The sequence below is a fragment of the Bacterioplanes sanyensis genome, assembly GCF_014652515.1.
Classification (GTDB): Bacteria; Pseudomonadota; Gammaproteobacteria; order Pseudomonadales; family Oceanobacteraceae; genus Bacterioplanes; species Bacterioplanes sanyensis.
Window position 1 is genome coordinate 1 of sequence record NZ_BMYY01000016.1, and the last position, 57,671, is coordinate 57,671.

Below are 57,671 nucleotides of genomic sequence, written 5' to 3' on the forward strand. Positions count from 1 at the left end.
GTCATGTGTCGTCTCTTTTTGCATAGGATAAAGAAATGACACAGAATTCTGAACACTACCGATGTCTGAGTGCATTAGTTCCGTACTGTAGATTGAATGGGGTTGCGTATAAATACTCGGAGTTTTCCAAATTTACGTATGTGGCCATGGGGATTTAACCATATTTTATAATTTCTTATTGATAGTGTTCGTTTTGGTCTATTTATTATGGTCTTACGTCGGTGATATCTATGCCCCCAATAGTTTTTTTTAAATACATCAAAGAGCGCTAACTCTCTACTATTTACATTCGCTTACAGAAACTAACAAAGTGAGTTAATTATTATGAGTAAGAAGTCATTGGTGGCTTTGGGAAGCCGTCCAACCAAACTCTTTTGCATGCTTTTAGCGATGGGGCAAGCCACATTGCCAACTTATGCTGCAGGGATTGATTTGCAGGATGTGTATTCCTATGCACAAGATGAAACGGGTCAGCAGCAGCGTCTGCGTTTGGACCCTGTTATTACCAATGACATTGTGGCGGAGGTAGATTACTGGACTTATTTTGGTCGCTACTCACGCCTTAGCGACTTAAAAGATGTGTTACGCAATAAGCTGCTTGACGAGTTCAAACATAAAAGTAAGGCAGAAAAGCAAGATATTTTGCGACAACTTCGCAATTCTGGCGGGATTAACTTTGCAGCAGAGTTGCAGGATAGAGACGGAGAACACAATTACTATACCTATGGTCTGAATATTGATCTGGATGCAAGTGAGGCAGATATCGTAAATGGAACTGATACACTGGAAAACTACATCACCAGCAGTGTTGACGAGTTTCATAGAAGGTTCAGGGAGTATGTGGAGTTCACCGAGGGAGAAGGCAACATCTATATCGATTACCTGAAGCTAACGGCAAAGGTCCCTTTAGTTTATTCGCTTGGCACGTTAAACAGCAGTTATGCAGAGGCGCTGGGCATTGAAGCAGAGCAACCTGCAAGCCCAGCTGGTCAGCAGCAGCAAGCTGAAGTTTTGAATAAAATCCTTGAAGAAGCCAGCCAGTATGGTAACGATTTAACCCAGTCTCCCACATTCTTGGCGGCCGCTTATAAGCTGGCGGAGCAAGCTCCGGGTTTTTACGGGTTGAGTGAAGAAGGCCAGGCAGAAGCGGCTGCCATTGCGGGTAATAGAATCAGCTACTGGATTGAGCAGCAACGAATTGCTGTAATCACCAATGCACAGAATAAGTTGAAAGATAACCCAATAACGCCGGATGTTCTGTTCTTGCAGGAACTAGCCGATGCCATGGGTGTATCTCACCGGTCGTTGCCAGCCTTGGCTTCTGTTCCCGAGGGGGAGGACAGCTGGGAGGGTAAAAGCGCTTTTCAGCATTTTTCCAACGAGGGAGCACTTTATCAGTTCTTAGATGCCTTCGTACCAGAGCGAGAGTATTGGGAAAACAGTGGCACCTTCGCTGCCTCAAGTGGATTCAGAGCGAACAGCAAGCGCAAAGGATTCACCAAAGAGCAGATCATTAATAAGCTCTATGCAGGCCTTGAGGTGGTGGATGAAGATAAAAAATCAGAGTTTTTGATGAATCTTAATCTTGCCTTTGATAGCCATTATGGTCAGCCATATAACCGCACTCATCAAGGTGATAGACACTCCTTAAACTACGATATATTGCCGGAGTTTATGCGAGATCTTCCCAGCTATTTTGTAAAAAAGAGGGCAGAGCTTGCCAGTGAAGCGCGCAAGCATTACGAATTTCTAGAAGCCAAGAAGTACAGCATTATAATGGGCAGAGAAGAGGAGTTTGAGCATGCGTATAAAACATGGATGCACTCAAACTCTATCACCGAGCCGCATGCGCTACCCGAATTAGAGCAATTGGATTTAATGCCAGGTATTAAGGGCATGGTTGAGCAAAGAGGGCAGCGGTTTTATGATCACATCATTGCTGCATCAGACAAAGATGACTTTAAAGCGCTGTCGACAAATTTGGAGAGAACACTAACAAGTGTCGCTGAACTGGTCGAGTTTGTGCCTTTTGTCGGCAGCCTTATTTCTGCGCCAATTCACGCCCACCTCGGCAACTGGACATCGTTTGGTACCAGCATGGCTTCTGGTCTAGCAGACGTACTGTCGCTGGGCACGAGCCGGATGGCCACCAGTGTCGGCAACGCCGCCAAAAACGCCGCCCTAAAAGCCGGAAAAACGACCTATGAAGCGGCAGAAGCCGGCAGCAAAGCTGCACAAGCTTTTCTTAAATCTACCAAGGTTCGAGCCATTGATATTTCATCGGTAGCGTTTGGAACAGGCGCGGAGTCGCTCGAATTTGGCCTAGGTGTTGAAGCGCTGTTAAATGCGAGAACTCCTGAAGAGCGCCGCTTGGCGATTATGGGGTTAATTACCACTTCCGTGATGGTAGCGCCAACACCTGTGATCTATACCGCACGAAAGCTGAATAGACCCAATCGCAACACGTCTCCGGTAGTAACCACTGAGGATGATGGCATTTCTTCGCTGCCCAAACAGGATGTTGATACAGCCACGGATTCAACAGGCCCAGGGTTGCAAGGCAAGGGTAATGAACAGGCGGATAATCAGACGTCGTCTTCGTCAGACGTCGATACGACTGGCCCAGCCCCGACGGTGAGCAATGATTACCCTGTAGTGATCGGTAATAAGTTCCCAGCCCAGTCTGGACGCTTGGCGCATACCTTTGATGATGATCTGCCGGAGTTGGTCACAACAGGGGCTCACTCGGGTCTGCTGCAAAACACGACCGGCGAGCTGTTTGTTGCCCCCGATGGCCCGGGAGGAAAATACCATCAGGTCGTAGCAACAGAGGAAGCGAATATTTATTACCTGAAGTCTGGCTCAGAGTTGCAGCTCAGACGCAAAGACGATGGCACAAGCTTCCAATTGGAACGTAAGACACGCTTGTTAGTGAAAGGCGGTGGCGGGGCATTTGCTACGGGCCGGGTGACGATTAACCATGTTTTCTTAGGAGATCGAGCGCTATCTGCTGCTGATAAGTTCAATATCTACTCTTGGAGAGCATTGGGCGCAGAAGTGAACATTTATACCCATCGCTTCAAAAAAGGTGAAAAGCATACCTTTGAAAGTCTCGGGCTTGCAGAGGGAGATGCAAATATCATTGAACTCGACGATATTCTTAGCTCAGATAAACGCATCGCTAGTGAAGATGCTGCCAGCCCACAAGCGAAGCTTGACTATACGCGTGAAACGCTGCGGACTTGGTTAAATAAAATACCAGACGATGGCAAGCCGAGCATAGATCATATTTTCAATATGGTGGATATGACCAAGTCCTATTTGGGTGGTACCCGAAGGGGTTTGACGGTTGATTTAAAGGTTGGCCCCAGCGCACACTTGAAGGATTACTTAAATGCCTTTGATAATCGACTGGTGAGCTACTCTCGTGGAGGAAATACAGCAAGCGGACTACCTGAGAACCAAGTAATAGGGACAATGGCCGCATCAAATGAGCTGCGTGCTCGCTATGCCGAGAACTTTAATAGCAAGGTGAAACGGGATGGTCTTGCTGATGTTGACCCGAATGAAAAGTACTATGACAAGTTAACCAGCTATCACGGTAACTCCTATAACCAGTCCAATAAGGACGCCAATAGGAGGCGTATTCCTGCGGAAAATCAATGGATTGATACCGCTGAAAGGACGCCAGACAACAAACCCAAAGGTGATGATGATCGCTATGAGGTCAGCGAGCCGAGCAGTAAAGGGTATGGTCCTTTCCGTGTGTTTAAGCATCCGGCCGATCAGTCGAATAAGGCAGGCTCAATTAAGACCAAGCCTGAAGATATTCAGCGGTTAGCGCAGGAGGCCTTAGAAAATGAAATCAGCCAGGTTGAAGGCGTGAATGATGCTTTCCTGAAAAAGGCAGAGCAGGCTTTGCGGGAGCTTAATCCAGCCGGTTAGGAATTTCTCTAGACTCTTTTAACGTTTAACCGAGCGTAGGTCGTTAGCAGCGGCAGGCAAAAGCCAGCCGCTGCTAATTCACCAACGCGAGTGCGTCTGTCTCAACGTTGCTGTGCTAGCTGTTGTGTAAAAGAGTAAAGCCATTAGGCTGCTTGATTGAGGTGATGATGTGCAATGACTTGCCGTCTGCCAACTCATTGAGTTGCTGCACCAGTGCTTGGTTCCAAAACCGCGAGCACAAGCGCAAGGTTTTATAGCTTTGCAGCGTGCCCTTAACAACCGAGCTGCCATCTGGCCAGCCTTCGGGCCGTTGCCATAAAGCTTTTAATAAGCGCTTGGTCACAAACCAGTAGCTCAGCGGGTAGGGCAAGTCGATATAGATAAGCGTATCTGCTGCTTGCAGGCGCTGATAAAAGTTATTGATGGGGCCGAAACCGTCCATGATCCAGCGCTCTGTTTGCAAAATGGCATCGTGCTCTGCCTTAAATATCTCTGCCGGCACACGCTCACCATTGGCGGCTTATTTGATGCCAGGTGGCGTTGATTTCGTCATCACTGAGTTCATCGCTGATGCTGCTGACAATGGCTTCCCAGTCTGGTTGGATCTTCATCCCTGTGGTTACCTTAAATCTGTTGTATTACTGTGCCGCTAACTTACCACGAGTGACATTCGATAGGCGCGGTAGCTGGGGTAAAGGGCCACCATAGCGCTGGCAGCGACTAATCCTAGCAATGTTAGGCCGACGTTGGCAGTAAAAAAGTCGCTGCTAATGGCCAGCCCCAGCCATTGCATAATGACACTTTGGCCGGCGCTGAGCAGCGTCCATAGCAGCAATATGGCGATGCCGATGGCCGTGGTGGCGATTAGCATTACCTCAGCCTGAATTAATAAAATAATAAAGCTGGGTCGAGCACCAAGCGTGCGCATAATGATGAGCTCTTGGCGCCGTTCGCGCATGGAGGCGAGCAGGGTGGCGCTGAGACCAATTAAGGCGGCGGCAAAAATCAGCCCAGCAATCGTGCGCAGCGTGGCTTCCATCACGTTAAGGCTGTCCCATAATTGTGTCAGGGTCACGCCGGGTAAAATGGCCATCAGTGGCTCGCCGCGGTACTCATTAATGCGTCGTTGCACCTGAAAGGTTTTTAAGCGTGATGTCAGCCCTATTAAAGTGGCGGTGATGCTGTCAGGTATGATAGCTGCATCCAGCGCCATGCCAGCAGGTCGGTGTGCGGCTTCCAGCCCGGCGAGAGAAACATAAAGGGCTTTATCTACGGGCGTGCCGGTGGGCGCTAAAATACCGCTCACGGTAAAGGGGTGCTGTTCGTGCTGTTGAAAGCTGTGCTGTCCAAGGCCGTGAGAAATGACCAGTGAGTCCCCAACCTGGTAGTTAAATTTCCGCGCGACTTGAGCGCCGATAACGACTTCAAATGTTTGCTTAAACGCCTGGCCCTGCTGAAATTGCAGCGGCGTTTTTTGGCCGTAGCGAAAGTGCTCAAAAAAGTTGGCGTTGGTACCCACCACACGATGGCCGCGGTGGGAGTCACCCATGGCCAGTGGAATGGCCCAAGCGACATCGGCTGACTGCTGCAGGGCGTCAAAGCTCTGATATGACATATTGCGACTGGCACTGCCCAGGTGGAATACCGAATACAGCAATAAGTTAATATCCCCACCTCGGGCACCAACTATTAAATCGACGCCGGAGACGGTCTGGCTAAATGCCTGACGGGCTTGCTGGCGAATGTGCTCCACTGACAGCAGAGTTAAAGCACTGATGCTGATGGCGACAATGCTGAGCAATACCGCGCCGCGACGATAGGCCAAACTGGCCACAACCACACGCCAGAACATTAGTTATTCTCCTGTGCTTGCAGCTCATGCAAGGCTTGCACTCGGCTAAAGGCCGGCATCAGACTGAGGTCATGGCTGACCATGACTAAGGTGGCATTTTGCTGCTCGCATAGGCGTTGTAGCTGTTGCATAAATTGATCGCGATTAGCGTCGTCTAGGGCGGAGGTCGGCTCATCGGCGAGAATAATTTGGGGCTGATGAATCATCGCCCGCACAATGGCAACGCGTTGCTGCTGCCCCAAACTGAGGGTATGGGCCGGCTGCTGCAGCACGTCACCACCGAGGTTTACCTCAGCCAGTAAAGATTCGGCCTGCGCTTTAATCGTATGACGTAGGCCCTGTCTTTGGCTCAAGTGTGCGGCGAGCAAAACATTGTCTAACACGGTTAAATACGGAATTAAATTCAGCTGCTGGGCAATAAAGCCTAAGTGGCGAGCGCGAAAGGCATCGCGTTTGCGCCCAGACCAGTGATTGATGGTCTGGCCTAGTATTTCAACTCGGCCCTGCTGGGGCAGCAATAACCCCGCCAGAACATGCAACAAGGTGGATTTACCACTGCCAGAAGGGCCGTGCACTAAGACGCGCTCCCCTGGTTCTACCCGCCAGTGAGAAATGTTTAACACTGGGCGCTGCTGGTAAGCCAGTTGTAATTGTGAAAGGGTGATCATAAACAAAGACGCAGCCGATTGTTTTCGTTATGGTATAACATAGTTGTGATGAAATAATAAGGTACTTGGGTATGTGGCAAGGGCTCAACAAAACAATAAGCATGCTGTGTTGGTGGCTCGCTTGGGGCAGCTTTGCAACGGTTCATGCCAGCGATTACCAAACCATTGAATGGACCGAGCTGATTCCCGAGCAGGATTTACAGGCGCTGATGGCCCCGCCAGAAAATCTGAACGAAGTGCCCGAGGGTGATTTAGCGGACCAAATCAGCAGCGAGCTGCAGTTGCAATTGCAGGGTGATAAAGAGCTAACGCCTTATGAGCAGGCACTGGTATCGACGCGCATTCGCCCTGAATTTGATCAACGCCAAGTGCGAATTCCTGGCTTTGTGGTGCCGCTGCAATACGATGAGCAGCAACGAGTGACCGAATTTTTTTTAGTGCCATTTTTTGGCGCCTGTGTGCACTACCCGCCACCGCCGCCCAATCAGATCATTTTTTCTACCTCAAGCCCTGGTTTTGAACTGACGACCCTTATGGATGCCTTCTGGGTGAAAGGCAAAATATCGACGCAATTGGTCGAAAATGATATGGCCGTCGCTGCGTATTCACTGCGTGTTGATAGCATTGAGCCTTACTACGAATAACCCCGTTAGCGGGTAAAGCGTAATTGTGGCTGGGCTGGCGTCAGGCGCTGATAGCCTTGGTGTTTATCCGTAATCCACTGCACTTCAAGCTGCTGGATAGCGGGAAACATGGCCATCAAATTAAAGGTGAGCAGCTCTATAGCTTCACAACTTAGCACATAGTCGGCGTGAAACTCGCCATGGCCCTCTGCGGTGGATGAGTCGCCATGGTGATGATGATCATCAGGCTGTGGCGACATGCCAGGAGTGCGAACATCGGCATGGTGAAGTTGGCAGCGGTGCGGCGATTTAAGCAAGGTGGGTAGCAGTGCCAACTGCTGTTGTGCCTGTGCCAATTGTTGCTTTTGCTCGGCGGTTTGCGGGGCATGCTCAAAGCCGACGATATTGGCTGCCGGCGACTGCAACTCCAGCATCAAAGTATCGTCATGCATCACTAGGTTTAACCGTGCAATGCCATGCTCATGGGCGTTGTGGCGTTGGGAGTTGCCATGATGGTCATGCTTATCGTGAGCTGCTGCGGGCCACGCCACTAACAATGCCGACATGGCCCAAGGAAAGATCAGTGTTTTCATATTAATCGGCAAAATCTAAGGTTAATAACAAACGGCTGCTACTTGCTGCAGGGGGTACTGGTGTAGGAGAGCGATGCACGGCGCCATTGCCTTCGTTGCCGAGCCAATTTTCCCCTTTGAGCAAAACAACGTCATGCTGGGCTAACTGCTGTACCGCGGCGTCGTCATGATACACGCCAGCATCGCGATCTGCTTTGCCACCTGTGCGGTGCCCCATGCGCGAACGCTCAACCTGATGGTTGTACAACCATTCACTGCCCGGCCCCAAGTAACTGGTCACTAAGCGGCAGGGCACTTTATCTACATGAAATTTAGGACACATGGCGCCGTTTACCAGCGCTAACCGCAGGCCGGCGGCGGGTAAATCAAATAAGCAGCAAAACATATCGACCAGCTCAGCGGCATCGCTCACCAAGGCAGCCTTGCCAGCCGCGTCTGGCAATGCTCTGGCCAATGCTTGAAAGGCCGCTTCTGGCTCAAGCCGACATTGCAGTGACGACCAAGTACAGTCTGCGGACGCCAGAAATTGCGCGTAATCCGCCACCTCGTCGGCCAAGCTGCGCCGCCACGCCACCAAATTAATGCCGGCATCATAAATGTGCGTCAGCACGTTGGCATTGTCTCCGAGTAATGCCGAGCTGCTGGTACAACGCAGCGGGCGTTGAAAATAAGCCAGATTAGCCACGTGACCACCTCCGGTTTAACCCATGGGCTGCCCACATTGCCAATGCGCCGGCTGCGGTTAACCAAGCTTCCAGTGTTTCGCCTGCCAGCAATGCAAGCAACAGCAGCAGCAGGCCCGCGCCAGCAATCATCGCAGGCAAATAGCGACCATGATGCTTAACGCCCGCCGGAAAGCTCAGCACGGCGAACAGCAACACAGGAGCCAGCAGTGCCCAGTGAATCGTTTCGGTGGCCAATGCCGCGCCCAAGGTGCCCAGCGCCCCAGAGGCCAATAACAAGGGGGTTAATAAGCAGTGTGACAAACACAAACCAGAGCATAGGGTGCCGGCCCAATCGCGTTGCGCGGCGGTTAGCAGATTCATGTTGGGCTCCTTATCGTTGAGCGTTAGCGGTAACAAGACAATACTAAAATTGTTATAACATAACAAACGTGTAAGGGCAGTCTTATGCCTTATAAACTTGTAGCTTCTGACCCTTGTTGACCCATTGCCCCTTGTATTGCTCAGCGAGCGGCCCCAACTAGAGAAATACGACAAGTTAGCAGGAGCAATACGTGCCCCTTTTTATCTTCTTTATTTTGGTCTCACTGCTCGAGATTTATGTTCTGATTCAGGTCGGCTCCTTGATTGGTGCTCTGGCAACCGTGGCCTTGGTGGTGCTGACCGCCGTGGTAGGTGTGACCTTACTGCGGGCCCAGGGCTTGGCAACCTTAATGCGTGCCCGCGCACGGATGGAGCAAGGCAGCTTGCCCGCCGAAGAGTTGGCAGAAGGTTTTTTACTGGCTATGGCCGGTGCCACCTTGTTAACCCCAGGGTTTGTGACCGACGCCCTAGGCTTTGCATTGTTGGTACCTAGGGTGCGTAAAAAATTACTGCAAAGCGCGATGAAGTTGCTCAAGCCAAATGTGATGATGGGCGGCAATGTATATGAGGGGCAAGCGCGTCCACATGCTGGCCAAGACAACCAGGCCCACGCCTCTGGCCGAGTGATTGAAGGCGATTATCAGCGCCAAGACGAAGAGCAAAAACGATAAATTTTTTTTGATTGGGGGTGTTGAAATCTAAATTGGCACCCCTATCTAGCAAGCACGGCATCCGGTGGTGTGAACGCCACAGCCGACAACACAACACTGGTTCAAACATTGGAGAAGACTTCAGATGAAAATCCGTCCTTTACACGATCGCGTCGTTGTTCGTCGCAAGGAAGAAGAGCAAACCACTGCTGGTGGCATCGTATTGCCAGGCTCTGCGGCTGAAAAGCCTAACCAGGGTGAAGTCGTGGCCGTTGGTACTGGTCGAGTTCTGGACAACGGTGAAAGCCGCCCTGTAGCTGTCAAGGAAGGCGACATCGTCGTATTCGGCAAATACTCAGGCTCTAACACCATCGAAGTCGACGGTGAAGAGTTGCTGATTCTGAATGAAAGCGAAATTTATGGTGTGCTGGAATCTTGATTCATCCAGCCAAGTGACATCGAAACCTAAATACAGTTAAGGAAAAAATCATGGCAGCTAAAGAAGTAAAATTTGGCAATGAAGGCCGCAAGGCAATGTTGGACGGCGTTAACGTCCTGGCGAACGCAGTTAAAGTAACCTTGGGCCCTAAAGGCCGTAACGTGGTTCTGGAAAAATCTTTCGGTGCACCGACCATTACTAAAGATGGTGTCTCTGTAGCGAAAGAAATCGAGCTGGAAGACAAGTTCCAGAACATGGGCGCCCAAATGGTTAAAGAAGTGGCGTCACAAGCAAACGACCAAGCAGGTGACGGCACCACCACCGCGACCGTACTGGCACAAGCCATTGTTAACGAAGGTCTGAAAGCGGTTGCGGCGGGCATGAACCCAATGGACCTGAAGCGCGGCATCGACAAAGCGACCGCGGCTGTGGTTGAGCAACTGAAGTCACAAGCTAAGCCTTGTGAAGACAACAAAGCCATTGCCCAAGTAGGTACGATTTCTGCCAACGCAGATGAAACCGTTGGCAAAATCATCGCCGAAGCGATGGAAAAAGTTGGCAAAGAAGGTGTGATCACCGTTGAAGAAGGCAAAGGCCTGAACGACGAGCTGGAAGTGGTTGAAGGCATGCAGTTCGACCGCGGCTTCCTCTCACCTTACTTTGTGACCAACCAAGAAAAAATGACCGCAGAGCTGGAAAACCCACTGCTGCTGTTGGTTGACAAAAAAGTCGACAACCTGCAAGAGCTGATTCCAGTACTGGAAAACGTGGCTAAGTCTGGTCGTCCGCTGTTGATCGTTGCCGAAGACGTTGAAGGTCAAGCACTGGCGACTCTGGTAGTGAACAACCTGCGCGGTACCTTCAAAGTGGCGGCGGTTAAAGCACCAGGCTTTGGTGATCGTCGTAAAGCCATGCTGCAAGACATCGCTGTGCTGACTGGCGCACAAGTGATTTCTGAAGAAGTCGGCATGTCTCTGGAAACCACCACTCTGGATCACCTGGGCACGGCTAAGAAAGTTGTGATCAGCAAAGAAAACACCGTGATCGTTGACGGTGCAGGTTCTGAAGCTGACGTAAACGCTCGCGTTGATCAAATTCGCGCAGAAATCGAAGCGTCTACTTCAGACTACGACAAAGAAAAACTGCAAGAGCGCGTTGCCAAGTTGGCAGGCGGTGTTGCTGTGATCAAAGTCGGCGCTGGCTCTGAAGTTGAAATGAAAGAGAAAAAAGACCGCGTAGACGACGCGCTGCACGCAACTCGCGCCGCCGTTGAAGAAGGCGTTGTCGCGGGCGGTGGTGTTGCTCTGGTACGCGCTCTGGCCAACGTCACGGTTGAAGGCGATAACGAAGATCAAAACGTTGGTATCGCTCTGGCACTGCGTGCGATGGAAGCACCAATTCGTCAAATCGCGGCTAACGCTGGTGCCGAAGGCTCAGTGGTTGTCGATAAAGTGAAAGCGGGCGAAGGCGCGTTTGGCTTTAACGCAGCAACCGGTGAATACGGCGACATGATCGAAATGGGTATTCTCGACCCAGCGAAAGTGACTCGCTCTTCACTGCAAGCAGCCGCTTCTGTTGCTGGTCTGATGATCACCACCGAAGCCATGGTGGCTGAAGTGCCAAAAGACGACGCTCCTGCAATGCCTGATATGGGCGGCATGGGTGGCATGGGCGGTATGGGCGGCATGATGTAAGCTGCTCGCCCCGTGCGAATAAAAACCGGCCTTTATGGCCGGTTTTTTTATGTCTGGTTGATCCACTTTTAAGAACTTATTTGATCTTTTGTATATGAAATTCCATATATATGGTATATCGTATATTCAAGTCGATGCGGGCAGCAAGCGTGGCGGAAGAGTGTGCGGCGGCAACGCTGCGGTATTAAAAAGTGCGGCATTAAAAAGTCCGGCGGTAAAGAGTGATTGACGATGCTTACACAGACACAAGAGGCACTGGCTGATGGCTGGGCAAAATAAAATCAGCGAGTCGGCGTTTACACCTTTGGTGTTTTATAAGGCGCTGGCGGATGACACTCGGCTGCAATCCTTGCTGTTGATTAGCGAGCAGGGCGAGCTGTGCGTGTGCGATTTAATGGCGGCGCTGCAGCAGTCGCAACCCAAAATATCCCGTCACCTGGCGCAGCTGCGCAAGAGCGGCATACTGCTGGATCGCAGGCAAGGCCAGTGGGTGTATTACAGCTTGCACCCGCAGCTGCCTGATTGGGCACGGCAGGTGTTAGCGCTGACGGCAGAGCAAAATCCGGATTATGCAGCTCGCGCGCGCCAATATGTCACCACCCACTGTTGCTGAGGTTTGCCGTGAAAATTCTTTATATTTGCACCCATAATCGCTGCCGCAGCATTTTATCTGAGGCCATTACCAACCAAGAAGCACCAGGCGTGATAGAAGCGCGCAGCGCTGGTAGTCAGCCCAGTGGTGAAGTGCACCCGTTATCGCTTAAATATTTACAGCAAGCCGGCATCGACACGGCCGGGCTGCAAAGCCAGTCCTGGCATGAGTTTGAAGACTTTGCGCCGGATGTGGTGATTACCGTATGCGATTCTGCAGCGGGTGAAAGCTGCCCGCTGTGGTTTGGCCAAACCATTAAAGTGCACTGGGGGCTTGAAGATCCATCAAAAGTTGAAGGCACTCCCGCACAGCAAGCTCAAGCGTTTCAGCGCTGCATTGAGCTGATTCAGGCCCGAGTGCAGCCATTAAAAACCATTGCCCAATTGCCGCCTGAGCAGTGGGCAGCAGCGTTGCATGATTTAATCGACCACTGAGTCGCTGCGACTGACACGCATATTAGGAGTAGCTATGCCATCGAACGACGAATCCCTGCCTAATGTGGAGTCGGAGCAATTTCAAATACCGACCACGGCACAATTTAAACGTCAATTTTCAACCCATAAGCCACGCATACTGCTGTTATACGGCTCATTGCGTGAGCGTTCTTTTAGCCGCTTAGTCATCGAAGAATGCGCGCGGCTGTTAGAAAATATGGGAGCCGAGGTGCGCATTTTTAATCCGCAGGGGTTGCCCTTGCCAGACAGTACAGATGACCAACATGCTAAGGTGCAAGAACTGCGTGATTTAGTGGTGTGGTCAGAAGGCCAAGTCTGGTGTTCGCCCGAGCGCCACGGTGCCATGACCGGCATAATGAAAGCCCAAATCGACTGGATTCCTCTATCGTTGGGGGCCGTGCGTCCAACTCAAGGTAAAACCTTGGCCGTGATGCAGGTAGAAGGCGGTTCGCAATCCTTTAATGTGGTCAATCAGCTGCGCGTGCTGGGCCGCTGGATGCGCATGATCACCATCCCCAATCAGTCTTCGGTGGCGAAAGCGTTTTTAGAGTTTGATGAAAATAATCGCATGAAGCCATCTGGCTACTACAACCGCATTGTGGATGTAATGGAAGAGCTGATGAAGTTCACCTTGCTGACGCGTGACAACAGCGATTATTTGGTTGATCGCTATTCTGAGCGGGTAGAAACGGCCGAGCAACTGATGCAGCGCGTTAACCAACGCTCAATGTAGGAGCCATGTGATGGGTTTGTTTGAACGTTATTTATCCGTATGGGTGACGCTTGGCATTGTCGCTGGCGTTCTACTGGGTAACTGGCTACCTGGGGTATTCAGCCAAATTGCCAGGCTGGAATATGCTCACGTTAACCTGGTGGTGGCGGTATTAATCTGGTTGATGATCTACCCCATGATGATTCAGGTGGATTTTTCTTCCATTAAAGATGTGGGCAAAAAGCCCAAAGGACTGGTGCTGACCTTAACCATTAACTGGTTAATCAAACCCTTTACTATGGCCTTATTAGGCTGGCTGTTTTTCCGTGTAGTGTTTGCCGATTGGGTCGATCCGCAAACGGCGGGTGAATACATCGCCGGTATGATTCTACTGGGTGTGGCGCCATGTACGGCCATGGTGTTTGTTTGGAGTCAGCTGACCAAGGGCGACCCAAACTACACGCTGGTGCAAGTATCCATTAATGACATCATTATGGTGTTTGCCTTTGCGCCCATTACCGCGTTTTTACTCGGTATCAGTGATATACAGGTGCCCTGGCAAACCTTGCTATTGTCAGTTGCATTGTATGTGGTACTGCCATTGGTGGCCGGCATGTTTACCCGAAAAATGCTGGATAAAAGCAACGACCACAGCCGCTTAAATCAGTTTATGGCTACCTTAAAGCCTTGGTCCATTATCGGTTTGCTGGCAACGGTGGTGCTGCTGTTTGGTTTTCAGGCACAAACCATCATCGAACAGCCCATGGTCATTGGCATGATCGCCATTCCTTTGCTGATCCAAACCTATGGCATATTTGCCATCGCTTATTTGGCCGCCAAGCGGTTAAAGCTAAGCCATACTATTGCCGCGCCAGCCTGCATGATTGGCACCTCTAACTTCTTTGAGTTGGCCGTGGCTGTGGCGATTTCCTTATTCGGCTTGCACTCTGGCGCTGCCTTAGCGACCGTGGTGGGCGTACTGGTCGAAGTGCCGGTAATGTTGTCATTGGTGTGGTTTGCTAACCGTACCAGGCATTGGTTCATGGTGTCCTGAGTCAGAAGTGCACATATTTGCATTCGTTTACTTGGGCGCGCCCTTCAAGCCCCTTGGCTTTGCTCTGCCTCTTGCCAAGGGAGCTACCATTGCCGGCGAGGCACGCCTCGCCAGAGCACTTGGATGGCCTGCTGAAAGCATGTGAACTTCAGACTCAGGGCACTAGATGACTGCTGTGGACATTGTTTGCTAACAAAAAAATTATTATGTTAGGCCGGCCCCTGCAACTGGAGCCGACATGGACGCTTTTGATACCCGGATGACTGCACCCGAGCAGTCCACACTCAGCCACCAGCAACAACAAATATTTAAACGCATAGAGCTGATCGCCCAATGGCAAGGGCGGCTCAATACCCAAGACCTAACCCGTTCACTGGGGATAACACGGCAAACCGCCAGCAAACTGATTAACGAATACAAGCATTATTGCCCCAACTACTTAGTTTATGAGCCTAAGATCAGGGGTTACCAACCTGGCCCGGATTTTCAACCGCGTTTTAGTAGCGGTCAGTTTGATGACTACGTCGCTCTCAGCCCAGATGCCATTCACGCCGACCTGTCTGATTTGCCGACAGATGTCAGCTTGCTGAGCCTAGGCGGTAGCCAGCGCCAGCCCAGTGCAGACATAGTGCGTTTTGTTATTCAGGCCATTCAGCAACACCAGCGCCTCGATATTGCTTACGCAAGTATGTCGAGCCTGCAAGATCAAGAGCGCATCATCAGCCCACACACCCTAATTAATGATGGTCGCCGCTGGCATGTGCGCGCCTGGTGTGAAAAAAAACAAACCTTTTGTGATTTTGTCTTAACCCGTATTCGCCATGTGTTTTCCCTCGAAGGTCCAGCGCGGCATTTGCGTGAGCACGATCAGCACTGGCATACCTGGGTGTCGTTCAGCATTGAGCCCGACCCTCGTCTGGCGCCAGAGATTCGCCGCACCGTCGCCCTAGACTACGACATGGAGCCAGATGCCCATGGGCACCTAAAGCGTCACTATCGAGTGCGCGCGGCACTGTTGCTGTATTGGCTGCAACAACTAAGGGTAGATCGCTACCGCGAGCGTCCAGAGGCACAGCAAATAATTCTCAGCCCAGAAAGCCAGAGCATTGTCGACCAATGGCTGCCGAAATAACCGCCCATGGCAACTGTCTGATTTTTTGACGTGTGCAAACATCCAGTATTGAGATACCTGTCAAGCTGCGTATTAATAGCCAGCGCAGGAGGCAGACAGGAAGTCAGCGCCGCGTAAGCAAAAAAGGGTGCTGTAAACAAGGCGCGACAGGGAAGTACAAGGACACAGTGGCCAGGGAGGGCTGACTGATCAGGAGAGCAAAGCAATGGACGACTTATCACCATCGGATTTAAAAACCATCCTGCATTCCAAACGGGCCAACATCTATTATCTACAGCATTGTCGCGTGCTGGTGAACGGTGGTCGGGTTGAGTACGTGACAGATGAAGGCAAGCAGTCACTGTATTGGAATATCCCCATTGCCAACACCAGCTCGGTATTGCTCGGCACGGGCACGTCCATTACTCAGGCGGCCATGCGCGAGTTTGCCAAAGCCGGTGTCATGGTCGGCTTTTGTGGCGGTGGCGGTACGCCTCTGTTCTCTGCCAATGAGTTCGACATTGATGTCTCGTTTTTGAGTCCGCAAAGTGAGTATCGGCCCATCGAATATTTGCAGCAGTGGCTGCGCTTTTGGCTAGATGATGACAAGCGCCTAGCGGCTGCTAAATCTATCCAAACCACTCGCATCGACTATACCCGTAGGCAGTGGTTCAACCCTCAGCTATTTGATAGCGAGCATTTTCATCCCATCGCGACCTTATTGCATTCAAAGCTGGATGCTTTTGCTCAGCAAGTAGAAGCGGCAACAGATATTCAAGAAATAATGCTTGCCGAAGCGCGGCTCACCAAATCTTTGTATCAGCAAGTTTGCCAGGCGACGGGTTACAACGATTTCAGCCGGGTTAAGCGTGGCAAAGGGGCAGACCCAGCCAATCGCTACTTAGACCATGGCAATTACCTGGCCTACGGCTTAGCAGCCACAGCTAGCTGGGTATTGGGTTTGCCTCATGGTTTATCCGTGTTGCATGGCAAAACCCGCCGCGGTGGTTTGGTGTTTGATGTGGCAGATATGGTGAAAGATGCATTGGTGATGCCGCAGGCGTTTATCAGCGCCATGCAAGGGCATGAAGAGCAAGAGTTTCGCCAAGCTTGCATCCGTAATTTTCAGCAAGTTGAAGTGCTCGATTTTATGATTGAGCAGCTCAAAACCATGGCAGCAACCTTCGGAGAGCACGCATGAATGTGCTGTTGATATCCCAATGCTCTAAGCGGGCGCTGCCTGAAACCCGCCGCATTCTCGATCAATTTGCCGAGCGCTGTGGTGATCGCACCTGGCAAACCGCCATTACCCAAGAGGGTCTAAACACCCTGCGCAAATTATTAAAAAAAACGGCCCGGCGCAACACTTCCGTAGCCTGCCACTGGATTCGAGGTAAAAACCGTACCGAACTCCTGTGGTTAGTGGGCAACCCACGGCGTTTTAATGCTCATGGCGCGGTACCTACCAACACCACCGAGCGCGATGTATTGCGCAGCCAAGATGAAAACCAATGGCAGCACGGCGAGGTGATTACTTTGCTCAGCAGTTTGGCAGCCCTATTTCATGACTTTGGCAAGGCGGGCTTATTGTTTCAGCAAAAATTGGCGGGTAAAGGGCCAGGGTATGAGCCGTATCGCCATGAGTGGCTCTCGTTGCGCATGTTTGAGGCGTTGGTCCATGGCTGTAAAAACGATGCGGAATGGCTGCAAAAACTCACTCAATTAACAGCAAAAGATGAGCAAGCGCTATGGCAGCATTTGGTGCGAGATGGCCTAGATGACCCAGTGTCTTCGCCGCTGAAATATTTACCGCCACTGGCTAAAGCTGTGGGCTGGTTAGTATTAACGCACCACCGCCTACCGCAATGCCCAAAAGGTAGCAAAGAACAGCCCATTAAATACGTTGAACAATTTTTAGAAAAAGCCATAACCTGCAGTTGGAACTCAACCAATCATGACAAAGAATGGCCAAAAGAAAGCTTGCAGCAGGTATGGCAAAGTAAGCACGGTACGCCGATTAACAGTCGCAGCTGGTGCGGCAAAGTGGCTCGTGTGGCTGATAGGGCGCTAAAACACCCGTCGTTACTGCACCGTAACTGGTTGGAAAACCCTTTTGCTTTGCACATCGCGCGTTTGCAACTGATGCTGGCGGACCATTGGTATTCTGGCCAGAGCAGCCAGGGCCGTTGGAGCGACGAGAACTACCCTGTGTACGCCAATACCCATCGCGATGGCCCGCGACGCCAGCAGTTTAATCAAAAGCTGGATGAACACCTGATTGGCGTATACCGCAGCGCCCATCAAATGGCGCGACTGTTGCCCAGTCTCAAAACCAACTTACCGCACATTGCGCGCCACCCAGAGCTAAAAAAACGCACCACGGCAGCGACATTTGCTTGGCAAAATAAGGCCTATGACCTGGCTTGCTCGCTGCGCGAGCACAGTCAAAAGCACGGCTTTTTTGGTATTAATATGGCCTCAACCGGGCGTGGTAAAACCTTTGCCAATGCGCGTATTGCTTATGGCCTGAGTGATCCGCAACTGGGCTGTCGCTTTTCTGTGGCCTTGGGTTTACGCACCTTAACCTTGCAAACTGGCGATGCCATGAAAGCCTTACTGCGCTTAAACGATGAAGACATGGCGGTAATGGTGGGCGGGCAAGCCGTACAGGCCTTGCACAAACTGCAGCACAGCAGGGATTCTGGCTCGGAATCGGCGGATGATTTTTTTGGTGACGATCAATACGTTAGCTATGAGGGTAATATCAGTGGTCCGCTAGATGAATGGTTGCAGCGCTCGCCGCGCCTACAAAAATTGGTCAGCGCGCCGGTATTGGTTAGCACCATTGACCATTTAATGCCCGCCACCGAGAGCGACCGTGGTGGTCAGCAAATAGCACCCATGCTGCGGTTATTAAGCTCTGATCTTATTCTTGATGAGCCAGATGACTTTGCTCTGCAAGATTTACCAGCGCTGACTCGGCTGGTTAACTGGGCTGGCATGCTAGGCAGTCGGGTATTATTAAGCTCGGCCACCTTGCCGCCCAGCCTGGTGCAAGCCTTATTTGAATCTTATTGTGCCGGTCGGCAGGTGTATCAAAATAACTGTGGCGAGCCGGGTCTGCCGTTGAATGTTAGCTGTGCATGGTTTGATGAATTTAATGTCGCTAGCTCCAGTCATTACGCATTGGCAGATTTTAGCGAGGCGCATTGCCAGTTCGCACAGCAGCGCATGCAACACCTTAATCAGCACAAAAATAAACGCCTAGCGCAGCTATTGCCGATTCAAGCTGAGTCGGCTACAGCGCACGATGTTATATGTGCCGTGGCACAAGAATGCCACCGGCAGCTGCACCAATTACACCAGCAGCACCACAGCACCAATGAGCAGGGACAGCAGCTCAGCGTTGGCTTGATTCGCTGTGCCAATATTAACCCGCTGGTGGCTCTGGCTCAGCACTTATTAACCATGCCGGCTGAGCCTGGTTATCGTATTCATTATTGCGTATATCACAGTCAGCACCCGTTGGCGGTGCGCTCTGCCATCGAAAGCGACTTAGATACGTTATTAAATCGCAAACAGGAGCAGGCCATTTGGCAGCATCCTGTGGTGCGAGAGGCGATGCAACAGCATCCAGACGACAAACACATTATCGTGGTGTTGGGCACAGCGGTGACAGAGGTCGGGCGTGACCATGATTACGACTGGGCCATTGCCGAGCCGTCTTCCATGCGATCGCTCATTCAATTGGCCGGGCGCATCTCACGCCACCGGGAGTATGAGCCAGCTAGCGCAAATTTATTAGTGATGAACCAAAACATTCGTGCTCTTAGGCAGCGTTTGCCGGCTTATATCAAACCGGGTTTTGAAGCAGATAAAGGTGAAACCGGCGGCCTGCGACTGGAGCAACACAAGTTAGAGAGCATTTTAACGCCATCGCAGTTAAACCCACTGAATGCCAATGCGCGGATTCATGAGCGACCAGACCCGCAGCCAAGCAATAACCTAGTCGACCTGGAGCATGGGCAGTTGCGACGTACTTTGTTTGCTCACCCTGAGCGAGGTGATAAAACCAGCGCTGATATTTGGTGGCGCAAGCAAGCGCACACCACCTTCGAATTGCAGCGCCACACTCGCTTTCGTCAGTCCATGCCGAGCCAGGATTTTTATCTGCTGCTCGAAGACGAGCAAGCCGACATTCGATTCTGCCAGTGGAGTACGAAGCACCAAGAAGAAAGCGACCAAAGCTATGACTTTGAAATCACCAAGCTAGCTGAGCCTGCCAAGGGCATCAGTATGTTGGGGCATTACGATTACCGGCACTGTGTGCTGAATTTATCCGAGCAGCTCGATCAAGATATAGCCGAAACCAGTCGCTATTTTGGTGGACTTAACTTGCCAAATAGTAATAAAAAATGGTGTTATCACCCAATGCTGGGCATTTATCAGCCATTACTGGATTGATCGACAAGGAGGAGCAATGGAAATATCTCAATCTGCTCAGGAGATGAGCCAAGCAATTGTTAGCTATATTGCAGAAGAGGAGGCACGCAAGCTAGCTGAAGCTGAAAAGGGTGCTACAAAAAAAGGTGCACACGCTAGCGATGCAGTTGCAATCGAAATAGGAAAAATACGTGCAGAATATTTACCAAAAAACTGGCTAGATGCAATGGCTGAGGTGGCGACTCAGATACGTTATACAACCCACGGTATAAAGTATTCCAGTCCATATGCACAAGGCAGTAGTATCTGTCTTACTTCTACTCAGAATATCATGGATGGGGTAGTGGGGACTGCTAGTATTCAAGATATTACCATCGACTTGGTAGTTAAAAATGCGGCGATATTAGGTAAGGCCAAGTTTTTCAATCTCAGTACACCTAATGCGCGGTTCTTTGATTATATCGTGGCTGAAGACTTTAGTCCGCTTATCCCGATTGCAGAAAGTGTCGAGCAAGCCAAGAGTTGGATGAAAAGCTTTCGGGTTCTGTTGAGTGATCGGGAACCATACGCACATAGTAAGCCCATAGACCATCAAGGTCCCAGCTCCCATAAGCTGGCCAAGCAAACCTATTGGCCTGTGGGCGATGGCTACCATCTCTTGTGCCCACTCTTTGCCAGCTCTTTTACTCAGGCCATTTATGAGCGGGTGCAGCACAGTCGCTATAGTGACGAAGTAAAAGCCGCACGCGACGCCAGAAAAAAGCAGCAATATCATCCGCAGCCAATTATCAGCTTTCCTGAGTTGGCGGTGCAAAGCTTCGGCGGCTCTAATCAGCAAAATATCAGCCAGCTTAATGCTCGCCGTGGTGGCAAAGCCTATTTATTCAGCAGTGCGCCGCCCAGCTGGCAAAGCCAAGTCAAAGCGCCTTTGAACATCACCTCTGTTGTCGATGGCCCCTTTGTGCGTCAGGAATATGGGCGCATTAAAGAGCTGCGAGAGTATTTAAAACGCCACCTAGATTCGCCCAGCGTCAAAGCCATTCGCGCAGGTAGACAGCGACGTATTGAAGCCATTGTCGATCAATTTATTGCCTTTCCCGCACGTTACATGAATGTAAAACCGGGCTGGAGCCAATCACCCGAATGCAAGTTGCCTCTGCATCAGCAGTTATGGTTGGACCCAGGCCGCTGCCAGCTCGATGAAGCCTTCGCTTTTGAATATGACAAGAAAAACTGGCAAGGCCAGGTAGCCGACGACTTTGCTCGCATGTTAAACCGCCTACTAAAACTGGGCGACCAGATCAACGTTGGCCAGCCCGAATACGCTCAGTGGAAGGTTGAAGTTGCGCAGGAGTTGCGCCTAGCAAAACAGGAAGTAGGGGGCATCTTATAATGGAAGCATTGCTGTTATTAAAGAAAATTCGCATCGAAAATGCCAACGCCATCGCCGGATTAACTTGGGGTTTTCCTGCGATTTCTGGCTTTTTAGGCTTTTGCCATGCCCTGCAGCGCAAACTCAACAATAAAGGCTACGACGACCTAAAACTGGGCGGCTGCGGCATTATTTGCCACCAGCATCAGCCCCAAGCCTACCAACCCTCGCCGTATGGTGACTATCATTTTGCTTTAACGCGCAACCCGCTGACCAAAGAGGCAAAAACACCCTCCTTTAATGAAGAAGGGCGCATGCACCTGACGGTGAGCTTGTTGATTGAGGTTGACGATATCGGCCTGTTGGATGAGCCAGAAACCGAGCAACTGCAGCAAGCTATTCAGCAAATTGTGCTGTCGCAGCGGCTGGCGGGCGGCACGGTACTTAAGCTAGAGCAAGCCGAACTCTACCCAGATGCCGAAAGCTTTAACCAGCCGCGTGAGCGGCGCCAACTGCTCAAACAGCTATTGCCAGGCTTTGCCTTGGTCAGCCGTCAAGATGCACTGGCCCAGCATCAGCAGCAAAGCGGTTTATCCCCACTGGATGCCTGGCTCGACTTTGCCAGTTTGACCATGCGTGCTGAAGCCATTAACGAGGAAGATGAGCCTGCTTCGGATAGCCAAACCCCAGATAAAGACGCCCATCACAAAGCTAATTGGCAATGGCAAGCTCGCCCCTACGGCGGCTGGCTAAAGCCCATTGCCATTGGCTATCAGCGTATTTCGCCGCTGTATCAGCCAGGCGAATTGGCAAAAAGCCGTGACCCTAATACGCCAGCGGCCTTTGTTGAGTCCGTTTATTCCATTGGTCAATGGCTCAGCCCACACCGCATTCAAGATATCAGTCAGCTACTTTGGCACTACCACAGTGACGAAGACAACGGCTTATATATTTGCAAAAACGCCTACCAGGCACCCGAACCCGTCAGTGAAGAAGCATAAGGAGATACACATGGCAAATTTGAAAACCGCAGCCGTTCTAGCATTTGAACGCAAACTCGCCAACTCAGATGGATTAATGTACGCCGGCAACTGGGATCAACAAGATAAGCCAGAAGCCTGGTTGCCAGTGCAAATTAAAGAAAAAGCCGTGCGTGGCACCATTTCTAACCGTCAGAAAAACGCCATTAAAAGCGACCCTGCCAAATTAGACCAAGAAGTTAAAAAACCTAATTTGCAGCAAGTGGATGTGGCGGCATTGCCATTTACCGCCGATACCCTAAAGCTGACGTTTACCTTACGGGTGTTGGGTAACTTGGCTGAGCCTTCGGCCTGCGATAACAGCGATTACCAAGCGGCACTGGCCAGCACGATTAAAGGTTACATCGAGCAAACCGGCTTTACTGAACTGGCCATGCGTTACGCCACCAACCTGGCGAATGGACGCTTTTTATGGCGCAACCGTGTAGGCGCGGAGGAGATCTGTGTAAAAGTCACCGCTCACCATCACACCAATAGCCAGCATTGGCAGTTTGATAGCCAAGAATTTAACTTGCGCCAGTTTGACTCAAACTCTGCAGTGCAGGAGCTAGCTGACGTTATTCGTATGGGCTTGCTGGGCGAAACTTACAGCTTTTTAACGGTAGAAGCCTTTGCCAAACTGGGTGCCGGGCAAGAAGTGTTTCCATCGCAAGAGTTAGTGATGGACGGCAAAAAAGACAAGAGCAAAATTCTGTATCAGGTCAGCGACGTAGCAGCCATGCACTCGCAAAAAATTGGCAACGCCATTCGCACCATCGATACCTGGTACCCTCAAGCCGATGAGTTTGGCCCCATTTCGGCGGAACCGTTTGGTTCGGTGACCAGTCGTGGTAGTGCGTATCGCCAGCCTAAAGCCAAACTGGATTTTTATACCTTGCTGGATAACTGGGTGTTAAAAGGCGAGGTGCCGGCATTGGAGCAACAGCATTACGTGATGGCCATTTTAATTCGCGGCGGCGTATTTGGAGAAAAATCGGAGTAACCCATGGATTATTATCTGGATATCGCCTTATTGCCAGACCCAGAGTTTCCGGCGCCCATGCTGATGAATGCCCTAATGGCGAAACTGCACCGCGCTTTGCATGACCGTGGCCAGAGTGATATTGGCGTCAGCTTTCCCAGAGCGGATCGCACCATGGGCAACCTACTCAGGCTGCACGGCACACAGAGCGCTCTGCAGCAGCTACAGCAACTCAACTGGCTTAAGGGCATGCGTGATCATTGCAATATCGGCACCCTTAGCCCAGTGCCGGGCGAGCACCAGTGGTGCCAAGTTCGGCGCTGGCAGCCGCCCATCACCGCTGCCAAACTCCGGCGGTTGGTGGCACGAGGTTCAGTGAGCGAGCAGCAGGCGGAGGCGATATTTGCTCAAAAGGGCAAACAGCCCGTGCATTTGCCCTTTTTACAGCTAAATAGTCGCTCCAGTGGCGAGCGCTTTAAGCTCTATATCGACCAGCGCATTAGCGAAGGACCTTCAGCTGGCAGCTTTAACTACTACGGACTAAGCCAAACGGCCACCGTGCCTTGGTTCTAAACCCTTTTTCTAAGGCGGCAGTAAGTCGCCTTAGAAATCAAGTAGTTAGCGCTATGCGCGAAAAAAGGGTTTAGTGCATCCAAAAGGGAAAGCTCTTTAACAATCAAATAGTTAGTGCTAGATTGCTCTACTTCGCTGCCGCATACGCAGCTCAGAAAAGTTAGGTCAACGGCGAGCACGCGGCTATCGTCTTCGCTGCCGCATACGCAGCTCAGAAATTGCGGTGGCGCTCTGTGCCCAATGATTCCCACTTCGCTGCCGCATACGCAGCTCAGAAAATGTCGGTATGCGGTCGCGCACGGCAATAAAACTTCGCTGCCGCATACGCAGCTCAGAAATTCCAGAAGGTAAGCACTGGCTGGCTGACTTCCTTCGCTGCCGCATACGCAGCTCAGAAAAGCTGCAGGTGGTGCAACGCATGGCCCGATGGCTTCGCTGCCGCATACGCAGCTCAGAAATTTTGTGATTCTTGGTCCCGACTCGGCGGGCTCTTCGCTGCCGCATACGCAGCTCAGAAAATCATCCCAGTAGAGCCGATCCAAACCATTCACTTCGCTGCCGCATACGCAGCTCAGAAATTTTGGTGCTGGCATACCATCACCCCTAAAACCTTCGCTGCCGCATACGCAGCTCAGAAAATCGGGATTATTGGCTGGCAAACGGTCTAGTACTTCGCTGCCGCATACGCAGCTCAGAAAAGAAAAGCCGAGGCGCAGTATCGTAAGGCAAGCTTCGCTGCCGCATACGCAGCTCAGAAAAAAGGCAAAAGGAAAGCGATTAGACAAGCAATCTTCGCTGCCGCATACGCAGCTCAGAAATATATGACTAGCCGAATGCTAGCCATGTGGAGCTTCGCTGCCGCATACGCAGCTCAGAAATCCACGGTGACGGTTTGGCGCACTTTGGGTGACTTCGCTGCCGCATACGCAGCTCAGAAATTATCGGCGCAGCGCTCCTGCCCTCGATGGCTCTTCGCTGCCGCATACGCAGCTCAGAAATGAAAACTTCAGGGGGCCAGTTACATCTGACGCTTCGCTGCCGCATACGCAGCTCAGAAACAGATACTGAGCGAGGGCGGGCGGCGCGATGCCCTTCGCTGCCGCATACGCAGCTCAGAAAAGCCACGCACCAGGGCGCGCCTAAACTATTTTCTTCGCTGCCGCATACGCAGCTCAGAAAACCACATCACTAGCGACCAGACGGCCAAAATCCTTCGCTGCCGCATACGCAGCTCAGAAAATCGAGATGCTGACCAACTCAGGCTATGAGTACTTCGCTGCCGCATACGCAGCTCAGAAATGCCGGTGTTGGTTGCGGTCGTTAAAGCATTCCTTCGCTGCCGCATACGCAGCTCAGAAAATGTCGGTATGCGGTCGCGCACGGCAATAAAACTTCGCTGCCGCATACGCAGCTCAGAAAGCAACGAGGGCGAAGAGAGCGACAGGATCGCACTTCGCTGCCGCATACGCAGCTCAGAAAAGCGCAGCCGAACAAGATCGATTGATACCAGCCTTCGCTGCCGCATACGCAGCTCAGAAAGCGTTGGGCAGTATCCAGTCTGGCAGCAAGGCCTTCGCTGCCGCATACGCAGCTCAGAAATTTGTTGTTCAGGGCTCCCCGGCAATGCCGGGCTTCGCTGCCGCATACGCAGCTCAGAAATTAATAAAGTGTTGTTCACAACCGATTTGTAACTTCGCTGCCGCATACGCAGCTCAGAAACACTCGCACAGCCATTCGTAATAAACCTCATCCTTCGCTGCCGCATACGCAGCTCAGAAATTGGCGGGTGACGGTCATGGCCACGCCCTCGCCTTCGCTGCCGCATACGCAGCTCAGAAATTGTGTGATTCTTGGCCCCGATTCGGCGGGCTCTTCGCTGCCGCATACGCAGCTCAGAAAATCGCGGACAGCTCGTTACCAGTAAACGCTGCCTTCGCTGCCGCATACGCAGCTCAGAAATAGTAGTGATTTCACTACTACGTATTTTGGTGCTTCGCTGCCGCATACGCAGCTCAGAAAGTCTTCTTGCTTCTGCTTCTAACCGTCGTAAACTTCGCTGCCGCATACGCAGCTCAGAAATGTTTTGTTTGGTGATGTGCGAATATTAGCAACTTCGCTGCCGCATACGCAGCTCAGAAAATGCATAGACATCACTTCGTTGGCTGTATGATCTTCGCTGCCGCATACGCAGCTCAGAAATGTCTAAAGCTGTGGGTGTCGCGGACTTTTCCCTTCGCTGCCGCATACGCAGCTCAGAAATTTAATGTCAGGTTTTGACACTGAGTTGTCAGCTTCGCTGCCGCATACGCAGCTCAGAAATTAGCTTTGGGTCGTGTTGTATTATCAACTACCTTCGCTGCCGCATACGCAGCTCAGAAATCGTGATAATGGCTCAGTGCACAGCGAATCAGCTTCGCTGCCGCATACGCAGCTCAGAAAATTGCCGTGCGGGCTTGTCCGTTTACGGTTTTCTTCGCTGCCGCATACGCAGCTCAGAAAAAACCAACGGCGTGTCAATCACGCTGCCAGCTCTTAGCTGCCGCATACGCAGCTCAGAAAGCCAATACCCTCGAAGACATCGAGATGGCTGGCTTAGCTGCCGCACACGCAGCTCAGAAAAGCTCGCTGAGCTGGTCGCGCACGTTAAAACCCTTCGCTGCCGCATACGCAGCTTAGAAGTACGAGTAAAGGCAACGGGAAATAAAGAATTTTCGCTACCTAGCCGCACTCCAGCCCAATCGGTGGCAGTTGTTATGGTGCAGCGCTACTATAGCCGCCTTGCCGTTTTAGCTGACGGCCCATAATTGATGAGCCAGGTGCTGGCCTGTAAGGATATTTATGACTGTTTATTTGCGCGATTGCATGTGGGTGGATCACCGCTTTCATCTGCCTTTAAATCATCATCAGCCCGATGGCCGCACGGTGTCTGTGTTTGCTCGTGAGCTACGTGCCCACGGGCGCGAGGCAGAAAGCTTGCCTTGGCTGGTGTATTTGCAAGGCGGGCCTGGGTTTCCTGCGCCAAGGCCGACGGGCTTAAGTGGCTGGTTAAAGCGTGCCGCCAAGCAGTTTCGTATTTTATTGCTGGATCAGCGCGGCACCGGCCAGAGCACGCCGCAAACCCATCAAACACTGGCGCATTTAACGGCGGAGCAGCAGGCGGAGTATTTGCAGTATTTTCGCGCCGATCAAATCGTCGCCGATGCCGAGGCCATTCGCCAACAGTTGGGTGTTGAGCGTTGGTCGTTGCTGGGGCAAAGCTTTGGCGGCTTTTGTGCGTTGACCTATTTGTCGTTTTATCCTGATAGCTTAAAACAGGTGTACATTACCGGCGGTATTCCGCCGATTCATCGCAGCATTGACGAGGTTTACCAGGCGACTTTTGCCCGTACAGCGGAAAAAAATCAGCGCTTGTGGCAGCGCTTTCCTGAATTAGCCAGCAAAACCGATCAGTTGGCCAGCTTGCTGCGCCAGCAACAGGTTGAAATGCCCAATGGCCAGCGCTTAACGCCGGAGCAAATTCAGGCCTTGGGCATTGATTTGGGCCGCAGTGGCGGTGCAGAAAGCATTTATCATCTGTTGGATAATGCCGTCATTGATGTACCTGAGCAGGGCCTGCAGGTGCGCTATGAGTTTTTGCAAGACATGCTGGCCCAGCAAGGGTTTTTAACCAATCCGATTTATGGCTTGCTGCATGAGTCCATTTATTGCGAGGGCGAGGCTTCCAACTGGGCAGCGCAGCGCGTCATGGATAGCTTGCCAGAGTTTAGCGCTACGCAAGAGCGCTTACAGCTGGTGGGGGAAATGGTGTTCCCTTGGATGTTTGAGCAGTTGCAAACGTTAAAACCATTGCAGGGCGCCGCTCAAATATTGGCTGAAAAAACTGATTGGCCAGCTTTATATGATCGCCAGCAACTGGCTAACAACACCGTACCGGTGGCGGCGGCCATGTACACCCAAGATATGTTTGTGGAGTATGACTTTAGCCGCGAAACCCTGAGTAAAATGGGCAATGCTCGTGCGTGGGAGACCAACGAATACGAGCACAATGGCATTGGTGTCGATGGTGAGCGCATTGTCGATAAACTGATTGCCATGGCGGATGATATCGAGCGCTGTTAAGCGGCCTTAGAATGGGGGCTGAAAAGAGAGCTTGAGAGCGAGCTTGAAAGAAAGCTTGAAACAGGGGTCAGAACTTAAGTTCTGACCCGTTTTCAGGGCTGGCTACACGCTCATTTACCCCAACAGTTGTTGCAGCTGCTGTTGAGCTGTTTCAACGCTGATGCCGCTGTGCTCCAGGGTCAGTTCGCGGTAGCCATCACCGCGAAAAGCTCGGTCAATTTCGACCAGCACATGGGTGCGGTGTTGTTCGGCAATAAAAGATAATTCTACTTCTTTTACCCCTAACCAGCTGCGCTGGGTGGGCCGATACTCTAGCTCCTGGTAACAGCCAGAGCGGGACTGAAATTGACGGCCACGAATAAACCCGGCTTCTACATCGGCTTTAAATAAGTCATAGCCAAGGTTATTCATGGCAGCCATGCAGGCTTGAATGGCCGGAGTTGGAGCAATGTTGAGCGGGTCTTTATCGCTGGCATCTAAAGCCATATCAATATCCAACCCAGTGGCTAGCCACACGCGAGTTTGATTATTAACCACGGGTAACTGGGTGATGGGCGTTTCTGCGTGCAATTGGCCGGAAACGGGCAATGTTAATGTTTCGCCTGCTTGCAAGGTGCGCTTTTCGCACACGCGCCAAGTCTGTAGGGTATGGGTTTTCCAATGGGTGCCTTCATCGTTTTCGACTTTGACTTGTGTGCACAAGGCTAAATCTAAACCACTGATGTCTTGCTCTACCTCGCCAGCTTGAATATGCACCTCGGCCTCAAAGGTGCCGCCAGGCATGACGCTGTCGGTTAATAAAATGGTATCTACTTTAGCGCCACCGATACCGACACTGGCTAATAACTTCTTAAACATGATCTTTCCTTGCGATGCTAATACTGCAACACAATCATACCAGTGCCATCACTCGCGACTGAATCTGGCTGTGTCATGAACTGTGAGGTGGCCGTTAGCGGGCACGTATAACGGCGTTGGCGATGGTGAAAAGGGCGGGCCGCTTCCTGTTTATACGCCTTGTTCTGGAAGCCTGCTGCACTCGTGCATAGCTGTACAGAATTACTCAAAGGCGCCTTGGTTATTCGCTGTCGCTGGTTTGGTATGATGTTGTCTTCAGTTGAGGGAGATGGGCAAAGTGGCAGAAATCATACCTGCATTATCCAAGGAAGTATTGAGCCGCATGACGGCGGGCGAAAAGCGCTTTGCTCAGCGTTTGCGTGAGCTGCTGGAGGATGATTATCTCGTCTGGTACGACATGCCGGTCGGCGAGCGTCGGCGCTATCCAGATTTTGTGATATTGCACCCAGCCCGAGGCTTGCTGTTACTGGAAGTCAAAGACTGGAAGCTAGAATTACTGCATGCATTAGATAAGCGCCAAGCACAACTGCAGTTGGCTGATGGTCTTAAAAAAGTGGCGAATCCACTGGAGCAGGCACGGCAGTGCTTGATGCAGGTCGTAAACCGTCTGAAGTCTGACCCACAGTTGCAGTTTCCCGCTGACAGTAGCTTTGCTGGCAAGTTGTGTGTGCCTTACGCCTATGGGGCGGTATTTACTAATATCACCCGTCAGCAAATGGCGCGCGCTATAAATGAGTCCGAGCGTGAGCTGGTGTTACCAGATCATCAGGTCATTTATAAAGATGAAATGACAGAAAGCGTGGATGCTGAGGTTTTTCAACAGCGCTTGTGGGATATGTTTTTTGTGAGTTTTCCGCAGAAACTCACCCTACCGCAAATAGATCGAATTCGTTGGCATCTTTACCCAGAAGTGAGAATTCAACTACAGCAGGATTTATTTGCCGACACAACAGAATCAGAGCCGTTGCAAACCTCTGAGCTAGTGCCAGATATCATCAAGGTGATGGATGTGCAGCAAGAAAAGCTTGCTCGCGGCTTGGGCTCTGGCCATCGCGTTATTCATGGGGTAGCGGGGAGTGGCAAAACTCTGATTTTAGGGTATCGCTGTGAATTACTGGCAGCGACCAGCAATAAGCCCATTTTAGTGCTGTGCTACAACATTACGTTGGCGCGTAAGCTAACCGCTTTGATGGCGAGTCGTGGTCTGCAAGAAAAGGTAAATATCAAGCATTTTCATGACTGGTGTGGTGAGCAGTTAAAGTTATTTCATGTCGATGTTGCTGAGGGAGTGGAGCCCTATTGGGAGCGTCAGGTAAAAGCCGTTATTAAAGGCGTTGATGAGGGGCATATTCCACGCGCTCAGTACGGTGCGCTACTGATCGATGAAGGGCATGACTTTGAGGCGGAGTGGCTGCGCTTGGTGGTGCAGATGATTGACCCCGAGTCGGATTCTTTGCTGCTACTTTATGACGACGCTCAATCCATTTATAAGCCACGCTCAGGGTTGGGTTTTAGTCTGTCTAGCGTGGGCATTAAAGCGCAAGGACGCACAACGATATTGCGTTTGAATTATCGCAATACACGAGAAATTCTTGAGTTTGCTTATCGGTTTGCTGGGCGCTACCTGACTGAAGATATGCAAGATGAGGAGCATATTCCGCTACTGAAGCCAGAAGCTGCTGGCAATAGTGGGCCGGCTCCCAAGGTGGTGTCTTTGCCAGATTGGCAGGCAGAGCTGGCTTATACCTTAAAATGTGTTCAAGTCTGGCAGCGTCAAGGCCTGAACTGGTGTGATATGGCGGTGTTGTATGCCGCTGGTTGGCAAGGGGCCCAGGTGGCTGCTGCCTTGCGTCAGGCTGGGGTTCCTTGCGTTTGGTTGGGGAGCAGTGAGTATCGTAAGCGCTATGACCCCGCCCGCAATGAAGTGGCTGTTATGTCGCTGCACTCAAGTAAGGGGCTTGAGTTCCCAGCGGTGGTGATGGTGGGTAGCGCGGATTTACCTATTCAAGAACGCACCGAGAATAGTTTTCGTCTGATGTACGTGGGCATGACTCGGGCGCAGCGGTTGTTGGCGATGACGGCTGTGAACACGGATCATCCGATTTGTGAGGAGCTACTGCGCCTTGCTGAGCCGGCTTAACACAGTCACAGCGCTGGGCGCTATGTGCGCCCTGCAGGGAGTGGTAGAGCGGGTACTGAATGATTCCGAGGTGCCCTTGGTTATAAAAGTCGGCAATTAACGGCTCAACCTGATTTCGGTTACGGTTTTTTCGCCTATTGCTGTTCTTTGCTGTTCTCCATCGGCGCGAAAACCAGCTTGGTGATAAAAGCCTTGGGCGCTGTGATTATCGGCCAGCACCCACAAATGCAAGCATTGATAGCCCAGTAGAGTTAAAGCGTCGGCTAAATATTGCAGCAGTTGCTGACCAAAGCCTTGGCGCCAGTGTTGTGGGTCAACATAAAGTGCATAAATCTCGCCGGCATTTAGGGCGCTGCGACGGCGATAGGCGCCACCACATACCCAGCCGACGATTTGACCACCGTGCTCCAAAACGCAGGTGGTGGCATCGTCACAGGTTAGAATTTCCTGCCACTGGTGCTGGCGTTGCTTAACCGACAAACTTTGCAAATAGTCATCCGCTAGAATGCCGGCGTAGGCCGTTTGCCAAGCAGCAACATGGATGCGAGCGATATCGGGTGCGTCAGCGGGGAGGGCGACACGAATGGCCATAAGGATTCCTTTAGTTATTATTATCCGTTGTTTTTTTAATTCGGCCTGCAGGTTAGGCTACCCAGTGCAGTGCATTTACCAGTGTCGCTCATTATGCGCAGATTTATCTTCTTTTCCACAGGGTTTGGGCGCAAAAGTATTCGATCATTTTGACTTTGAGGAAATATGTTTTTGCCATGTGACTGCGCTGTCCTCAAATAGTCGCAAAGGCGCGCTAAGGGGCTTGCCTTTAACTGGCTAGCATGAAATAACCAGCAGCAAAATAACCACATAATAGTAAGGCAGGGGACTCATGTTTATCAGTGTACTGGAGCTGTTTAAGCCAGGCATTGGGCCTTCCAGTTCGCATACGATGGGGCCGATGCTGGCAGCCAGCCGTTTTATCGCCGAGGTTGAAGTGCCAGCCAGCGCTCAGCGCGTGCGGTGTGTATTAAAAGGCTCGTTAGCACTCACCGGCCATGGCCACGCCAGTGATCGTGCGGTGATTTTAGGCCTGCATGGCCACACGCCAGAGCAGATGGCACTTAAAGATGTAGAGGCCGAGCTGGCGGCGTTGCGCGGCCAACATACATTGCAAATGGGCGAACGAGCGCTGCAATTCGACCCCACCGAAGATGTGGTGTTCGATATGCAAGACACCTTGCCTGAGCACCCGAATGGCATGGTGTTCGAGTTGCTGGATGCACAAGGCGAGGTGTTGCTCGCGCGGCGCTATTTTTCCATTGGCGGTGGCTTTATTCACGATCAGGATGAAATGGCCAACTTGGTAGCGCCACTGACCATGGTGTCAGATAGTAGCTACCCGTTTCCGTTTGATGGTGCCACCAGCATGATGCAGATGGCAGGGGACAGCGGCCTCAGCATTGCACAAATGAAGCGCCAAAACGAATACGTCAAACGCAGCGAAGCTGAGTTAAACGAGGGCTTACAACACATTTGGCAAGCCATGAAGGCCTGTGTGGAGCGCGGCCTGCAAACGCGGGGCGAGTTGCCTGGCGGGTTAAAAGTACAGCGCCGTGCGGCCTGTTTGTACCAGCAGTTGCAAGAGCAGCCCGAGCAAGCGCAGTTGCATGAGTGGCTGTGCGCCTATGCCATGGCGGTGAATGAAGAAAACGCCGCCGGCCATGCCGTGGTGACGGCCCCTACCAACGGCGCTGCGGGCGTGATCCCGGCGGTGCTGTATTACGCTTGGAAGCATCAATCGCTCAGCTCTGAGCAAATTGAAGATTTTCTGCTCACCGCTGGCGCTGTGGGCGGCATTATTAAGCACAAAAGTTCGATTTCTGGCGCCGAGGTGGGGTGCCAGGGCGAGGTTGGCTCGGCCAGTGCTATGGCGGCGGCTGGTTTGTGTGCGGTGCTCGGCGGCAATGCTGAGCAAATTGAGCATGCGGCAGAAATTGCCCTGGAGCATCATCTGGGCATGACCTGCGATCCAGTCAAAGGGCTGGTGCAAGTGCCCTGCATTGAGCGCAATGGCTTTGGTGCGTTAAAGGCTTACACCGCTGCCTCGCTGGCACTGCGCAACCGCAGCCAGCACATTATGTCGCTGGATAACTGCATCGCCGCCATGAAGCAAACCGGCCTAGAAATGTCGCATAAATTTAAAGAAACCTCGCTCGGCGGTTTGGCGGTGAATTATACCGAGTGCTGAGTTAAGGCCAGGAGGCTGTGTTTGTTAAACCCATAACGACCCTACGGCTATAACTGCGGTTGTGAGTGGTGACTGTCGTTGTTGCTGTCGTTGTGGGTGCTGTTGTGGGTGCTGTTGTGGGTGCTGTTGTGGGTGCTGTTGTGATAAGAAAGGTAAATCCATTTGAGCTGCATCAACACAGTCGCCAACGGCGCTAGCCAGTCACGTCGCCGACAGTAAAGCTATCCTGCATACACACTCATCTCAGCAGGAGCTCACCATGCACCAACCCTCCCCCCATGAAAACGATCATTTTCGCGATGGTCACGAAGACCCTCTTATCAACGGCATGCATGCCATTATTCGCTTGGCGGTACGCATTCTAGCGGTGTTAATGGTGTTTGTGATTTTGTGGGGCATTGGCGATGTGATTTGGGTGCTCTACCAAAAGCTGTCGACGCCGCCGGTTTTTTTGCTCAGCATTAACGATATTTTCTCCACCTTTGGTGCTTTTTTGGCGGTACTGATTGCCATTGAGATCTTCGTCAATATCACTCTCTATCTACGCGACGATGTGATTCACGTTAAACTGGTGGTGGCAACGGCCTTAATGGCCATTTCGCGTAAAGTCATCGTGCTCGATTACGACAAAGTATCCGCCGATTATGTCTATGCCACCGCCCTCATTGTGATGGCCCTAGGCGTTACTTACTGGTTGGTGGTACAGCGCGCACGCACTTGAGCCTATTTAAGAGAACAGCACACTATGCATATTTGGGTCGACGCCGACGCCTGTCCGGTGGTGGTAAAAGAAATCCTGTTTCGGGCGGCAGAGCGCACGCAAACCCCCTTGACCTTGGTGGCCAATCAAGCCATGCGCACACCGCCTTCCAAGGTGATTAACAGCATTCAGGTCAGCCAGGGCTTTGATGTCGCCGATAACGAAATTGTGCAGCGCTTAAGTGCGGGTGACTTGGTGATTACCGGCGATATTCCATTGGCAGCGGAGGTGGTCGCCAAAGGCGGCACGGCCCTGAGCCCGCGCGGTGAATATCATACCGAGGCCAATATTCGCGCGCGGTTAAATATGCGAGATTTTATGGAAACCCTGCGCAACAGCGGGGTAGAAACCGGCGGCCCAGCGGCATTTAGCCAGGCCGACCGGCAGCAGTTTGCTAACCAGCTGGATCGCTGGCTGGCACAGCACGCTGCTGCCAAAGGTTAGCGCCCAGCAACGCCAAAATGACCAGCCCAGCGATCCAGCGGTAGTCATCTGGCAGCACCATGACGCTGATGGCGAGCAACAGCAGGGCACCGCGCCAGACGTTGTTTAACCGGCTGGCGAACTGGCCCTCAATGGCAGCGGCAAAAGCCAGAATCAAAGCACTGGTGGCCAGCAAGGCGCTGAGGTAGCCAAACAGGGTGACGTCATCCGTCCAAATCAGGCTCGAAAATGCCATCATTGCCGGAATCAGGAAATAGCCCTTCGCCAGTTTAAAGGCCTGTACCGCCGCACCCATGGGTTTGGCACCAGCAATGCCGGCACCGGCAAAGGCAGCCAAGGCAATGGGGGGCGTGACATTGGACGTTTGCGACAGCCAGAACACAATCATATGAGCGGCTAGCATGCTCACGCCTAGATCCATCATCGCCGGTACCGCCATCACCGAGAGCACGATGTACGCCGCCGTTACCGGTAAGCCCATGCCCAGTACAATGGCTGCCACCATCACCAGCAACAACACCGACCATAATTGGCCGCCGGATAAATCCAGCAAGAACTGCGTAAACAACAGCCCCAAGCCCGTTTGTCCGACCACGCCCACCACAATGCCGGCGGTGGCGCAGGCCACAGAAATGGGCAGAGCCATTAACGCGCCTTCTTTTAATCCAGCGATGATGTGCGCTAGCGTTAAGCGCTCATGGCCACGAGTAAAGCCGGCGATCAGTGCGGCGATTAACACCGCAGCGCAACCTGCAATACCCACCATGACCGGTGAATAGCTCATCATCAGCAAGGCGGTAATCAGCACCAATGGCACTAAAAAGTGCCAGCCACGGGCCAACACCTCGCGGACTTTTTCGCCCGCCGTCATGCCTTGCAAGCCGAGTTTGACGGCCATCAAATGCACATACAGTAAGGTGCATAAAAAGTAGAGAATGGCCGGTGCAATGGAAACCAATAAAATCTCACTGTAAGGAATGCCAGTAAACTGCGCCATCACAAAGGCACCGGCACCCATCACCGGCGGCATAATTTGCCCACCGGTTGAGGCAGCGGCTTCAATGCCCGCGGCTTGCTCGGGTTTGTAGCCGAGTTTTTTCATCATCGGAATGGTGAGCGAGCCGGTGGTGACGGTATTGGCAATGGCGGAGCCAGAAATCGAACCCAGCGCCGCCGAAGCCAACACCGAGGCCTTGGCTGGGCCGCCGCGATATTTGCCGGCAGCGGCAAAGGCGGCGTCGATAAAAAACTGGCCCGCGCCTGTGACATTTAAAAAAGCGCCAAACAGCACAAACATAAACACCACAGTGGCGGCGATGGCTAAGGGCGCACCGAACACGCCATTGGTGGAGAAAATATGAAAACGCACCATTTCCTCCACCGCAAAGCCCTTGCTGGCAATAGCTTGTGGCAGGGCGTCGCCAAACAGGGCGTAGCCGATAAACACCAGTGCCACCACGACCATGGTCATACCAACGGTGCGACGAGTGGCCTCTAGTAGCAACAGCATTAACGTGACGCCGGCGACTTGATCGAGGCTTTGTAAGCCGTCGAGCAAAAAGCCGATGTCGTCGTAATCAAAGCGGGCGATGCGCCAAGTGCACCAACCGGCGGCGACGATGAACAGCAAATCGATCAGGCGGGCGCTAAAAAATACCGCCGGTCGATGGTGCTCGGGCTTTAACAGTGGGTAAGCCAAAAATACCAACACCAACACCCAGCCCAAATGCACTGGGCGGAAAACCGGCGCTGATAATTGCGCTGCCAGGCCTTGCCAGATTTGAAACACCGACAAAGCCACAGCGCTGGCTGTTAATAACCATAACAGCCAACGTGATTGTGTGGTCGCGGTCATATTATTGTGCGTCGGCCACTTCGTTTAAATAACGTAACGCGCCTGGGTGCATGGGCACGCCTTGTAGCTGACGGGCATTTTCTGGCGTGATGTATTTTGCCACGCCAATGGCTTGGCGAATTTTGGCCATGTTTTCAAACGCGACTTTGGTTAAGTTGTAGGCCAGCTCGTCATCCAGTTTGGGGTTGACCACCAATACGTTCCACACCGCTGGTGCGGTAAATGCAGGTACCTTGTTGTAGGTTTCTGCCGCGGCTTCATAGGGCATATAAGCCGGTGCGGCGGCGCTGATTTTTTTAAGCTCGGCAGGCGAAAATGACAAAATGCGAATGTCGCGGCTCAGTGCCAGCTCGGTGATGGCACCGACGCCCAAACTGCCCACAATGACGCCGGCATCAATTTGGCCATTGGCCAGTGCATTGGTGGTGGCGGTGTAGTTGAGTGATTGGGCTTTCACATCGTCTTCGCTGATACCCAGAATATTGAGAATGGCCAAGGCGCTAACACGAGTGCCGGAACCGGGGGCGCCCAGAGAGACGCGCTTGCCTTTTAAATCTTGCACCGACTGAATGTCTGACTTGGCCGGCACCATGACTTGCACCACATTGGGGTAGAGCGCAAACAGTACCGACGCTGGCATTTGCCGAGGAAACGGCTCTTCACCTTTATGCGCCTTCAACACCACATTGCCCATGGCGATGCCGGCCAGTTGTTTCTGGGTGGCGACTTTAATGACGTTTTCTACCGATGCCGCGGTGACCTCTGCACGGGCATTGACGCCCTCGATGCTCTCACTCCAAACCTTCGCCAGCATGCCGCCCAGCGGGTAATAGGTGCCGCTCTGGCTACCGGTGCCAATGGCATAGTTTTGCTCTGCCAAGGCAGGCAGGGTGAACAGAATCAGCACAAGGCTGCAAAAGCGCTGCATGAACAAGGTCATCATTGTTCTCCGTTGGTTGCCGCTGCGATGGCAGCGGTGATTTTCAGTCAGAATGCTGGCGGGTGTGGCCGGTAATCACCGCCTTGAGACGGCATTACTCAGGTACAGTCGCAGCAAACAATAATAAAGGGACATTGACAATGATATCCGTAAAGCTGCTTAAGCTCACCCTAGGGTTCGGGATAATGGTCAGCCTGGCAGCATTCAGCTATGGCCAGAACGACGACGCCAGCCTACGGGCCATTGCCATGAACCCAGAGCACAGCCGAGAGCAGCGCATTGACGCCATTCGCCAGTTATACCCGCAGTTTGCCAGTGGCGACAGTCTGCCACAGCGCACCATTTGTGTTTGGGATGTGATGGGGCGCAACGGGCCAGTGTATGCCGCCGCACAAGATCAGCAATCACAGCTGTTGGAGTTGGGCGTGCAAATCGAACTGGAGGCCTACACCAATGAAGGTGTGTTAACCGACGATTTAAAAGCCGGCCAGTGTGATGCCGCGCTATTTACCGGCATTCGCGCGCGCGAATACAACCGCTTTGCTGGCACCATTGATGCGGTGGGGGCCATCCCCGCTAAGCGTCATATGCACATGCTGTTGCAAGTGCTGGCCAGCCCCAAAATGGCCGAGCGCATGGAGCAAGGCCCCTATGTGGTAATGGGCGTGGCACCGATGGGCGCGGCGTACGTGTTTGTTAATGATCGCTCTATCAGCACGCTAGCAAAAGCCTCGGGCAAGCGCATCGCGGTGATGGATTACGACCCAGTTCAGTCGGAAATGATTTTAGGCTTGGGCGGTAACCCAGTACCCACCAGCATTGTGAGCGCCGGCAGTAAATTTAATAACGGCTTTGTTGATGTGCTACCCGCGCCTTTGGTGGCCTTTCATGTGATGGAGCTGTATCACGGCATTGGTGAGCAGGGCGGTATTATCGACTATCCGTTTTCTCAGCTCACGCTGCAATTGGTCGGTCGTAAAGAGGCCTTTCCACGCGAAGTGGCGCAATTGGTACGTGAGGATTTTGCCCGACGTTTAAATGAAATTGAGCAACGCGTGGTGCAGCAAACGGGCGAAATCCCGCAGGATGTGTGGATCAAAATTGACGCTGAAGATAAGCGCGAATATCAAAAACTGATGCAGCAAGCTCGCATCGAACTGCGCGACCGCGATTATTACGATGGCGACATGCTCAGGCTGCAGCGGCGCATTCGCTGCAAGTTTGAACCCACACATCCAGAGTGCAGTGCTCGGTTAGAGTAGCCGTCATAAATCAGTAAACATCTGCACCCACACTCACGGACTCAGTTAAAAGGATGCAGAAATGAACGTACAAAAACTTTGGCTGCCGCTGCTGGCAGCGTCTTTTTTGGCCGCTTGCGGCAGCGATGGCAGCTCAAGCTCAGGTCGCGAAGATGCACAAATCGGCTCGCGACCATTCTTTCTCGTCCATGACATGGACGAAGGTGAACTAAAACAGCGGCTGCAAGCCTGTGAAGACGGGCCTTTCTATCGCACTAACTTCTCTATTGGTCACCGTGGCGCACCGTTGCAGTACCCAGAGCACACGCGGGAATCTTATGTGGCGGCGGCAAAGATGGGGGCGGGTATTTTAGAGTGCGATGTGGCCTTTACCGCAGACAAAGAACTGGTATGCCGCCACTCGCAATGTGACTTGCACACCACCACCAACATTTTAGCCACGGAGCTGGCTGAGCAATGCAGCGAGCCGTTTACACCGGCGCAAAATGGCCAGCCGGCCAGCGCTAAATGTTGCACCAGCGACATTACCTTAGCGCAGTTTAAAACCCTGCAAGGCAAAATGGATGCTGCTAACCCACAAGCCACCACAGTTGCCGAGTATTTAGACGGCACAGCAGCTTGGCGCACGGATTTATACGCCAGCCGCGGTACGCTAATGACCCACAAAGAAAGCATCGAACTGTTTAAACAGTTGGGCGTGGGCATGACCCCAGAGTTGAAAACCCCCAGTGTAGACATGCCATTCAACGGCTTTAGCCAGCAAGACTACGCCCGCAAAATGTTGCAAGAGTATCTGGATGCGGCAGTGTCCGCTAAGGACGTGTGGCTGCAGTCATTTAACCTTGATGATGTAAAACAATGGATTGCAGAAAATCCAGACTTCGGCGCCCAGGCTGTGTATTTAGATGGCCGTTATGACGACCCGACTTTTGATCATGCCGACCCACAAAGCTGGCAACCGAGCATGGAGCAACTGGCGGCGGATGGCGTGAAAATCTTGGCGCCACCTATGTGGATGTTGGTGCGCGAAGACCATGGCCGAATTGTGCCGTCTGTGTATGCGGAACGCGCCAAAGCGGCGGGTTTGCAACTAATCACGTGGACATTAGAGCGCTCTGGGCCGCTGGCAAATGGCGGTGGCTGGTATTACCAAAGCATCTCGGATGTCATTAATAATGATGGCGATCAAATGGAGTTGCTGCACGTGCTGGCACAAGACGTCGGCGTTATCGGTGTGTTCTCCGACTGGGCTGGCACCACCACCTACTATGCCAGCTGCATGGGTATGGAAGCGCGTTAATATTTTATTGACGTGTTGTTATTGCTCGGAGGCAGTCAATAGTGGCTGCCACATGCGATCTTTGATGTACCACATCTTGCCTGAATGGTTCTCGATTCGAACCGCACCCCAACCCTTTTGGGTCGCAGACATGGTCACCTGATAATTACCCTTCGGCGGTACCGAGCGCTCCAGCACCTCAATTAAAACACCATTTTTGACAAACCAAGACTGCCCAGTGGAAGTTTGATAGCGAATCGCGCCCCAGCCTCCGCTGCCACTGCTGGTCATGGCGACTTTATACGAGGTGTCTGCCAAGGCCTCGGATGCTAAAAACAATGCGGCTAAATACACAGTGGCGGCAATAGTGAGCTTTTTCATCATTCCGTTGAACCGATGGGATTGGGCGGGCAATGTAACATGGCAGTTAAGGTGTTTAAATCTGGCGGGTATGGGTGCAACGCCATAACGCCATGGACTCGGATCACGGGTTTGAATGGCCGGCTTGGATGGCTGTCTGGTTTAGGGAAGCCAACCTCGGCTGTCACCTGAGAGATGGCAAGCACCTCGCCTGATGCGGGCAGCGATAGCAACTCGCTTCGTGCTTCTGAGCCTTCCGGCGCTCCAGAACGGCCATTGAGTTATTCAGAGGAGACTTAACTACTTGATCTAGCTAGTAATTCTACTCTTGGCTGGGTAGCCGGCAGAGGTGTAAAAAAACTGCCACAAAGGGGTTGCATCGAGCAGGCGAGCTGGCTAATATACGCGCCATCTTTAGGACTATAGCTCAGTTGGTTAGAGCGCTACCTTGACATGGTAGAGGTCCCCAGTTCAAATCTGGGTAGTCCTACCAAATTTTAAAAAGCGCGATCTTAACAGGTCGCGCTTTTTTTATGCGCTAAATATGTGATTTTTGCAGGCCCTGCTCGATTCGCAGGCGCTGTTTGATCAGATCAAAAATATCATCCAAAAAGAACCAGCATCCACCAAAAAAGATGTCCATCCCAAGTTCGCTGCGTAGCTGATTGCCATTGGAGTGTTAGGGTGGGGGTCTCGTTGTCTTGCGAAGGCGCGGAAAACCTAAGCGTAAGACCGTAAGTGCAGCGAGTTGGTCTAGCAGTGGATGCCCGGTTTGTTGTTGGCCGGGGTCAGAGCTTAAGCCCTGACCCCGTATGTGCTTTTTTCGTCAAACCCTATGCCCTCCTTGAGGTTATCCCTCACGCCGGGCGGGCGAACTCCCTGCTTTGCGCTGCACAGGCCGTAATTCCTGAGTTGCCAATGCTGTGGTCGCCGCAACGCCAACAGCCTGCATCCCGGCAGGATGTTGGCGGGTGCTGTCATCCGGGCAGCCCCTGCGGGCACAGCCATTGCCAGCTCAGGCGGCCTACTAAGGCGCGGAAAACCTAAGCGCAAGACCGAGATTAGAGCAGGGGTGGGAGAGCGTCTATATATGTCTCGTTTGTGTTCGCTCCGCTTACTTTATGCTGTAAGCTTGCATTAACACGAAGTAGCTACATTCCGGTGGCAGTTGAGAAAAACGTTGGGTTTAAAAATATGGGCAAAAAATCATCAATAATGATTTATCTACTCTGTTTAGTGACAATTGCAGTGCAGGCTGTCATTTTTCATGCATGGAACACAGGAGTGCTGGATCAATTTCAGGCATTACATCATTCATTCGATAATCAAACTCCTGAAATGGTTCAATATGGTATAAAAACGGCAAAACATTGGTGGTTAGCACCGTTGTTTAGTATGTTTTTGCTCTCGCTAGCTAGCTTTATAAGCAATAGAAGTAAGCTTGTTTTTCTGCCACTTGTTGTATCCGTCGGGTTGGCTACCTATATGCTTTACGTTATGTACCCGATTCCTCACCTAATTAAGCTCGGCTAGGAATCAAAACAAATCAAAGCAGACATCTATCTCAAGGTACGGAAAACCTAGGCGCGAAACCGTGAGTTTAGCGAGTTGGTTTAGTAGTGGATGCTCGGCTTGTTGTTGGCTGGGGTCAGAGCTTAAGCTCTGACCCCGTATCTGCTTTTTTCGTCAAACCCTATGCCCTCCTTGAGAGATCTTATCCCTCACGCCGGGCGGGCGAACTCCCTGCTTTGCGCTGCACAGGCCGTAATTCCTGAGTTGCCAATGCTGTGGTCGCCGCAACGCCAACAGCCCGCATCCCGGCAGGATGTTGGCGGGTGCTGCCGTCCGGGGAGCTCCTGCGGGCATAGCCATTGCCAGCTCAGGCGGCCTGCTAAGGCGCGGAAAACCTAAGCGCAAGACCGAGATTAGAGCAGGGGGAGCAGGGGTGGGTGTCTCGTTTGTGTTCGTTGCGAAAGGCGCTGCGGTGGTCGATCTCGGAGCGATTGGGCCTGAGCAAGTCGGCCATGCGAACCTTGCACATCACGGTGATGTCATCCGGCACCACCGACAACAACACCCCATAAAACGACCGCTCAGCCGGTGTGAGCAACCTACCTACCGATTCGTAACTCGGTTGGTTCGGTTCCGCTTCTGCCGGACTGTTGCCTGGCTTTATCAAGCGTTTGAGCAGTGCTTCTAACGGTGATGGTTTGGCCTGGCGTTTCTGCTGCTTCTTTTTGCCTTTCGGTGAGGGCTTGCCACCAAACACCAGGGCGATAACGACGACAATGACCAGAATGCCAAATGCCCAGTAGGTGAGGGTGACGAACAGATCTGTGATGGCTTGCATCGGTGCTCTACGTCCTTGTGTGTCGGGCGGTTAGGTGGTGTGGTGTGGTGCCTTTACCTGAGCCGGTGTCTGAAAACCACTCACGGTGCTGTTGTCTTGGTTGTCAGGATAAGGCAAGGGACTGGGGGGAGGGCAAGGTGCTGGTGAGTGCCCCTCCCGATGCTTTGTAAATACATTGGCTAATGTTCGGGCTAAGTACTTAGCCACTTGAGCTGTTCTGATTGCTGGGTTGGGTCTGTTGAGTAGAGGGTTCGATATGGGAGTTTTGTGGGTTTAAATCAATAACAACTTTCGTTATAACGTTTGTTATAATTCTTTCGCGCATTCTTCTAGCCTCCCATTCCGAAATCTTTTCTTCAGATCTTTGTTTGTCAATTAACTCGAGAGCTTTAGTTACTGAGTCATCTATCTTATTTCGATTTAGGTATTTCTTTATGTTTGCTGAAAAAACACCAAATGCAATGAAGTGCCAAACCTTCAAACCTAGAATGTTTAGTATCTCGAATTGTCTTAAAAAGGGGTGGAATAGGCCAAATATTCCGTGGAGTACTATTCCCAGTAGGACTCCGAGGCTTGTTCCGACTGGATTGGAGACTAATAGTATATTAATCAGCTTTCTACTTAATACTGTTATTTCATCAATATTTTCGTTCATGCGATTTTCCCGCCAATATCACTTTCTTTGATAGGTTTTGAGGTTGTTGATATGTCTCCTTTGGGTAGTATTCCTTTTAGGCCATTAGAATCGTTAAAGTCGTCTTTTCTTGGGTGTGATAGGATGAACTTTATAATTTCCTCAGATTCATACGTGTTTTGGCCATACCAGCCTTTTTTGATCCGGTACCGAAGAAGGGACTGATCGATCTGCATGCAGGTCAGAATGAGTGCAATGATAATAGTCGCTATTGCTGTTGAGTTTTCGGGTTGGGGGCTGGGGATTATGTAAGCTAAAAATAGGGCTGCTAGGAGATAGATTTTTGACTTGAATGAGTGGTTTACTCTTTCAGTTATCATTAATTCAACAACTGTTTTTGTTTTTTGGTTTTCATTTCTTGAATCTTTTTTATTGTTTATTATGAGTGCGCTTATTAAGCTTGCGTTTAATGCCTTTTGAAGGTTTATTATCAGGCCTGACCTTTTTCTTCTGCCATTCAATGCAATTTTCTTTCTATAGTACCTATTTTTATTGAATGAATTAATAAGTTTCAAAAGTTTTCGGCTGTTTGCTTTTTTGATGGGGATAGTATAGGTGTTTCTAGATAACTTATTGACTAGAAATTCCTCGCTGACTTTTTCGGTTTTTTCAAATATTTTTAAGCGCAATCTTTCTGTGATCGTTATAGCTAAAAAAACTGAAACGACTGCGAAGCTAATGGCCTCGAAATTTGTAAGTTCAAGCGTGTTTATTATTTCAGATAGAGAAGACATGGGTTTCTCGCTTGGTTTTAGGTTGTATAGTTTTGTGGTTTAATTCTTGTTTTTTGTCCAATTGCATTGGTACGTCGTACTCTATGAGCCCCTCTTGCTAGGAGCTATGGCCAATAATCGAGTTTGCTGATAGAAGAGCATAGACCGATAAAACTAGCCAATTCTAGCAGTTTAAACATAAAAATGGTTTATTTCTAGGTTGAGGTGGGCACGAAGGTGTAATAGATGTTCGAGTTATGACTCTAGTCACGTTCATCTCAACTTGATGGCAATATCCAGTAGTTCAACCCCATAAAACCGCTCAATATTGAGCAAATCTGAGCCGTTTTGATGGTTGCTTAGGGTGAAAAAAGTCTAACTAAATCAATGGCTTGGGCTAGTTTGGTTGCGTTTTTGATATGGTAGAGGTCCCCAGTTCAAATCTGGGTAGTCCTACCAAATTTTAAAAAGCGCGATCTTAACAGGTCGCGCTTTTTTTATGCGCTAAATATGTGATTTTTGCAGGCCCTGCTCGATTCGCAGGCGCTGTTTGATCAGATCAAAAATATCATCCAAAAAGAACCCGTATTCCCAAAAAAACGCCCATCCCAAGTTCGCTGCGTAGCTGATTGCCATTGGAGTGTTAGGGGGGGGCGCGTTGTCTTGCGAAGGCGCGGAAAACCTAGGCGCAAGACCGTGAGTGTAGCGAGTTGGTCTAGCAGTGGATGCCTGGTTTGTTGTTGGCTGGGGTCAGAGCTTAAGCTCTGACCCCGTATGTGCTTTTTTCGTCAAACCCTATGCCCTCCTTGAGGTTATCCCTCACGCCGGGCGGGCGAACTCCCTGCTTTGCGCTGCACAGGCCGTAATTCCTGAGTTGCCAATGCTGTGGTCGCCGCAACGCCAACAGCCTGCATCCCGGCAGGTTGTTGGCGGGTGCTGCCGTCCGGGCAGCCCCTGCGGGCACAGCCATTGCCAACTCAGGCGGCCTGCTAAGGCGCGGAAAACCTAAGCGCAAGACCGAGATTAGAGCAGGGGTGGGAGAGCAGGGGTGGGTGTCTCGTTTGTGTTCGGAAACAGCATGGCATGGTGTGCTCAATGAGCCGCAAAGGAAACTGCTGGGATAACGCACCCACAGAGCGTTTTTCGGCAGCCTTAAACGCGAGTGGCTAACGGGAAATATTTACGCGACTCGAGAACATGCCGTGGCCGATGTGAGGGAGTACATTGCCTATTACAACGCTCGCCGTTTACACACGACGCTAGGCGATGCAACACCGATTGAATTTGAAAAATGTGCTTAGAAAAGTGTCCAGTTTGGGTTGACCACAACAGTTACAGACGATCCGATAATTCCGTCTGGTTCTACCCCGTCATTGGCGGTAAGCGTACGCAGTCGTCGATGAAGTTCATGATCGAAAAGGACTCTGTTTTTACAACTCTGGAAGAAACCAACATCTACCGGGAGGTCATTTACTATACCGCACAACGTAAACAGGATGCTCAGGGGCGTCTTCAGAATTACGTGAGTGATGTATCTGTTACCGAGCCTCAGGCGTCTCTGGATGGAGATTTGCCGTTTTCATGACGAGTTAATGCCTGGCTGATATTTAATGTGGTGGCGTAGGCAGTTTTGCGATGGTCTTACGCTCATTGCTCCATTTTAAAACGCTAAAAAATAGCTCTCAGGTTCTAACGCTGCGCTCTCTGAATGGGGCTGAATGACGGTGCCATGTCATTAATGGCAATTTTATATGGTTCATCTTCAGGCGAAAGAATAACAGTCAACTAGGACATCCACCCCAAGGGTCAGCATCACATAGGTTCAACCTAAACAGGCTCGAGTTTAAGACGGCCTCCTCCTGCCAACAGCGAGCATGAGAACCTTCCGAACAGAACTGCTTTTCAAAGCACTTTTGATGAGCTTTTCAACGAGAGGCGGTAATTGGGGCGCTGAGTAGCTTCAGATTTCTCTGATTATGTTGAACAGTTACAAGATGCTATTACGCGGATCGATCGAGCAATGAACGGCAGCGACTGAGTCCAGGCGGGCGCTGATAATTCAGTGTTTCACAGGCTTGGCGCAGTTTTTCTTCACCGCCGGCAAAGGTTTTAAAACAGTCTTCAAAATGCTGGGTCATTTCTAACCATTGCTGGTCATCAATGCCTAAGCGATCGAGAATGGCCGCCGTATTTTTGGCAATGGCGCCGCGTTTATCGTGGCGAATAATGCGGCCAGTCCAGCCGACCAGTTCGAGGTAATCCATCAGCTTCATTTGAATGCCCAGCGGTATATTTTGCCGAGGGTTGCCAACGAAGGGTAATAATTCCTTGGGTTGTTGCTTAGGATGGTTGGGCTGCTTGCTCGTTTTTGCTTTTTCTATGCGCCGCTTCACCGAGGTGTGCGCGGATGCTTCGGGCGTGGCTGCCATATTTGCCCGCACCGGGTTAAGGTCGACATAGGCCATGCACGCAGCCAGTGCTGCTTCATCCAGTAATGCCTGGGATTTAAACCGGCCCTCCCAGAAACGGCCAGTGCACTGGTCTTCCTGATTGGCCTCTCGCGCAATGGCCTCATTCAGCACCCGCATAAACCAGCTGATGCTAGATAACCGTGAGCGCCACTCTTCCACATACATTTGCAGTCGCTTTTGCTCAGCAACGCCCAGCTCGTCACCGTTTATAAAGCGCTGAGACAGCATATTGCCACTAAATAGCGTGTGCCAGCGCTCAATGACTTCCGTGTCGCTCCAGTGATGGGCACGCTCAGCATCAATAAATAAAACAACGTGGTAATGGTTGCTCATAATGGCATAGGCCGCCACTTCAACGGCAAATACATGCGGCAAAGACAGTAACTTGTCTTCCAGCCAACCACGGCGATGCTCGTAGCATTGGCCAGTCATATGATCCGTACCACACAGAAAAGCACGCCGCACACAGCGTGATACGCAATGATAATAGGGTGTCGCCTCCAAAGAGACTTGCTGTTTTCTGGGCTTGGGCATAATGGCACTCCGACTCTAGAGCAACTGATACGAGCCTAGCCGCTGTGGAGCCGATTGCCATTGAAGTGTCAAGTTAGAGTGGATGTCTTGCTTAATGTAATGGCACTCCGGCTCTAGAGCAACTGATACGAGCCTAGCTGCTGTGGAGCCGATTGCCATTAGAGTGTCAGGTTAGAGTGGATGTCTCACTTAATGTTGCCGGTTCTCCAGCAGCTGACATCAGCCTAGCCGCTGTGGAGCCGATTGCCATTGGAGTGTCAGGTTAGAGTGGATGTCTCACTTAATGGCCGTTTACCAGAAATGCCACGCGTGCCGAATCACTCTTAAATTGTTTGTTAGCCGCTCATGCCAAGGATAGCCCACCATCAACTACCAACGTGTGACCGACTATATAGCTGGCTTTGTCTGATAATAAAAACTCAATTGCATTGACGATTTCGTCGATTTCCCCAAAACGATTGATAGGTACTACGTCAGAAACATCAGCGCGGATATTAGAGTTTTCAAGTTGCCTTTCTTCCCATCGGGGAGTCCACGTTACACCAGGAGCAACCGCATTGATTCGAATTCCAGATTTGATGCTTTCTAGGGCAACAGATCTCGTTAGCCCCTCAAGGGCATGTTTAGCAGCACTATACATTGATGCATTGGGTGTTGGTCTAAGACCATTTACAGAGCTGATATTTACTATGGATGCACCTGCTTCCATTAGTTTCAGTTCAGACCTTAAACATAAAGCTTGACACAAAAAATCCACATGAAGTGTTTCTTTGAGAAGTGTTACAGCAACCTGTGGCAGATAGCCTCTAGAAGCAAGAGCCGGAGAAGCGTTGTTAACCGCTACATCCAACTTCCCGTAGCGGTCTGTAATGTGAGCAAATAAACCGTCTAACTGTTGCTCATCCGCAATATCAACCGACTGGTAATCGACAGATTTTAGTTCTGAATATTTTTGTGTGGCATTTAGCCAAACCTCCTCCGAGCGCGAGCACGTAACAACTTTATACCCCTGCTTCACGAGCCGAAGAACTGAATACAAACCGATTCCTTTTGAACCACCAGTGACTAATGCGATTTTCAATTTAGGACCCCTTTCCTATTTGTGTACTTTGTAGTGGTCTAATTCACCCGGACACCTCGTTAAGATAGCAGGTTAGAGTGGATGTCTCACTTAATGGAGTGGATGTCTCACTTAATGTTTTGAACCACCAGTGACTAATGCGATTTTCAATTTAGGACCCCTTTCCTATTTGTGTACTTTGTAGTGGTCTAATTCACCCGGACACCTCGTTAAGATAGCAGGTTAGAGTGGATGTCTCACTTAATGGAGTGGATGTCTCACTTAATGGAGTGTCAGGTTAGGGTGGATGTCTTGCTTAATGCGATGCTTATATGTCCAAGGCTGTTAGTATTACCCGTAGCTATAATGCGGTCATTCTATAGTAAATGAAAATAATTTGCATAAGCATTTTGTATCATGTTTAATTCGGCCCCTCAATTAGGTGAACGCTTGGGGTCCTCCGAACACGGTCGTCGACTCGTCCAGCACAGGCCAAGTGTCAAGCTATCGGTTTGTGAGTTCAGGAGCCCTCTGAGTTACAGGAAGGGGAATCATGAACAGCATGCGTCTGGCGCCATTGGCTGCCGCCATTATGGCCATCAGTAATTACAGTTTGGCAGCTGATAAACACCAAGAGTTAGAAGCCGTCGTCGTTACTGGTGGTAAAATTGAACGTAACTTGCAGCAAACCACCAGTGGTATCAGTGTGCTGGATCGCCAGCAGTTGGAGAACAACAATACCGAAAACCTCAACGATGCCTTAGTGCTAACACCCAATGCCAGCATTAATGGTAAGGGCGGCTTTAGCATTCGTGGCATTAACGCTGAGGGCGGCCCTGCAGCAGACACCTCAACCGCCGATACTGCTGGCGTAGTGATGGATGGCGCCTATTTTGACGCCGATATTTTAGAAATGGGCGTTGGCCTGTGGGATATCGGCAGTGTTGAAGTCTATAAAGGCCCGCAGTCTACCAGTCAGGGCAAAAATGCCTTGGCTGGCACCATTGTGGTAAAAACCAATGATCCAGTGTTTTACCGTGAAGGCTCGGTGCGTTTAGGCTTTGGCACAGATAACACGCAGATTAGTAGCATTATGTTCAACCAAGCGCTGACAGACGAATGGGCTGTGCGCATTGCGGCAGATCGCGTGTATACCGATGGCCAAATCGAAAATGAATATACCGGTGACGATGACGAAGCGCATGATGAGCACATCAATGGCCGCGTAAAATTATTGTATCGTCCATCGCAGCGCTTTAGTGCTTTGCTGACCATTGGCCAAGATAAATCTGACCAGGGCGATGATCGCGCCTGTGGTGCTAACACCAGCCGCGCCGGTGTGTTTGAGTGCGATGAATTTAAAGCCTTTCGCGATATCGATGGTAAATTAACCAACCGCTTTAATTACCAGACCCTGAAATTACAGGCTCAACTCAGTGACGGTTGGGAGCTCACCTCCATTACCTCCAACTCTTGGCGTGATCGCGCCGAGCGCCAAGATGCCGATAATATGGCGCCGAGCAACTCCAGCTATACCGAGGCGGCTAGTCTTGGCGTGCGCAATGAATCAGAAGAGGACAGCAGCCTCAACCAAGAGCTGCGCTTTAGCTTTAAAGGCGAGCAAGTTCGCACCAGCTTTGGTTATTATTACAGCCAGAGCGAAGAACAACGCGGCTATGATTTCTTGTTAGCTAACCCACTCGATACCTATTTGCCCGGCTTTTATGCCGCCACCTCTAAGGCGCCTTTCCCACCCTATGCAAACGGCGTCAGCGATACTGTTCTGCAAACCCAATACCAAGACCGTGGCTCCGTACGCGAAGCGACCAACCATGCCCTATTTGCCGAGTTGGATTATCAACTGACGCAAGCCACCACTTTATTGTTGGGCGCCCGTTTAGAGCGTGAAACCAATAAAAACTCAGCCGATATCTTTGCGCAAAACGTAAACTCCGACGCCATGGTGGCTCTGGGAGCACGCGCTAATCCACTGTTTAATGCATTAAAAGCCGGAGCAGAAGCTGGCGATCCGGCATCGCAGGCACAATGGGGATTGCTCTCGGCTTATATGGCGGCAGCGGGGGTTGACCCGAATAACCTGCAGCAAGATAGCCTCAGCCAAGTGTTGAATGTGCTTGCTTCGGCGGGCAATAACACCTCTGAAAAAGAAGTTGAAAATAACGTCTTCTTACCCAAAATCGGTGTGCGCCATCAGTTTACCCAAGATCTGAGCGCGGGCTACGTAGTGTCACGCGGTTATCGTTCTGGCGGTGTTAGCTTAAACCCCATTAATACACAACAGCCAACCGTCGACTACGACCCTGAGTTTGTCACTAACCATGAACTGTCGTTGCGCAGCCAATGGCTGAGTCAGCGCCTGACCGCCAACGCCAATGTGTATTACATGCAGTGGAAAGATCAGCAAGTACAAGTGGTGGGCGCTAACCCCTACGATCGCTACACCACTAACGCTGGCTCATCGACGTTAAAAGGCTTGGAGTTGGATATTCAGTTCCGTGCCGAAAATGGTCTGCAGTTGATGGCCAATGCCGGCTTGGCGAAAACTCGTTACGATGATTTTGTAACCGGGAATAAAGATTTCTCAGGTAATCGCTTCCAGCTGGCTCCAGAAAAAACCGCGGCAGCCAGCATTGGCTATGATCAAGGCATTGGTTATCGGGCCTTTGTGACGCAAACCTATACCGGCGATGTATATCTGGACAACAATAACGATAAACAGCTGCCGGCTTATTCACTCACCAACCTGCGCTTGGGCTATGCCGCCGCCAGTTGGAAGGTGGAAGCCTACGTCAATAACCTGTTTGACCGCCGCGCTAAAACCTACCGCTTCGACTACAACGGCTATGCCCCTGAACAAGGCTTTACCCTCTATGGTGATTACAACCACTGGGTGCCAGCGCGTACAGCAGGGTTAGTTGCTCAGTACGACTTTTAACTCACACAGCGTTTAAATTGTGTGGTAAAAAAGCCGCGGTTATTACGCGGCTTTTTTATAATTATTTTCTCGGTTAAGAAACTTCTGGTCAGTTCCGTGCAGCCTTGCGCCTGTGCTGTGTTAAAAACATTTCGTACCCGAGTTCGATTCAAATGCTCACTTACGCTTTATAAGCTGCACTTGTTGAGTGCGACTAGCGCTCGCTCCTAGGACAACTCTGAGTAAGTCGGTGCGTGCTTTGGAGCGCCAGAGAACTGGCATGGCTCGCTAAAAGTATGCGAGCTTCTGACTTAGGATTGGTACTGCTGCTTGCCTGTCTATAAAAGCCTGTCCATAAAAAAACCGCCCACGGCTGCAAGCGCTGGGCGGTTTTTTAGATCAAGCCGAATAACAGCTCACGCAGCTTTTCACTCGGTAAAAACTAACGCAACTCTTAGCGTAACAACAACAGCGGTATATCACTCTGGCTGACCATCTTGCGGGTATGGCTGCCCACAAAAAACTGGCGAATACGCGAATGGCCATAAGCGCCCATCACCATTAAGTCGATGCTGTGCTCTTGCTGGTACTGAGCTAATGCCGGTTGCACCTCGCCGTGTAGGTGGGCGACGGTCACGTCAAAGCCTTGCTCGCGCAATTGCTGTGCTGCGCTTTGCAGTTGCTGCTGATGAGCATCATCGTCGTGGCCAACCATGACCAAGTGACAGGGCAGGTCTTTTAACAGTGGACTTTGTGAGTAGGCATCTAACGCTTTTTGCGCGGTGTCGCTGCCGTCGAAGGCCACCATAAAGCGCTCGGGTGTTTTAAACTCGCCCACGGTCACCAGCAGTGGGCTATCACAGCCACGCACCACGGCTTCTAAATGTGAACCTAAGGTGTGGTCGAGAGTTGGATTGAGAGTATCGTGTGCCTCGCCTTGACGGCCCATCACCAGCACGCGGGTGTCGGCTTGCTGCTCTAATAAAGTTTCGACCACGCCGCCGTGGCGCTGCAAGGTTTCGATTTGCTCGGCGCCATGCTCAGCCACCAGCTGCTCGGCGTCGGCCAGTATGTGCTTGCCATGCTCCAATGCCAAGCGGGCGCGTTGCTCATCCAGCTCGGTCAGTTGGCGCAACAGGTGCTCGCGCGCGCCCAAACCAATGCTGCCGGAGAGGTTATCCTGGTGGCTGGTGTCGCGCTCGAGTACGTGCAATAAACGCAGCGGCGCTTGCAAGCGTTGGCTGACCCAAGCAGCCGCCTGGCACACGCTGGTCGCAATGGCCGAGCCGTCGATGCAGGCAACAATATGACTCATGTGTTTCTCCTTGTTGGGCGGCTTAATGGCCGCCCATGAGTTTTTCAACCTCGGCTGGGTCGTTGTGCACACCGAAGCGGTCGACAATGGTCTCGGTTGCTTCATTCATGCCGACCAGCTCTACCTCGGCGCCTTCGCGGCGGAATTTAATTACCACCTTGTCGAGTGATGATACTGCCGTAATGTCCCAAAAATGCGCTTGCGTTAGATCAATGGTGACCTTGCTCACGGCTTCGCGGAAATCAAAGGATTTCACAAAGCTCTCGGAGGAGGCAAAGAACACTTGGCCAATCACAGCGTAACGACGCTCATCGGCCTGCTCGGTGGTGCTTTTAACCACCATAAAGCGGCCGATTTTGTTGGCAAAGAACAGCGCCGCCAGCAGTACGCCAGTAAACACCCCCAGTGCCAGGTTATGCGTGAACACCACCACAGCGACGGTTGCCAGCATGACCACATTGGTAGACAGCGGGTGCTCTTTCAGGTTGCGGATCGACTCCCAAGAGAAGGTACCAATCGACACCATAATCATCACCGCCACCAAGGCCGCCATGGGGATCTGGCCGACCCAGTCGGATAAAAACACCACCATAATCAGTAGCAGCAAGCCGGCGGTAAAGGCGGATAAGCGCCCGCGGCCACCGGATTTAACGTTAATGATCGACTGGCCAATCATGGCACAGCCGGCCATGCCACCCAGTAAGCCGGCGCCAATATTGGCGATGCCTTGGCCTTTGCACTCTTGGTTTTTATCGCTTTCGGTGTCGGTTAAATCGTCAACAATGGTGGCGGTCATCATGGATTCTAAAAGGCCCACGGCTGCCAGTGAAACTGAGTAGGGCAGAATGATCCAAAGGGTTTCCAGCGTCAGCGGTACTTCTGGCCATAGGAACACAGGCAAGGTATCGGGCAGCTCGCCCATGTCGCCTACGGTGCGAATCTCTAAGCCAAAAGCGATCGACACGGCGGTCATGGTCAGGATGCACACCAGCGGCGAGGGCAGCCAGCTGCCGACTTTGGGCACATACGGGAACAAATAAATAATGCCTAGGCCAGCGGCGGTCATGGCATACACATGCCAGGTTACATCGGTCAGCTCTGGCAACTGCGCCATAAAGATCAAAATCGCTAGGGCATTCACAAAGCCGGTGACCACCGAGCGCGACACAAAGCGCATTAAATTGCCAAGCTTTAAATAGCCGGCGCCAATTTGCAAAACACCGGTCAGCAAGGTGGCGGCAAGCAAATACTGCAAGCCATGTTCTTTTACCAGGGTCACCATCAGCAATGCCATGGCGCCTGTGGCCGCGGAAATCATGCCCGGACGACCGCCAACAAACGCAATAATCACGGCAATACAGAAAGACGCGTACAACCCCACCTTTGGGTCAACGCCAGCGATAATGGAGAAGGCAATGGCTTCAGGAATCAGTGCCAGCGCCACTACGGTGCCGGATAATAAGTCACCGCGGACGTTGGAAAACCACTCCTGGCGAAGTCGTGCAAGCATATTGGTTCCTTTAATCGGTACAGCCCAAGTGCAGTAAAGCAGCGCTGGCTGACAATTGGATGAACGGTTGAATTGTTTGGTCTGGGCCTATTGCAGGAGCAGCTGACAAAACGGCTGGGTGTGCCGGTGAATAATGCAGTGCGAGGCCGTTTGCTTTGGGAGCGGCGATTATACAGATTGACGAAGCAGTCGCAATAAATGTGTGGCTATTTTTTGATCAGGCTTAGCTGTTGTGGCAGTCAAAGCCCTGTTGCTGGCGTTGCACCAGGTGCATTAGGGCGTAGTAGCCGGGTTGGTCTTCGGGCAGGGCTTCAAGCGGGTGGCGATGTACCTCGCCCAGTAGGGTATGGCTGCTGTTCTGTGAAGGAAACTCGTACAGCCATTCGCCGTAGTCATGAATCAGCCGTGAAAACTGCGACCATTCCCAGCGCGGATCAAACACACCTTGCGAGCCTAGGCCGTGGCAGCTGATGCAGTTTTGCTGCAGCTCGGGCTGAACGTGATGCAAATAAAAGGTGTGGTTGCGTAAGCACTCGCCTAGCTCCAGCGGCACTTCGCGCAAAATGTTGAAGACGCTTTGTTGCTCGTCGCGGTAGTCGACGCGCACACGCATCTCGCCAGAAGCATCAATCAGGCCGCGCCAAGTGGCGGAGCAGTCTTCATCACAGTTCAGTTCCAATGGCTCACTCACCAGCGGCTGTTGCTGCGTTGGGTGCTCGATCACTAGCTGCGGCTGAGCATCGGCGTAGTTGGTCGTGAAGTCGACCTCTAAGGTCGCCACACCGCTGTCAGCATGATGGCTGTTCACTGTCAGTGATGTGCTAGCAAGGGAGGTGGTGCTATTGTTGTCACCGCCGCCACCGCAAGCGATTATGCCTGCGCTTAAAGCGGTGATGGTCACCAAACGATTAAATAAAGGCCAGATTCTTCTCATTAAAATTTTTCAAATGCGGGAAAATGGAATTGCACTCATTTACGGTCAAACCCATCCATTGCGCCAAGGTTGCCGCATATTGATCGACAGAATAATTAGGTATAAAGCGACCGGTACCACTGTTGGCCGCGTCAGAGGCGCCGCCGGGCGTGGTGTCGTGCATAGTACCATGGAATTGACCGCCGTTAACCGCGCCGCCCATCACCAAGCATTGGCTGGCCCAGGCGTGGTCGGTGCCATCGCCGTTGACCGTCATGGTGCGGCCAAAGTCACTGGCGGTAAACAAGGTCACGCTGTCGGCCAAGCCTTGCGCATCCATTTCTGTTTGGAACTTTTCTAAGCCATCGTTCAGCACTTGCAGCAGCCCGCCTTGAGCCTCAACTTGGTTGGCGTGGGTATCAAAGCCGCCCAGTGTGATCATAAACAGCTGGCGTTTCGCGCCGAGTTGCTGGCGCGCCAGAATGCCTTGGGCTGCAGTTTTGAGCTTGCGCTCAAAGCCATTGCTGGCATTGATGTTGGGCTCAGTTGATTGCTCAAACGCACTGGCAAGTTGGTCGGTGGTATTAATGGTTTGATTGATGCTGTACCTGAGTTGCTGTTGCATTGGCAAGTTTTCACCACTATTTAGCATGCGTTGTAGTGCCGTACGACGATCATTATTGGCATGTTGTGAGTTCAGCCGATTAATGCCGTTTAAACCGGTTACATAAGGCGCGGTATTGTTGCCATTCAGCCAAGGAGCAGCATCAGCAATTAATAGCGACGCCGGCACGCCCGCTTGTGATGAAGTAAATAAATCAGCCATGCGCCCACCCCAACCACTGGCGTTGCCGGTTACATTCATCGGCCCCAAGGTATGCCAAAAATGCTGCTGATGGTTATGGGCAAACAAGCTGGCTGGCAAGGCGACCTGGCCATTTTGAACCTGGGCTTTGCTCGCCGGTTCAATCAAAGCGCCTACGGAGTTCACGACCGCCAGCTGACCACGATTAAAGCGCGCCGCTAAACTGCCCATGGACGGGTGAAAGCCATATTCGGTGCCATTTAACCCATGCAAGGATGCTTGGTTAACGGCAATGGTCTCGCGGTAGGCTCGGTACTCGTTATAGCCGGCGTTGTCGGTCGGCACAATCATATTGCTGCAATCATTACCGCCTTGCAAAAACACACACACCAAGCTTTTGTGGTCATTAAATTGGGTGCTGCTGGCGGCGAAAGCTTTTTCCATCATGGCCAGCGATGCGCCGGTACCGAGCAAGGTGCTGGTGCCAGATACGGCCATTAGGCGTTGAATAAAATCACGACGCTTCATTATTTGCCCTCCAGCATAAATTCTGGCGATGCCACCACCAGTGACAACACGTCTTGCACTTTTAACAGTGGGTCATTGGCGTAATTATTTTGCGTGGCCAAATAATCCAGAATGATGTCGCGCAGGGTAGGCGACATAGTACCGCCCAATAGCAGAATGTTGACCTGTTGCAGCAGCGCATCGGTATCGTCTGCCGTTTGCACCAGGGCGTCGACGTTCATGCGTGCCAGATGCTTTTGATGAGGCTGGCGATCGGCATAAGGCACTGTGGCCATATAAATAGTGCGATCAAAGTAGTTTTGCATGGCCAGATATTGGTTGGCATCCATCAAGGTAAATTCAGGTGCAAGCAAGCCTTGCTCAGAAATTGGGCCGGCTGGGCGATCTTCTGGGGTATAAAAATTAAATACCGAAGGCGCGCGCAAAATGGTTTGACCGATATTGCTTTGCAAATCTTCAAGGCGTTGGCGCGCGTGAATTTCAAAATACTCATAACCAGGCTGACCACAAAACACATCACGGTCATCGGGTTGCCAAACGTTCCATACCCAGCCTTCACGTTCGGGCGCAGTAAGCGGGAAAGCGCGCCATAAGCGTGTTAGGCGCAGCATGGGTTGCGTTAATTTGCTGTCGTTGGCTTGCAGGGCTTCAGGGTCTGTCAAAATCGCTTTGGCCACCGCTGCTAAATCACCGCGTTGGCCTTGGCCGTTGTTTTCAAACACCGACGCCACACGCTGTAGGTAGGCAGGGCTAGGGTTAGAGCTGACTAAGCGTTGAATCAGCTGGCGGCTAATAAACGGCGCAACATTGGGGTGATTAAACAGTGCGTCCAGCGCCATATCCAAATCTTGCTGTGCGCTATTGCCGGCTGGCAGTACAGCGCGGCCCGCGAGCAGGGTTTTTTCGCCGCTGTCGTGATACTCCTCGATGGCGGCCATGGGTAAGCGCACGTCTTGGCCTTGGTAGCCACCGTAGCGCGACACCCACCAGTTTAAATGGCCATTGGGCCTGAAGTCGTAAATCCAGCCGGTAAATACCCGTGCTAACTCTTCGATGTCGGTTTGGCTGTAGGTGGGAATTAATTCACCACCACTGCGCTTGTAGCTGCCATCGAGGTTCATTTCATACAAGCCGATGGTAAACAGCTGCATGATTTCGCGGGCGTAGTTTTCATCCGGGCGGGTGTTTTTGCTCGGGTCTGCTTTGGCGTTGCGGGCATGGGATAAATAAGTGCCCATGGCCGGATGCAGGCTGACATCCTCCAGTAAGTCGCGGTAGTTACCCAAAGCATGCTTGAGCAAGGTGTCGTAATAGTGCGCTAGGCCGGTTTGCTGGCGGTACAGCACGTCGTTGCCTTGGTCGGAGACCACCAAAATTTCGCTCAGCGCCAGCGCCATACGGTGGCGCAGCTGATCGTCACTGCGCAGAGCTTTGGTCCACCAGGCTTGATGGCGGGCGTGCTTATCTTTGGGGGTGCCGCGAATGGCCCAGGTTGGGTTGGCGGCGCTCGGTGTGCCTAAATCTTTATCGCCAGGGTGATCGCTGACTTCATACAGGCACATGCGCCACTTTAGCGTTTCCATATAAGGGCTGATGTAATCAGGCCGCTGTGCGACTTGTTGATTCAGCCAAGCATCCACGCCCAGGCGCTGCAGGTCGGCTACGGATTCCGGTGTGGCGCCAAAGGTGGCCTGATTCAGA

General features: G+C 51.6%; 47 protein-coding genes, 1 tRNA gene, 1 pseudogene and 1 CRISPR repeat array (1 of these 50 running past the window's edge). Of the genes and pseudogenes, 28 read left to right on the forward strand and 21 right to left on the reverse strand.

Features of this window, described 5'->3' with window-relative positions; all coding sequences use genetic code 11:
- Nucleotides 1-324 precede the first annotated feature (324 nt).
- The gene (locus IE090_RS16345; RefSeq protein WP_189390066.1) at nt 325-3,945 is read left to right on the forward strand and encodes a hypothetical protein; all 3,621 of its coding nucleotides are present in this window, start codon (nt 325-327) and stop codon (nt 3,943-3,945) included.
- Between the two features lie 115 nt (nt 3,946-4,060).
- On the opposite strand, the gene IE090_RS16350 is transcribed toward IE090_RS16345, so the two are convergent.
- From IE090_RS16350 to IE090_RS16360, 3 genes are all read right to left on the reverse strand, one after another.
- Complete coding sequence (locus IE090_RS16350; RefSeq protein WP_229815808.1) at nt 4,061-4,447, reverse strand: P-loop NTPase family protein; 387 nt, start codon at nt 4,445-4,447, stop codon at nt 4,061-4,063.
- A 147-nt stretch (nt 4,448-4,594) separates the two neighbouring features.
- The gene (locus IE090_RS16355) at nt 4,595-5,797 is read right to left on the reverse strand and encodes an ABC transporter permease (protein ID WP_189390068.1); all 1,203 of its coding nucleotides are present in this window, start codon (nt 5,795-5,797) and stop codon (nt 4,595-4,597) included.
- Complete coding sequence (locus IE090_RS16360) at nt 5,797-6,465, reverse strand: ABC transporter ATP-binding protein (RefSeq protein WP_189390070.1); 669 nt, start codon at nt 6,463-6,465, stop codon at nt 5,797-5,799. The genes IE090_RS16355 and IE090_RS16360 overlap by 1 nt, the downstream gene beginning before the upstream one ends.
- Before the next feature lie 101 nt (nt 6,466-6,566).
- On the opposite strand from IE090_RS16360, the gene IE090_RS16365 reads away from it, so the two are divergent.
- The gene (locus IE090_RS16365; RefSeq protein WP_189390072.1) at nt 6,567-7,109 is read left to right on the forward strand and encodes a DUF3299 domain-containing protein; all 543 of its coding nucleotides are present in this window, start codon (nt 6,567-6,569) and stop codon (nt 7,107-7,109) included.
- A gap of 5 nt (nt 7,110-7,114) precedes the next feature.
- Here IE090_RS16365 and IE090_RS16370 read toward each other — a convergent pair whose 3' ends face one another.
- Genes IE090_RS16370 through IE090_RS16380 form a run of 3 tightly spaced genes read right to left on the reverse strand, consistent with a single transcriptional unit; the run spans nt 7,115 to nt 8,727 of the window.
- The gene (locus IE090_RS16370; RefSeq protein ID WP_189390074.1) at nt 7,115-7,681 is read right to left on the reverse strand and encodes a ZrgA family zinc uptake protein; all 567 of its coding nucleotides are present in this window, start codon (nt 7,679-7,681) and stop codon (nt 7,115-7,117) included.
- A gap of 1 nt (nt 7,682) precedes the next feature.
- On the reverse strand, nt 7,683-8,366 hold the full coding sequence (locus IE090_RS16375; RefSeq protein ID WP_229815809.1) for a DUF1826 domain-containing protein: 684 nt from the start codon (nt 8,364-8,366) through the stop codon (nt 7,683-7,685).
- On the reverse strand, nt 8,359-8,727 hold the full coding sequence (locus IE090_RS16380) for a MerC domain-containing protein (protein WP_189390076.1): 369 nt from the start codon (nt 8,725-8,727) through the stop codon (nt 8,359-8,361). Before IE090_RS16380 ends, IE090_RS16375 begins: the two co-directional genes overlap by 8 nt.
- 191 nt (nt 8,728-8,918) lie before the next feature.
- On the opposite strand from IE090_RS16380, the gene IE090_RS16385 reads away from it, so the two are divergent.
- The 15 genes from IE090_RS16385 to IE090_RS16455 all read left to right on the forward strand — a co-directional run bounded on the left by IE090_RS16385 (nt 8,919) and on the right by IE090_RS16455 (nt 28,002).
- Nucleotides 8,919-9,398: an FxsA family protein gene (locus IE090_RS16385; protein WP_189390078.1), complete on the forward strand. Its 480-nt coding sequence runs from the start codon at nt 8,919-8,921 to the stop codon at nt 9,396-9,398.
- A 124-nt stretch (nt 9,399-9,522) separates the two neighbouring features.
- Nucleotides 9,523-9,816 (forward strand): co-chaperone GroES, encoded by a 294-nt coding sequence (locus tag IE090_RS16390; protein ID WP_189390080.1) that lies wholly within the window; start codon nt 9,523-9,525, stop codon nt 9,814-9,816.
- Between the two features lie 50 nt (nt 9,817-9,866).
- Nucleotides 9,867-11,510: a chaperonin GroEL gene (gene groL, locus IE090_RS16395; RefSeq protein WP_189390082.1), complete on the forward strand. Its 1,644-nt coding sequence runs from the start codon at nt 9,867-9,869 to the stop codon at nt 11,508-11,510.
- 262 nt (nt 11,511-11,772) lie between these two features.
- Nucleotides 11,773-12,123, forward strand: a complete 351-nt coding sequence (locus IE090_RS16400; protein WP_189390084.1) for a metalloregulator ArsR/SmtB family transcription factor — start codon at nt 11,773-11,775, stop codon at nt 12,121-12,123.
- Between the two features lie 8 nt (nt 12,124-12,131).
- Complete coding sequence (locus IE090_RS16405) at nt 12,132-12,596, forward strand: arsenate reductase ArsC (protein ID WP_189390086.1); 465 nt, start codon at nt 12,132-12,134, stop codon at nt 12,594-12,596.
- A 34-nt stretch (nt 12,597-12,630) separates the two neighbouring features.
- Nucleotides 12,631-13,350, forward strand: a complete 720-nt coding sequence (gene arsH / locus IE090_RS16410; protein WP_189390088.1) for an arsenical resistance protein ArsH — start codon at nt 12,631-12,633, stop codon at nt 13,348-13,350.
- Nucleotides 13,351-13,360: 10 nt separating this feature from the next.
- The gene (gene arsB, locus IE090_RS16415) at nt 13,361-14,383 is read left to right on the forward strand and encodes an ACR3 family arsenite efflux transporter (RefSeq protein ID WP_189390090.1); all 1,023 of its coding nucleotides are present in this window, start codon (nt 13,361-13,363) and stop codon (nt 14,381-14,383) included.
- Nucleotides 14,384-14,621: 238 nt separating this feature from the next.
- On the forward strand, nt 14,622-15,515 hold the full coding sequence (locus IE090_RS16420; protein WP_189390092.1) for a helix-turn-helix transcriptional regulator: 894 nt from the start codon (nt 14,622-14,624) through the stop codon (nt 15,513-15,515).
- Nucleotides 15,516-15,720: 205 nt separating this feature from the next.
- Entirely contained in the window at nt 15,721-16,695 is a 975-nt protein-coding gene (gene cas1f / locus IE090_RS16425) for a type I-F CRISPR-associated endonuclease Cas1f (RefSeq protein WP_189390094.1), read from the forward strand.
- A complete protein-coding gene (gene cas3f / locus IE090_RS16430; protein ID WP_189390096.1) occupies nt 16,692-19,958 on the forward strand; it encodes a type I-F CRISPR-associated helicase Cas3f in 3,267 nt (1,088 codons plus the stop codon). Before cas1f ends, cas3f begins: the two co-directional genes overlap by 4 nt.
- A gap of 16 nt (nt 19,959-19,974) precedes the next feature.
- The gene (gene csy1, locus IE090_RS16435) at nt 19,975-21,330 is read left to right on the forward strand and encodes a type I-F CRISPR-associated protein Csy1 (RefSeq protein ID WP_189390098.1); all 1,356 of its coding nucleotides are present in this window, start codon (nt 19,975-19,977) and stop codon (nt 21,328-21,330) included.
- Complete coding sequence (gene csy2, locus IE090_RS16440) at nt 21,330-22,310, forward strand: type I-F CRISPR-associated protein Csy2 (protein WP_189390100.1); 981 nt, start codon at nt 21,330-21,332, stop codon at nt 22,308-22,310. Before csy1 ends, csy2 begins: the two co-directional genes overlap by 1 nt.
- Before the next feature lie 10 nt (nt 22,311-22,320).
- Complete coding sequence (csy3, locus tag IE090_RS16445; protein WP_229815810.1) at nt 22,321-23,331, forward strand: type I-F CRISPR-associated protein Csy3; 1,011 nt, start codon at nt 22,321-22,323, stop codon at nt 23,329-23,331.
- A gap of 3 nt (nt 23,332-23,334) precedes the next feature.
- The gene (cas6f, locus tag IE090_RS16450) at nt 23,335-23,883 is read left to right on the forward strand and encodes a type I-F CRISPR-associated endoribonuclease Cas6/Csy4 (protein WP_189390102.1); all 549 of its coding nucleotides are present in this window, start codon (nt 23,335-23,337) and stop codon (nt 23,881-23,883) included.
- A 130-nt stretch (nt 23,884-24,013) separates the two neighbouring features.
- Nucleotides 24,014-26,562: direct repeats of the CRISPR family, unit length 28 nt; unit sequence CTTCGCTGCCGCATACGCAGCTCAGAAA.
- A 159-nt stretch (nt 26,563-26,721) separates the two neighbouring features.
- Nucleotides 26,722-28,002, forward strand: a complete 1,281-nt coding sequence (locus IE090_RS16455) for an alpha/beta fold hydrolase (RefSeq protein ID WP_189390104.1) — start codon at nt 26,722-26,724, stop codon at nt 28,000-28,002.
- Nucleotides 28,003-28,116: 114 nt separating this feature from the next.
- On the opposite strand, the gene IE090_RS16460 is transcribed toward IE090_RS16455, so the two are convergent.
- On the reverse strand, nt 28,117-28,860 hold the full coding sequence (locus IE090_RS16460) for a sporulation protein (RefSeq protein ID WP_189390106.1): 744 nt from the start codon (nt 28,858-28,860) through the stop codon (nt 28,117-28,119).
- 277 nt (nt 28,861-29,137) lie between these two features.
- On the opposite strand from IE090_RS16460, the gene IE090_RS16465 reads away from it, so the two are divergent.
- Nucleotides 29,138-31,000 carry a 3'-5' exonuclease gene (locus IE090_RS16465; RefSeq protein ID WP_229815811.1) on the forward strand — a complete coding sequence of 621 codons (1,863 nt, stop codon included), beginning with the start codon at nt 29,138-29,140 and terminating at the stop codon, nt 30,998-31,000.
- Nucleotides 31,001-31,096: 96 nt separating this feature from the next.
- On the opposite strand, the gene IE090_RS16470 is transcribed toward IE090_RS16465, so the two are convergent.
- Nucleotides 31,097-31,591, reverse strand: coding sequence for a GNAT family N-acetyltransferase (locus IE090_RS16470; protein WP_189390108.1), 495 nt, complete (start codon nt 31,589-31,591; stop codon nt 31,097-31,099).
- A 292-nt stretch (nt 31,592-31,883) separates the two neighbouring features.
- Here IE090_RS16470 and IE090_RS16475 point away from each other — a divergent pair, with 292 nt between their 5' ends.
- The 3 genes from IE090_RS16475 (at nt 31,884) to IE090_RS16485 (ending at nt 34,446) form a co-directional block, all read left to right on the forward strand.
- Nucleotides 31,884-33,242 (forward strand): L-serine ammonia-lyase, encoded by a 1,359-nt coding sequence (locus tag IE090_RS16475; RefSeq protein WP_189390110.1) that lies wholly within the window; start codon nt 31,884-31,886, stop codon nt 33,240-33,242.
- 259 nt (nt 33,243-33,501) lie between these two features.
- Nucleotides 33,502-33,963, forward strand: coding sequence for a phosphate-starvation-inducible PsiE family protein (locus IE090_RS16480; RefSeq protein ID WP_189390112.1), 462 nt, complete (start codon nt 33,502-33,504; stop codon nt 33,961-33,963).
- A gap of 24 nt (nt 33,964-33,987) precedes the next feature.
- Nucleotides 33,988-34,446 carry a YaiI/YqxD family protein gene (locus IE090_RS16485; protein WP_189390114.1) on the forward strand — a complete coding sequence of 153 codons (459 nt, stop codon included), beginning with the start codon at nt 33,988-33,990 and terminating at the stop codon, nt 34,444-34,446.
- On the opposite strand, the gene IE090_RS16490 is transcribed toward IE090_RS16485, so the two are convergent.
- Both IE090_RS16490 and IE090_RS16495 read right to left on the reverse strand, forming a co-directional pair.
- Nucleotides 34,397-36,301 (reverse strand): TRAP transporter permease, encoded by a 1,905-nt coding sequence (locus IE090_RS16490; protein ID WP_189390116.1) that lies wholly within the window; start codon nt 36,299-36,301, stop codon nt 34,397-34,399. The genes IE090_RS16485 and IE090_RS16490 overlap by 50 nt on opposite strands.
- 1 nt (nt 36,302) lies before the next feature.
- Nucleotides 36,303-37,244, reverse strand: coding sequence for a TAXI family TRAP transporter solute-binding subunit (locus IE090_RS16495; RefSeq protein ID WP_229815812.1), 942 nt, complete (start codon nt 37,242-37,244; stop codon nt 36,303-36,305).
- A 182-nt stretch (nt 37,245-37,426) separates the two neighbouring features.
- On the opposite strand from IE090_RS16495, the gene IE090_RS16500 reads away from it, so the two are divergent.
- Complete coding sequence (locus tag IE090_RS16500) at nt 37,427-38,503, forward strand: putative solute-binding protein (RefSeq protein ID WP_189390118.1); 1,077 nt, start codon at nt 37,427-37,429, stop codon at nt 38,501-38,503.
- A 61-nt stretch (nt 38,504-38,564) separates the two neighbouring features.
- Entirely contained in the window at nt 38,565-39,803 is a 1,239-nt protein-coding gene (locus IE090_RS16505; RefSeq protein ID WP_189390120.1) for a glycerophosphodiester phosphodiesterase family protein, read from the forward strand.
- Between the two features lie 18 nt (nt 39,804-39,821).
- Here IE090_RS16505 and IE090_RS16510 read toward each other — a convergent pair whose 3' ends face one another.
- Nucleotides 39,822-40,166, reverse strand: a complete 345-nt coding sequence (locus IE090_RS16510; RefSeq protein WP_189390122.1) for a hypothetical protein — start codon at nt 40,164-40,166, stop codon at nt 39,822-39,824.
- Between the two features lie 392 nt (nt 40,167-40,558).
- On the opposite strand from IE090_RS16510, the gene IE090_RS16515 reads away from it, so the two are divergent.
- Together IE090_RS16515 and IE090_RS16520 are read left to right on the forward strand one after the other, a co-directional pair.
- Nucleotides 40,559-40,635, forward strand: a tRNA-Val gene (locus IE090_RS16515).
- 668 nt (nt 40,636-41,303) lie between these two features.
- On the forward strand, nt 41,304-41,675 hold the full coding sequence (locus IE090_RS16520; protein ID WP_189390124.1) for a hypothetical protein: 372 nt from the start codon (nt 41,304-41,306) through the stop codon (nt 41,673-41,675).
- A 358-nt stretch (nt 41,676-42,033) separates the two neighbouring features.
- Here the strand turns inward: IE090_RS16520 and IE090_RS16525 are convergent, their stop codons facing one another.
- The 3 genes from IE090_RS16525 to IE090_RS16535 all read right to left on the reverse strand — a co-directional run bounded on the left by IE090_RS16525 (nt 42,034) and on the right by IE090_RS16535 (nt 43,920).
- Entirely contained in the window at nt 42,034-42,492 is a 459-nt protein-coding gene (locus IE090_RS16525) for a DUF2726 domain-containing protein (RefSeq protein ID WP_189390126.1), read from the reverse strand.
- 199 nt (nt 42,493-42,691) lie between these two features.
- Nucleotides 42,692-43,147 carry a hypothetical protein gene (locus tag IE090_RS16530; RefSeq protein WP_189390129.1) on the reverse strand — a complete coding sequence of 152 codons (456 nt, stop codon included), beginning with the start codon at nt 43,145-43,147 and terminating at the stop codon, nt 42,692-42,694.
- The gene (locus IE090_RS16535) at nt 43,144-43,920 is read right to left on the reverse strand and encodes a hypothetical protein (protein WP_189390130.1); all 777 of its coding nucleotides are present in this window, start codon (nt 43,918-43,920) and stop codon (nt 43,144-43,146) included. Before IE090_RS16535 ends, IE090_RS16530 begins: the two co-directional genes overlap by 4 nt.
- 1,059 nt (nt 43,921-44,979) lie before the next feature.
- Here IE090_RS16535 and IE090_RS17905 point away from each other — a divergent pair.
- Nucleotides 44,980-45,200, forward strand: a pseudogene (locus tag IE090_RS17905) (integrase core domain-containing protein); the annotation flags it as partial.
- A gap of 98 nt (nt 45,201-45,298) precedes the next feature.
- Nucleotides 45,299-45,484 carry a hypothetical protein gene (locus IE090_RS16545; RefSeq protein ID WP_189390132.1) on the forward strand — a complete coding sequence of 62 codons (186 nt, stop codon included), beginning with the start codon at nt 45,299-45,301 and terminating at the stop codon, nt 45,482-45,484.
- 415 nt (nt 45,485-45,899) lie between these two features.
- Here IE090_RS16545 and IE090_RS16550 read toward each other — a convergent pair whose 3' ends face one another.
- Both IE090_RS16550 and IE090_RS16555 read right to left on the reverse strand, forming a co-directional pair.
- Nucleotides 45,900-46,904 carry a transposase gene (locus IE090_RS16550; protein WP_189390134.1) on the reverse strand — a complete coding sequence of 335 codons (1,005 nt, stop codon included), beginning with the start codon at nt 46,902-46,904 and terminating at the stop codon, nt 45,900-45,902.
- Nucleotides 46,905-47,247: 343 nt separating this feature from the next.
- Nucleotides 47,248-47,985: an SDR family NAD(P)-dependent oxidoreductase gene (locus IE090_RS16555; RefSeq protein WP_189390136.1), complete on the reverse strand. Its 738-nt coding sequence runs from the start codon at nt 47,983-47,985 to the stop codon at nt 47,248-47,250.
- A 532-nt stretch (nt 47,986-48,517) separates the two neighbouring features.
- Here IE090_RS16555 and IE090_RS16560 point away from each other — a divergent pair.
- On the forward strand, nt 48,518-50,920 hold the full coding sequence (locus IE090_RS16560; RefSeq protein ID WP_189390139.1) for a TonB-dependent receptor: 2,403 nt from the start codon (nt 48,518-48,520) through the stop codon (nt 50,918-50,920).
- Between the two features lie 433 nt (nt 50,921-51,353).
- On the opposite strand, the gene IE090_RS16565 is transcribed toward IE090_RS16560, so the two are convergent.
- From IE090_RS16565 to IE090_RS16585, 5 genes are all read right to left on the reverse strand, one after another.
- Nucleotides 51,354-52,214, reverse strand: coding sequence for a universal stress protein (locus tag IE090_RS16565; RefSeq protein ID WP_189390141.1), 861 nt, complete (start codon nt 52,212-52,214; stop codon nt 51,354-51,356).
- Nucleotides 52,215-52,236: 22 nt separating this feature from the next.
- Nucleotides 52,237-53,724, reverse strand: coding sequence for a SulP family inorganic anion transporter (locus tag IE090_RS16570; protein ID WP_189390143.1), 1,488 nt, complete (start codon nt 53,722-53,724; stop codon nt 52,237-52,239).
- A gap of 223 nt (nt 53,725-53,947) precedes the next feature.
- Nucleotides 53,948-54,658 (reverse strand): hypothetical protein, encoded by a 711-nt coding sequence (locus IE090_RS16575; protein ID WP_189390145.1) that lies wholly within the window; start codon nt 54,656-54,658, stop codon nt 53,948-53,950.
- Nucleotides 54,633-55,970 (reverse strand): DUF1501 domain-containing protein, encoded by a 1,338-nt coding sequence (locus IE090_RS16580; protein ID WP_189390147.1) that lies wholly within the window; start codon nt 55,968-55,970, stop codon nt 54,633-54,635. Before IE090_RS16580 ends, IE090_RS16575 begins: the two co-directional genes overlap by 26 nt.
- Nucleotides 55,970-57,671, reverse strand: the 3' portion of a protein-coding gene (locus IE090_RS16585; RefSeq protein ID WP_189390149.1) for a DUF1800 domain-containing protein. Its footprint extends 539 nt past the window's final position; the window shows 1,702 of its 2,241 coding nt (coding positions 540-2,241); its start codon lies beyond the right edge, outside the window — the gene reads right to left on this strand; the stop codon is at nt 55,970-55,972. The genes IE090_RS16580 and IE090_RS16585 overlap by 1 nt, the downstream gene beginning before the upstream one ends.

Excerpts from the sequence above, each read along its gene's own strand:
- IE090_RS16345 (WP_189390066.1), top strand. The coding sequence starts at position 325 with ATGAGTAAGAAGTCATTGGTGGCTTTGGGAAGCCGTCCAACCAAACTC.
- IE090_RS16355 (WP_189390068.1), bottom strand. The coding sequence starts at position 5,797 with ATGTTCTGGCGTGTGGTTGTGGCCAGTTTGGCCTATCGTCGCGGCGCG.
- IE090_RS16360 (WP_189390070.1), bottom strand. The coding sequence starts at position 6,465 with ATGATCACCCTTTCACAATTACAACTGGCTTACCAGCAGCGCCCAGTG.
- IE090_RS16365 (WP_189390072.1), top strand. The coding sequence starts at position 6,567 with ATGCTGTGTTGGTGGCTCGCTTGGGGCAGCTTTGCAACGGTTCATGCC.
- IE090_RS16370 (WP_189390074.1), bottom strand. The coding sequence starts at position 7,681 with ATGAAAACACTGATCTTTCCTTGGGCCATGTCGGCATTGTTAGTGGCG.
- IE090_RS16380 (WP_189390076.1), bottom strand. The coding sequence starts at position 8,727 with ATGAATCTGCTAACCGCCGCGCAACGCGATTGGGCCGGCACCCTATGC.
- IE090_RS16390 (WP_189390080.1), top strand. The coding sequence starts at position 9,523 with ATGAAAATCCGTCCTTTACACGATCGCGTCGTTGTTCGTCGCAAGGAA.
- groL (WP_189390082.1), top strand. The coding sequence starts at position 9,867 with ATGGCAGCTAAAGAAGTAAAATTTGGCAATGAAGGCCGCAAGGCAATG.
- IE090_RS16400 (WP_189390084.1), top strand. The coding sequence starts at position 11,773 with ATGGCTGGGCAAAATAAAATCAGCGAGTCGGCGTTTACACCTTTGGTG.
- arsH (WP_189390088.1), top strand. The coding sequence starts at position 12,631 with ATGCCATCGAACGACGAATCCCTGCCTAATGTGGAGTCGGAGCAATTT.
- arsB (WP_189390090.1), top strand. The coding sequence starts at position 13,361 with ATGGGTTTGTTTGAACGTTATTTATCCGTATGGGTGACGCTTGGCATT.
- IE090_RS16420 (WP_189390092.1), top strand. The coding sequence starts at position 14,622 with ATGGACGCTTTTGATACCCGGATGACTGCACCCGAGCAGTCCACACTC.
- cas1f (WP_189390094.1), top strand. The coding sequence starts at position 15,721 with ATGGACGACTTATCACCATCGGATTTAAAAACCATCCTGCATTCCAAA.
- cas3f (WP_189390096.1), top strand. The coding sequence starts at position 16,692 with ATGAATGTGCTGTTGATATCCCAATGCTCTAAGCGGGCGCTGCCTGAA.
- csy1 (WP_189390098.1), top strand. The coding sequence starts at position 19,975 with ATGGAAATATCTCAATCTGCTCAGGAGATGAGCCAAGCAATTGTTAGC.
- csy2 (WP_189390100.1), top strand. The coding sequence starts at position 21,330 with ATGGAAGCATTGCTGTTATTAAAGAAAATTCGCATCGAAAATGCCAAC.
- csy3 (WP_229815810.1), top strand. The coding sequence starts at position 22,321 with ATGGCAAATTTGAAAACCGCAGCCGTTCTAGCATTTGAACGCAAACTC.
- cas6f (WP_189390102.1), top strand. The coding sequence starts at position 23,335 with ATGGATTATTATCTGGATATCGCCTTATTGCCAGACCCAGAGTTTCCG.
- IE090_RS16455 (WP_189390104.1), top strand. The coding sequence starts at position 26,722 with ATGACTGTTTATTTGCGCGATTGCATGTGGGTGGATCACCGCTTTCAT.
- IE090_RS16460 (WP_189390106.1), bottom strand. The coding sequence starts at position 28,860 with ATGTTTAAGAAGTTATTAGCCAGTGTCGGTATCGGTGGCGCTAAAGTA.
- IE090_RS16470 (WP_189390108.1), bottom strand. The coding sequence starts at position 31,591 with ATGGCCATTCGTGTCGCCCTCCCCGCTGACGCACCCGATATCGCTCGC.
- IE090_RS16475 (WP_189390110.1), top strand. The coding sequence starts at position 31,884 with ATGTTTATCAGTGTACTGGAGCTGTTTAAGCCAGGCATTGGGCCTTCC.
- IE090_RS16480 (WP_189390112.1), top strand. The coding sequence starts at position 33,502 with ATGCACCAACCCTCCCCCCATGAAAACGATCATTTTCGCGATGGTCAC.
- IE090_RS16485 (WP_189390114.1), top strand. The coding sequence starts at position 33,988 with ATGCATATTTGGGTCGACGCCGACGCCTGTCCGGTGGTGGTAAAAGAA.
- IE090_RS16490 (WP_189390116.1), bottom strand. The coding sequence starts at position 36,301 with ATGACCGCGACCACACAATCACGTTGGCTGTTATGGTTATTAACAGCC.
- IE090_RS16495 (WP_229815812.1), bottom strand. The coding sequence starts at position 37,244 with ATGATGACCTTGTTCATGCAGCGCTTTTGCAGCCTTGTGCTGATTCTG.
- IE090_RS16500 (WP_189390118.1), top strand. The coding sequence starts at position 37,427 with ATGGTCAGCCTGGCAGCATTCAGCTATGGCCAGAACGACGACGCCAGC.
- IE090_RS16505 (WP_189390120.1), top strand. The coding sequence starts at position 38,565 with ATGAACGTACAAAAACTTTGGCTGCCGCTGCTGGCAGCGTCTTTTTTG.
- IE090_RS16510 (WP_189390122.1), bottom strand. The coding sequence starts at position 40,166 with ATGATGAAAAAGCTCACTATTGCCGCCACTGTGTATTTAGCCGCATTG.
- IE090_RS16525 (WP_189390126.1), bottom strand. The coding sequence starts at position 42,492 with ATGCAAGCCATCACAGATCTGTTCGTCACCCTCACCTACTGGGCATTT.
- IE090_RS16530 (WP_189390129.1), bottom strand. The coding sequence starts at position 43,147 with ATGAACGAAAATATTGATGAAATAACAGTATTAAGTAGAAAGCTGATT.
- IE090_RS16535 (WP_189390130.1), bottom strand. The coding sequence starts at position 43,920 with ATGTCTTCTCTATCTGAAATAATAAACACGCTTGAACTTACAAATTTC.
- IE090_RS16545 (WP_189390132.1), top strand. The coding sequence starts at position 45,299 with ATGAAGTTCATGATCGAAAAGGACTCTGTTTTTACAACTCTGGAAGAA.
- IE090_RS16550 (WP_189390134.1), bottom strand. The coding sequence starts at position 46,904 with ATGCCCAAGCCCAGAAAACAGCAAGTCTCTTTGGAGGCGACACCCTAT.
- IE090_RS16560 (WP_189390139.1), top strand. The coding sequence starts at position 48,518 with ATGAACAGCATGCGTCTGGCGCCATTGGCTGCCGCCATTATGGCCATC.
- IE090_RS16565 (WP_189390141.1), bottom strand. The coding sequence starts at position 52,214 with ATGAGTCATATTGTTGCCTGCATCGACGGCTCGGCCATTGCGACCAGC.
- IE090_RS16570 (WP_189390143.1), bottom strand. The coding sequence starts at position 53,724 with ATGCTTGCACGACTTCGCCAGGAGTGGTTTTCCAACGTCCGCGGTGAC.
- IE090_RS16575 (WP_189390145.1), bottom strand. The coding sequence starts at position 54,658 with ATGAGAAGAATCTGGCCTTTATTTAATCGTTTGGTGACCATCACCGCT.
- IE090_RS16580 (WP_189390147.1), bottom strand. The coding sequence starts at position 55,970 with ATGAAGCGTCGTGATTTTATTCAACGCCTAATGGCCGTATCTGGCACC.